Raw genomic sequence first — 57112 nt, 5'->3', positions numbered from 1 at the left:
CGCTGCTCATCGTCAACCTCGCGGCGCCGTTCCGCGTCCGCGGCGGCTCCGACGTCGAGACGTCCGAGTACGCCGACGGCTGCGTGGTCACCACGCCCACCCGCGCGTGGGAGTTCGGCTACCCACTCCGGACCCGGTCCGTCGGCGTGCACTTCAAGCCGTGGGGGCTGGCACCGTTCCTGCCGATGCCCGCTGCCGAGCTGTGTGACCGGCCGGTGACGGTGGAGCAGGTGTGGGGCCGATCCGCCACCGCCGAGCTGCGAGACCGGCTGGCCTCGGCGGACGGACCGCACGAGATGCTGACGCTGCTCGAGGAGGAGCTGATGCGACGGCTCGGCGACGCGGCCGGCCTGGCACTGGTCCGCCACACGAGCCGCGTCATCGCGGCGACAGCTGGCGCCGTGGCCATCGACGACCTGAGGGTTTCCGCAGGTGTCAGCAGCACTCACCTGGCTCGGCGATTCAAGGAGCTCGTCGGCGTCACGCCCAAGCGGCTGGCCCGCACCCACCGCTTCACCGCCGCCGTGTTCGCGATCAACCCCGCTGAACCGGTCGACTGGGCCGACCTCGCCAGTAGCGCCGGCTACTTCGACCAGGCCCACTTCGGTCACGAGTTCCGGGCATTCACCGGGCTCACGCCGACCCGGTACGTCGAAGTCCGGCGGCGGTTCCTGCGCGAGAATCCCGGCCACGCTCTGGACGGCTGGCCACTGCCGGCCGGTTGATTCCTTACAAGAGCGACAGCCCACGAAGCCCTAGCCTGAGGGCGTCCCCCAGCAGAGGAGCGCCCATGGGCACGGTGGTCATGTACGGCTCGGTGTCGGTAGACGGTTTCATCGCGGACGACAACGACCAGCCCGGACCGCTGTTCGACTGGTTGCTCAGCGGTGACGTGCCGTTGGACGAGAGTGGCGTGTTGAAGGTGTCGCAGACGTCCTACGACCACACCCGGTCGTACTGGGACCAGATCGGAGCGACCATCGCCGGCCGCCATGTCTTCGACATGACGGACGGCTGGGACGGGAAGCCTCCGGGCGGGGTCGACCACGTCGTCGTCGTGACCCACCGGGGCAGGCCCGAGGGCTGGGACCCGGAGGCGCCGTTTCACTTCGTCGACGGCGTCGAGGCAGCCGTGGCCCGGGCGCAGGAACTCGCGGGCGACCGCATCGTCGAGGTCGCCGCCGGCGACGTCGGTGGCCAGGCGCTCGCCGCGGGCCTTGTCGACGAGGTACGCATGGACGTCGTGCCTGTCGTGTTCGGGTCCGGCAAGCGCTACTTCGGGTCGGTCCACGCGCAGCACCTGTTGGAGGATCCGGACGTGGTGATTCAGGGCAACCGGGTACTTCACCTGCGCTGTCGGGTGCGCCGTTCACCGATCTGAGCGGGCGACCAGCTGCCGCCGACCCACCGGACAGCCCTGGTGTCAGCCGGTGTCGGTGGCGTGTCGGGGCGGTGTCAGCGGGCCCGCGCAGACTGTGGCGCATGACAAGTGACCTGGTGATCGAGGCCGAGGGCCTCGTGAAGACATTCGGGAAGACGAGGGCGCTGCAGGGCGTGGACCTCGCCGTGCCCCGCGGGACGGTGCTCGGGGTGCTCGGCCCCAACGGCGCCGGCAAGACCACCGCCGTACGTATCCTCTCCACCCTGCTGGCTCCGGACGGCGGAACCGCCCGGATCGGCGGTTTCGACGTGGTTCGGGACGCCGAGCGCGTTCGGCAGAGCATCGGCCTCACCGGCCAGTACGCCTCGGTCGACGAGGATCTGACCGGGCGGCAGAACCTTGAGTTGTTCGGCACCCTGCTGGAGTTGGGGCGCACCGGCGCCCGGAAGCGGGCCGCCGAGCTGCTCGAGTGGTTCGACCTGACCGACGCCGCGAACCGGCCGGCCAAGACGTACTCCGGCGGCATGCGGCGACGGCTGGACCTGGCCGCCAGCCTCGTCGGCTCCCCCGACGTGATCTTCCTGGACGAGCCGACGACCGGCCTCGACCCGGCCAAGCGCGAGGACATGTGGGACGTGGTCCGCTCGCTTGTCGGCAACGGCTCGACGGTGCTGCTCACCACGCAGTACCTGGAGGAGGCCGACGCGCTCGCCGACGCGATCACGGTGATCGACCACGGCCGGGTCATCGCGCACGACACCCCCGAAGGGCTCAAGCGGGTCGTCGGCGGGCAGACCCTGGAGGTCCGCCCGGCCGACGTGGCGCAACTGCCCCGGACCGCCGCGATCCTGACCCAGGTCGGCTCCGGCGCGCAGGCCGACGAGATCCGCAAGGGCGTGCTCGCGGTACCGGTCACCGACGACACGGCCCTGACCGAGAGCGTGGCGCGGTTCGCCTCCGCCGGCATCGCGGTCACCGAACTCTCCCTGCACCTGCCGAGCCTCGACGAGGTGTTCTTCACCCTTACCGGGCGTACGGCGTCCGAAGACGACACCACCCGCCCCACGGAGGTCGCGGCATGAGCACCCTGATCGACGCACCACCCACCAGGAACCGGGCACTCTCGACGACCAGCCCGAACCCGCGACCGTTCCGGTTGGTCCGGCACTCGTTGGCGCTCGCCAAGCGCAGCCTCATCAAGACCTGGCGGACGCCCGAGGCGCTCATCGACGTCACCCTGCAGCCGGTGCTGTTCCTCATCATCTTCGTGTACGTCTTCGGCGGCGCGGTCGCCGGATCAACCCACGACTACCTGCAGTTCCTGCTGCCCGGCATCCTGGCGCAGACCATCGCCACCGGTGCCATCGCGATCGGCGTCAACCTGAACACCGACATCGCCAAGGGCATCTTCGACAGGTTCCGGTCGTTGCCGATCCCCCGCTCCGCACCTCTGGTCGGCGCGGTGCTCGGCGACGTCGTCCGGTACGTGATCGTCACGGTGTCTACCCTCGCGATCGGCTACGTGATGGGCTTCCGGATCGAGACCGACCCGTTCCGGGCGATCGCCGGGTGTCTGCTCGCTGTGTTGTTCGCGCTCTGCCTGAGCTGGTTGCCGGTGCTCGTGTCGATGAAGGTGCGTACCGCCGGTGCCGTGCAGGGGGTGATGTTCGCGCTGATCATGCCGCTGAGCTTCGCGTCCAACGTGTTCGTCGGCGCCGACACCCTGCCTGGCTGGATGCAGGCGTTCGTGGACGTCAACCCGATGACCCACCTGGTGGCGTCGATGCGCGGCCTGTTCCTCGGCACCCCGCTCGGCTCCCACGTGTGGTGGACGCTGGCCTGGTGCGCCGGCTTCGTGGTGCTGTTCATGCCGCTGGCGCTGCGCGCGTACCGCAAGAAGATCTGAGCTACGCGAGCAGGTCGTCCATCAGCTCGCGGATCCGGCTGACGGCCGCGGCGGGCGGCCGCTCGCGCCACGCGGCCAGCAACGGCTCACGCCGCTCCTCGTCCCCGAGGATGGCGCTGAGCCGTTCGCCGTTTCCGGACGGGAAGAACATCTCGATCTGGGTGCCGATCCGCTTCGCGAGTACGGACAGTTCGCGGGCGGTGTCGACGTCACCGCGGTGCGCCGCGAGCTCGGCGCCACCCGACGCCCACGCCCCGATCACCGGCAGGTCCCGTGAGGCCAGCGCGTCGTCGCGGGCGAGCGACAGCATCGCGGCCGCCTGGACCGTGGCGTCGTGCCCCGGCACCCGTCCAGTCTGGGCCACCCGTAGGTAGATGATCGCCGCCGTGGCCCGGAGCATCACACGCGGCTGTGGCTGCGGCCCGACCCAGCCGGCGAGGATACGCATCACCTCGTCGGCGTGGGCCAGCGTCTCGTCGTACCGGTCGCGCTGCCAGGCGAGGTGCGCGAGGCCGAGCAGCGCCTGCGCGGCGTCGATCTGCTCGGCCTGGCCCAGTGCGGCCGTCTCGCCCAGTCGCCGCTCCGCCTCCGCGTCGCCGCTGAGGGCGAGTTGAACGTCCAGCCGGACCCGGATCGACCGTGCGTCCTGCGTGGCGCCCACCAACTCCATGTGCTGAACGCTGCGCCTCAGCCACTCGGCCGACCGGGCATCACCGCCCGGGACCAGGAACTGCCCGACGGCACCCGCCGCCATCGCCATGCCCCAGTGGTCGCCAGCGGCCTCGAAGCGGTGGTACGCCTGCTCGGCGTCGCTGATCGACGCCTCCGGCAGGCCGCCGTTCTCCCGTACCGCCGCGCGCGCGAACAGGCCAAGCCCCTGCACGTACGGGTCCGGGTGCGCGACCATCTCGGTCGCGCTCTTCAGGCTCTGCTCCAGGTCGGACACGTCGAAGCCGGGCAGCGCCGACGCGAGAGCGGTCAGCCGGGGCGACACCTCGCCGGGACGTTCGGCCAGGACCGTCCGCAGCGCCCGCCGGGCGAGCACGGCGGGCCGCAGATCCGCGCTGACGCCGGAGTTGACGCTGATCACCACGCACGTCCAGGCCAGCCGGTCGGCATTGGGCAGTGGCCGGCCGCTGGCCGCTCCGCGCAGGATCGCCGACCGCGGCCGTCGCTGCGGGTCGTCGATGTGCAGCAGCCCGCGCGCCCAGGCCAGGACCTCGAGGTGCAGGCCACGCACCGACCAGAGGTGGAACAGCGCGGTGGCCACGTCGACGGCGGCGGGCTCGTCGTCCGTTCCCAGCGCCCACCGCAGGCCCGCGACCAGGTTGTCCTGCTCGGCGGCGCAACGGTGCAGCGCCTCGATCTGGCCGGGGCCGATGAAGCGGCCGGCCAGTGCGACAGCCTGCTCCCGCGCCCACCTGACCAGGCCGGCCATGGCCTGGTCCCGGGCGCCGCTCGCGTCCAGCCGGGCCTCGCCGTACTCACGGACCGTTTCGAGCATCCGGTAGCGCGGCGGGCCGTCCCCCTCGACCAGGGTCAACAGGGACTGCTCAACGAGTGTCGCCAGGCCGCGACGGACGTCCGGGCGCTGGGCGACAGCGGCGGCGAGGTCCGCGGTGAACGGCGCGGGGATGACCGCGACCCGCTGGAGCAGGTCACGGTCGGCCTCGGCGAGCAGTTCCCTGCTCCAGTCGACCATCGCCCACAGGCTCGCGTGCCGTTCCGGCAGGCCGCGCAGGGCGTCGTCGAGCAGCGCGAACCGATCGGTGAGCCCGGCGAGCACGTCGTCGAGGGGCATGTGCCGCAGTCGCGCGGCGGCCAGTTCGAGGGCCAGCGGCAGGTTGTCGAGCCGGTGGCAGAGCGCGAGCGCGCGAGTGGTGTCCCAGGTCGGCACCGCGCCGCCGGCCCGCGCCCGGGACTCGATCAGCCCGAGCGCGTCGGCGTCCGGCAACGCGGTCAGCCGGTGCACCAGTTCGCCGACCAGGCCCAGCGGGGCGCGGCTCGTGGCGAGCACCGCGACCTCCGGCGAGGCCGCCGCGACCAGATCCGCGACGACGACGGCCACCGCGTCGAGCACGTGCTCGCAGTTGTCCAGCACGACCAGCCCGTCCAGGTCCGGTGCGACGGCGCGCAGCCGTTCCTCGGGGCTGAGGACCCGCCGCTCCAGACCCAGGTTGCCGCCGGTCGCCGTGGTGTCCGCACCGCCGAGCGCGGCGAGCACCGTGGGCAGCACCTCGTCGGGCGAGCGCAGCCCGGCGAGTTCGATCACGCGGACCGCCTGCCCGGCCGCGGCCGTGCGCCTCGCCACCTCGGCGGCGAGCCGGGTCTTGCCCGCCCCGCCGGTCGCCACGACTGTCACGACGGGTGCCTCGGTGAGCGCGCCGGTGACGGCCGCGACGTCCCGCTCCCGCCCGACGAGGGCGGCCATGGGACGACGCCAGGCGGCGGGCAGCGTGATCCGCGCCGGTGGCCGGGGCGGCGTCGCGACGGGCGGGGCGCTGAGCTCACCGCGCAGCAACGCCAGGTGGACTGTCGTGATCACGGGTGACGGATCGCTGCCGTACCGGTCGGCCAGGTCGGCGCGGAGTCGCTCGACCAGCTCCAGCGCCTCCGCCTCGCGCCCCTGGGCGGCGAGCACCCGGACGAGCAGGGCGGCCGAGGGCTCGTCCGGCGGCGTACGCGCGACGAGCCGGCCCAGGTCGACCTCGTCGAACGGGCCCACACCGGCGAGTGCCGCCTGCGCGCGCAGCGCCGTGACATCCGCGAACAGGCGGGTGTCCTCGCTGTTCAGCAGCTCCGGAACCGCCGGGAACAGGGCGCGCGCCTGGTCGGCAAGGCTGCGGGCGGCACGGACGTCGCCACAGTGGAACGAGGTCCGGGCCCGATCGACGAGCGCCCCCGCCTCGACCGCGTCGACGGTGACCTCCTCGGCGGGCAGCCGGTATCCGCCCGGCACGGCGACCACGGGCAGCCCGAGGCGACGCACCCGGGACACGAGTGCCTGGACGGCGCCGGTCGCGTCGTCGGGCGGCGTGCCGTCCCACACGGCGTCCACGAGCAGGCTCGTGGAGACCGCCCGCCCCCGCGCGTCGACGAGCGCGCGGAGCACCGCCGCGAGCCGTTCACCCCGGACGGGCTGGCCGTTGACCGCGAGTGGGCCGAGGGTGGCGATGTGCACGGACCCAGCATCCCCTACCGGCGCACGGACCCGACGACCACCGGTCCGTCGGGCCGGTCCCGGCCCGCGGCCGGCTTGACAGGCCGTCATTTGGTTAGGTTAGCCTAACCTCATGCAGAACGAGTTGGCGTCGGCCAACGGGGGGCGCAGCCTGTCCGGCGTCGATCTCCGTCTGGGCTACCACGGTGTGCCGGTGGTGCACGGCGCCGTGATCGCCCTCCGCGCGGGCGCCGTGACAGCGCTCGTCGGACCCAATGGCAGCGGCAAGTCCACGCTGCTGCGGGCGCTGGCCCGGCTGCACCCCATCGAGGCCGGACTGGTTCACCTCGCCGACGGCGTCGAAGCCGCCACCCTCCCGGCCCGGGACTTCGCCCGCCGGGTCACCCTGCTCGCCCAGAGCAGGCCGGTGCCCAGCGGCGTCACCGTCCGTGACGTCGTGGGGTACGGCCGCCACCCCTACCGGGGGCGCTGGCGCGCGGAGGACCCGCACGGTCCCGCCGCGATCGCCCGCGCCATGGACGTCACCGGCGTCGCGACGATGGCCGATCGCCCCGTCGACGAACTCTCCGGAGGCGAGTTGCAGCGCGTGTGGCTGGCCACCTGCCTGGCCCAGGACACCCCGGTGCTGCTTCTCGACGAGCCCACCACGTTCCTCGACCTGCGCTACCAGGTGGAGATCCTCGACCTCGTCCGGGACCTCGCGAACGATCACGACGTCGCCGTCGGCGTCGTGCTGCACGACCTCAACCAGGCAGCCGCCGTGGCGGACGAGGTCGTCCTGTTGCACCAGGGCCGGGTCCGCGCCACCGGCGCCCCGGCCGCGGTCTTCACCGAGGACGCCCTCACCGAGACCTACGGGATTCGCATCGAGGTGACCACCGATCCGGTCAGCGGACTGGTCACCACCCGCCCGGTCGGGCGGCACCCGATCCGCGCCCTGGTCTGAACACCCCTCATCCTCAGCAGAGAAAGACCGTCATGACCCGTACCCGTTTCACCGCCCTCATCGCCGTCGTGGCCGCGCTGACGCTCGGCGCCTGCGGCACCACCGAGAACGCCGCGGCCCCGGCGACCACCGCCTCGGCGGCCGGCGGCCCGGTCACCCTCACCGACGGCCGGGGCAAGGAGGTCACCCTCAAGGCCCCGGCGACAAAGGTCGTGGGGCTGGAGTGGGGCGAGGTCGAGATGCTCGTCAGCCTCGGCGTCATGCCCGTCGGCGTCGCCGACCCGAAGGGATACGGCACCTGGGTCACCGCCGCGAAGCTCGACCCGAGCGTCAAGGACGTCGGCACTCGCGGCGAGCCCAGCGTCGACTCGATCGTCGCCCTGCAACCGGACCTCGTCGTGATGGAGGACGACCGGGGCGCCAACCTGGTCAGTCAGCTGGAGAAGTACGTCCCCGTCGTGGTCGCCAGGGGCAGTGACGCCACCGACAACCTCGGTCGGATGCGCGCGGACCTCACCATGATCGCGAAGGCCGTCGGTAGGACCACGGCGGCGGAGAAGCTGCTCACCGACTTCGACGCGGCCATCGCCGACGGGAAGAAGAAGATCGCCGACGCGGGGGCCGCCGGCCGACCGTTCGCCATCGCCGACGGCTGGAAGGAGGGCAGCACCGTCAGCATCCGGATGTTCGGCAAGGGCGCGCTCGTCTCCCAGATCGGCATCCAGCTCGGTCTCACCAACGCCTGGACCGGCAAGACCGACGAGGTGTGGGGCCTCGGCCAGACCGACGTCGAGGGCATGACGGTGCTCAAGGATCCCCACCTGCGCCTCTTCTACAGCGCCTCCGACGGCGACGACGTGTTCGCCGACGGTCTCGCCGGAAACGCCATCTGGAAGGCGCTGCCCTTCGTCCGCCAGGGCAACCTGCACAAGATGCCAAACGGCATCTGGACCTTCGGCGGACCGCTGTCCGGCAAGCAGTACATCGACGAGCTCGTGAAGACGTACGCGGTGTGAGCGTGCTGAGCGCACCCCCACGCCCGGAGCCGGCCACCACCCGGCCGGTTCCGGGCGGACGCCCGGCCGCGCCCCGCGTCGCCGTCGTCTTCGTCGCCGCGACCCTGCTGCTGCTCGTGGTCGGCGCGGTCCACCTCACCCAGGGCACCTCCCACGTCGGCGCGCTGGACCTGCTGCGGCTCGCGACCGGGACCGACGACGAGGCGGCCCGCGTCCTGATCGCCGCCCGGCTGCCCCGGCTGCTCGCGGGGCTGGCCATCGGCGTCGCGCTCGGGTTCGCCGGAGCAGCGTTGCAGTCGATCGCCCGTAATCCACTCGCCTCGCCCGACACCCTCGCCGTCAACGCGGGCGCCCACCTGGCGATCGTCGCGGTGGCCGCGTTCGGCGTCTCGCTGCCCGCGCTGCCCGCCGGCGGCCTCGCCTTTTGCGGAGGGTTGGCCGCCGCCGGCCTGGTGATGGCGATGTCATCCGGCGGGCAGTCCGGCACCACCCGCCTCATCCTCGCCGGCTCGGCGACCGCCCTGGCGCTCGGGTCGGTGACCACCCTGCTGCTGCTCCTGTTCGAGCAGGCCACCATCGGCCTGTTCGCCTGGGGGAACGGCTCGCTGGTGCAGAGCGACCTGACCGCGCTGACCCAACTGGCCCCAGTGATCGTCGGCGCCATCGTCGTGCTGGTCCTGCTGGGGCACCGGCTCGACATCCTCGCCCTCGGCGACGACACCGCCACCGTGCTCGGCCTCGACGTGCGGCGTACCCGACTCACCGTCATGGTGCTGGCCGTGCTGCTGTCCGCCGCGGCCGTCACCCTCACCGGCCCGGTCGGTTTCGTCGGCCTGTGCGCCCCGGTGATCGTCCGGCTGCTCGCCCCCGTGGCGCCGGGGGTGCACCGGCACCGCATCCTGCTGCCGCTGTCGGGCATCGCCGGCGTCGTCATCGTGCTCGGCTCCGACGTGCTGCTGCGCGCGGTGCTGGGTGGTCAGGCCGGCGTCGACATCCCCACCGGCGTGGTCACCACCCTGTTCGGCGCGGCGATCCTCATCTGGCTGGCCCGCCGGCACCGCGACGCGGGCCCCACCCGTCGCCCGCCCGGCGGGCACGCTGCCGTCCGCTCCGCCGCGTTCCACAGCGGCGTCGTCGCCGTCACCGCAGTGGTGACCGTCTGCGCCGTGGCGGTCGGCATGCTGGCCGGCGACACCTGGGTACTGCTGGGTGACGTCGTCAACTGGGTCAACGGCAGCACCGGGCCCGCGTACACCTTCGTGCTGGACCAGCGGTGGCCGCGCGTCGCCGCGGCGGTCCTGGCCGGCGCGGCGCTCGCGGTCGCCGGCACCACAGTGCAGGCGGTCTGCCGCAATCCGCTGGCCGAACCCGGCATCCTCGGCATCACCGCCGGCGCGGGGCTCGGGGCCGTCTCCCTGCTCACCTTCGTGCCACTGGCCGGGGTGTGGGCCGTCTCCGGCGTCGCCGGGCTCGGCGCGATGCTGGCCTTCGCCCTGGTGTACGGCCTGGCCTGGCGCGGCGGGCTGAGTTCCGACCGGCTGGTGCTGATCGGCTTCGGCGCCTGGCAGGGCGGCATGGCGGTCATCACCTACCTGGTCGTCGCCTTCGACCCGTGGAACACCGGCAAGGCGTTGACCTGGCTGTCCGGCTCCACCTACGGGCGCACGCCCGCCCAGCTGCTGCCGGTGGTGATCGCCCTGCTGGTGCTCACCCCGGCCGTCGTCGCCGCGCGTCGCGAACTCGACCTGCTGGCACTGGACGACGACACCCCCCGCGTGCTGGGCGTCCGGCTGGAACGCACCCGACTTGTCGCGCTCGGCGCCGCGGCGCTGCTCACCTCCACAGCGGTCTCGGCCATCGGGGTCATCGGCTTCGTCGGCCTGGTCGCCCCGCACGCCGCACGGGCGCTCGTCGGCGGGCGACACTCACGGGTGCTTCCGGTGGCCGCCCTGCTCGGCGCGGCGCTGGTCAGCATCGCCGACACCCTCGGGCGGACGGTCATCGCTCCGGCCCAGGTCCCCGCCGGCCTGGTCACCGCCATGATCGGCGCCCCGTACTTCGTCTGGCTGCTGTGGCGCTCCCGCGCCATGGCGAACAACCCCCGGTAGATGCCGGCCCGAGCCCGGAGAGGCACCATGACCGAGACCCTGCCCATCGCGCCGTGGCGCGTGTTCACCGTCAGCGTCCGCGCGGTACGCCGACTCAGCCCGTCGTTCACCCGGGTGACCTTCACCGGGGCGGATCTCGACAGGTTCGCCGACAACGGATACGACCAGCGGATCAAGCTGGCGCTGCCGCTGCCCGGCGAGCGCGGGGTGGATCTCCCGCAGGGGGCGGACTGGTACGCGACGTGGCGGGCCCTGCCCGAGCACCGGCGTCCCCCGATCCGTACCTACACCGTGCGGGCGGTCCGACCACACCTGGCCGAGGTCGACGTCGACCTGGTGCTGCACGGTGACGGCGGGCCGGCGACGCGCTGGGCCCGCCGGGTGCGCGCCGGTGACGAGATCGCCCTCGTCGGGCCGGACGCCGGCTACGACGGGGACCACGGCGGGGTCGAGTTCCGACCGGCGGCCGGCAGCACCCTGCTGTTGGCCGGAGACGAGACCGCCGTGCCGGCGATCGCCGGCATCTGCGAGCGACTGCCCCGCGATGCCCGGGGCGTGGTCCTGCTGGAGGTGCCCGACGCCGACGACGTGCTGCCGTTGGCGGCACCCTCGGGCGTCCAGGTGCGCTGGCTGCCCCGGGGCGTCGGGGCCTGCGGCAGTCGGCTGACGCCCGCCGTCGCCGTGGCGGCGGGGGAACTGCTGGTCCCCGGCGCGGCCGGGGCCACCCCGCCGGTCGCGGACGTGGACGTGGACACGGAGATCCTGTGGGAGGTTCCCGAGGAGGTGGCCGCGGCGCCGCTGTACGCGTGGCTGGCCGGGGAGGCCGGCGTCATCCGGAACCTGCGCCGGCACCTGGTGACCGAGCGGGGCCTGGACCGGCGGGCGGTGGCCTTCATGGGCTACTGGCGTCTCGGCCGCGCCGACGCCGCCTGAGGCCCGCCACCGCCACCGAGGCCCGCCACCGCCACCGACGTCCGCCACCGCCACCGAGGCGCGCGGAGCACGCGGGGTGCGGTGCCGACCACATGGTGCGTACAGTTTCGGGTCGGACTTGGGGCGGGCCGGCTGGATCCGGCACGGGATACGGGACGAGACACAGACGCATGACGGTGGACAACATTACCGAAAACGGTCAAGAGGGCATTGACCGAAGCCGGCTGGAGGCCTGCCTCAGCGTCTTCGAGGCGTTGGAGGAGCTGCCCTCCGACCACCCCGACGTGGTGCGGGTGCAGCGGGCCACCGCCCGGCTCTACAAGGTGATCAAGCAGCGGCGGCGGGAGGAGCGGCGCGACGCCATCCTCGCCGCCGACCGCGCCGTGACGGAGGCCACCGCCACCGGCGCCCCGGGGCGGATCGACGACGAGACCCAGGGCATCCCCCTCGCGTCCTCCGCCGCGGGCGAGACGGCGGGCTTCCTGCACAACCCCCGCGGCTGCTACGTGTGCAAGCAGCGCTACCGCGAGGTGGACGCCTTCTACCACCAGCTCTGCCCGTCCTGCGCCGCCCTCAACCGGGAGCGCCGCGACGCCCGTACCGACCTGACCGGCCGGCGCGCGCTGCTCACCGGCGGCCGGGCGAAGATCGGCATGTACATCGCGCTGCGGCTGCTCCGCGACGGTGCGCACACGACGGTGACCACCCGGTTCCCGCACGACGCGGTCCGCCGGTTCGCCGCCATGCCCGACAGCGGGGACTGGCTGCACCGTCTGCGCATCGTCGGCATCGACCTGCGCGACCCCGCCCAGGTGATCGCCCTCGCCGACTCGGTCAGCAGCCAGGGACCCCTGGACATCCTGATCAACAACGCGGCGCAGACCGTCCGCCGCTCCCCCGGGGCGTACGCGCAGCTCATCGCCGCCGAGGCAGCGGCCCTGCCGGACGGTCCGCTGCCGGAGCTGATCACGTTCGCCAAGCCGGACGGCCAGGGCGGCCCGGTGGGCAGCCTGACCGCCGGGCCACAGTCGACGGCGCTCACCCCGCACGCGCTCACCGCGCTGGCACTCACCAGCGGCTCCGCCTCGCCGGAGCGGATCGCCGCGTCCACGGCCATCGACGCCGGAGGTCTCGTGCCCGACCTCGACTCGGTGAACAGCTGGGTCCAGCGGGTGCAGGAGGTGGACCCGGTCGAGCTGCTCGAAGTGCAACTCTGCAACGTCACCGCGCCGTTCGTGCTGGTCAGCCGGCTGCGACCGGCGATGGCCGCCGCGCCGGCCCGCCGCAAGTACGTGGTGAACGTGTCGGCGATGGAGGGCCAGTTCGGCCGCGGCTACAAGGGGCCGGGACACCCGCACACCAACATGGCGAAGGCCGCGCTGAACATGCTGACCCGCACCAGCGCACAGGAGATGCTGACCGACGGCATCCTGATGACAAGCGTCGACACCGGCTGGATCACCGACGAGCGCCCCCACCCGACGAAGATGCGGCTGGCGGACGAGGGGTTCCACGCCCCGTTGGACCTGGTGGACGGCGCGGCCCGGGTGTACGACCCGATCGTCCGCGGCGAGCTGGGCGAGGATCTGTACGGCTGTTTCCTGAAGGACTACGCGCCCTGCGCCTGGTGATCACCCGGTACGACGAGGAGAAGAAGCATGTCAACTGATCGTGAACCGTGGCCGACGCTGGACGAGCTGCTGCGCGAGGAGACCGAGCTGGAGCTCGCGGGTCTGTCCGAGACCGACGCGTACGAGCTGGGGCAGCTCGCCGTCGCCGCCGCCCGGGAGCAGGGGTTGCCGGTCTCGGTGGGGGTGTGGCGGGCCGGTCGTCAGCTGTTCCACTGTGGCCTGCCCGGGTCGACGGCGGACAACGACGGGTGGTTGCGCCGCAAGGGGCGGGTGGTGATGCGGTTCGAGCACTCGTCGCTCTACATGGCCCGGTTGTGCCGGGACAAGCAGGTGACGCTGACCGAGAGGTTCGGCCTGCCGGCCTCCCGCTACGCGGCGGCCGGTGGTGCGGTGCCGCTGCGCGTACGCGGCACCGGCGTGGTGGGCTGGGTCGGCGTGTCCGGGCTTCCGCAGCTGGACGACCACCGTTTCGTCGTCGACGTCCTGCGCAAACTGTCCCGCTAGGGCGGCCGCTCGTCAGCGTGCGCGCTGGTTGGCCCGCAGGGCGCCGAGGAGCACGCCGGGCCTGGCCAGCGTGAGCGGGTGTTGCCGCATGGAGACGACCTCGTTGAACCGTCGCGCGATCGCCACGTCGGTGACGGTCGCGGCGATGATCTGCTGGCTGGCCCAGCTGGTGATCCGGTGTCCGCGCGGGTAGGGACCGTCGACGTGGGGCAGCGCCAGGTCGGCCGAGGTCGACGTCGACCACGCGGCGTCGACGACGATCTTCTGCAACGCGAGGTACTCGCGTGCGGGGGCGGTCAGATCCGGGCCGCCGCGCAGGTACGTCGACAGGCAGGCCGCGTGCAGGGCCGCCGCCGTCATTCCCTGCCCGTACACCGGGTTGAACGACGCGACGGCGTCGCCCACGCTGACGAGCCCGCCGGGGAATCGCCGCAGCGCGTGGAAGTCGCGCCGGCGGCTGTCGGCGTGGTGGTAGGTCTCGACGTCGCCGAGCATCTCCTGGTCGGCGACGTCCCCGAACTCGGGTGGGAACTGCTCCCGTAGGCGGCGGACGAAGTCCTGCGCCGTGCGGCCGGGACGGTTGTCCCCGTAGCCGGCCATCATGGCCATCCACCGGCCGTCCTCGATGGCGAAGAACGCGGCGCCGGCCACGTCGGAGCCCACCTTCGGGGTGTTCAACGCCAGGGCGACAGTCGAGGTCGCGGTCGTGTCCGGGCGGCGGAACAGGGCCGTCGCGTAGTTCAGGTGCACTGTCATCCGCCGGGTGACCGGCCGGTCCCAACCGGCCTCCTCCAGCCAGGCGGACAGTTTGCTCGACCGTCCCATGGCGTCCACCACGAGGTCACCGCTCTCCACGCCGGGCACCCCGGCGACGTCGCAGCGCACGCCGGTGACCACGGCGCCGTCGAACACGAGACCCGTGGCACGGGCGGTGACCGTCTTGACGTTCGGCAGTCGCAGCACCTGCTGGCGGATCAGTCCCTCCAGGAGCGGCCGGCTGCCGGCCAGGCTGTCGGCGTCGTCGGGGACGACGACCCGCAGGCGCCCGTCGAGGTAGTTGCGCCGGGCCGCGGGCGGCGCCTCGACCGCGCCGCGCGCCAGGGCCTCCTCGCGGAAGCCCGGAAACAGGCGCTCGAACTGGAGGAAGCCGCCGGGCAGCAGCGCGTGCAGCTGCGTTCCCTGGGGTACGCCGGGACGCGCGCCGGTCGTCTGCGGGTCGTCCCGGTCGATGATGACGACGCTGTCGGCGTAGTCGGACAGCACGCGAGCGGCCAGCAGGCCGGCGACACTGCCGCCGACCACGACTGCGGTGCCCAGCACCGGGGACGGCTGCTCGGGGGGCCGCACCGCGTTCAGCTCGGCGAAGATCCGGGCGCGGGAGAGGGACATCGTGCTCTCCAAGGGGTATGGACGGTCGGTCGACGTGACGCCCGCAGATCGTCGCACAACCATCCACACAGTGACCCTGCGTGTCTGCAAGGTGACCATCTGTTGTCCAGCGGGCGGGCGTGGACGACGCTCCGGGGCTTGGTTGGCGCGCGTCGATGGGAACTGTCACGATTCCCGGCATGCCCGTTGCGCGTCGTACTCTGCTCGGGGCCGGTCTGGCCGTCGCGACCTCCGCCCTCGCCGGCTGCGGTGACGACGGCGCGCCGAGGTCCGGTCCCGGCGACGGGGTGACCGCGACCGACGCCGCCGGAAACCGGGTGGGCTTCGGCTCGGCCGGTGACAGCACGGCCCCGCCCGGCTCGCCGAGCGCCACCGCGGCACCGGGCGGCGGCGTGCCAGCCGGCCAGGCCCCGTACGCGCGGGATGTGACGACGCTGCTGCGCAAGCACCTGCCCGCCACCCCGCAGACGGTTACCCACAAGGGCTTCCCCGGCGCTGTCGCTGTCGTCCTTGTCGACGGCCGGACGACGGTGCACACCGCGGTCGGGGAGGCGCTGCGCTACGGGGCGGGCCCGAAACTCCTCGCCGCGAGCCAGCGCGTCGCGATGCGCCCCGACTCCATCTTCGACCTGGCCTCGGTGACGAAGGTCTACACGGCCATCCTGCTGCTCCAGCAGGTCGACAAGGGCCGCGTCGACCTGGGCGCCCCGGTCCGCGACTACCTGCCGGCCTTCACCGGAGCCGGCAAGGAACGCGTCACCGTCGAGATGCTGCTCACCCACACCAGCGGTCTCCCCGTCGGCGCCAAGGTCACCGGCCTCAGCGACAACGCGGCCCGCTGGAACGCCGTGCTCAGCACCGGGCTGGTCTCCGGCGCCGTGCCCGGGGACACGTTCCGCTATTCCAGCGTCGGGCTGATGGTCGCCGGCAGGATCGTCGAAAAGGTCACCGGCCAGCGGCTCGACCAGGCGCTCAAGAGCAACCTCACCGGCCCACTGGGCCTGCGTGACACCGGCTTCAATCCCCGCACCTGGTTGTCGGGCACCGCACAGGCCGGCCGGCTCGTCGCCACCGACGCCCGGTCGTCCCGGGGCCTGCTCCGTGGCACCGTCCACGACGACGTCGCCAACCACCTCGGCGGCATCGCCGGGCACGCCGGCATCTTCGCGACCGCCACCGATCTCGCGGTCATCGGGCAACTGCTCCTGAACGGGGGCACCCACCAGGGCAGGCGGATCCTCGCCGCGGCGACCGTGCGGCGGATGCTCACCAACCACAACGCCGGGAAACCCGCCGTCGACCCGGAGCGACCCAACCGGACCGCCGCCCACGGTCTCGGAGTCGTCCTCAACCAGAGCTGGTTCATGGGCCGGCTGGCCTCGGCCCGGACCTTCGGCCACACCGGTTTCGCCGGCCCGTCATTCCTTGTCGACCCCGATCGCAAGCTCGTCCTCGCCCTGCTCACCAACCGCGCGCACCCCAACTGGAGCTGGGCGAATCCCGATCCGGTCCGGGCCGCGGTCGGCGACCTGCTCGCCAGAGAGGTCAGCTGACCGAACGCCGGCGGGAAGGTGTGGACCGCCGATCCCCACCCTGACACGATACTTGCGCCAGCAGTGCACATACTTCGTCTCGCACGGTGGAGGATCGATGCGCACGTCTCGCCGGAGATTGCTGTCCACGGTGGCCGGGGTCGCGCTCGCCGCCAGCCTGTCCGTCGCCCCCGTCGCACGTGCCGCCGAGGCCGCGGCCTCACCGGCGTACCGTCCGGTGGTCTTCGTGCACGGCAGCGCGGGATCCGCCGCGCAGTTCCAGTCCCAGGCCAAACGTCTCACCAGCAACGGCTACCCGATCGACATCATCGAGGCCCACGAGTACGACTCGCCGAACATCGCCACGATCCTGCCCCAGGTGTACGCGGGGCTCGACGCACGGATCTCCCGCCTGCTGGCAGCGACCGGCGCGGACCGGGTCGACCTGCTCGCGCACTCCCTGGGCACCTTCGTCATGCAGGGCTATCTCAACAGCTCACCGGAGCGCGCGGCCCGGGTGGCGCACTACGTCAACCTGGACGGACGCACCGCGACGACTCCGCCGGGCGGGGTGCCCACCCTCGCGATCTGGGGTGAGGGCGACCCGGCCCGCGCCATCGTCGGCGCGACGAACGTGCACCTCCCCGACCAGTCGCACACCCAGACGGTGTCGTCGCCGGAGTCGTTCGAGGAGATCTTCCAATTCCTGCGGGGTCGCGCACCCCACACGACCCGGATCGTGCCCCAACTCCTCGGCACCGCCCGGGTGTCCGGCCGCGCGGTGCTCTTTCCGAGCAACGTGGGCGTCACCGACGCGACGCTGGAGGTCTACCCGGTCGATCCGTTGACCGGCGGGCGGCTGTCGCAGCGACCCACGCACCGGGTGCCGCTGAGCGGCGACGGCGCGTTCGGCCCCTTCCCGGTTCTCGCCACGGCCCGCTACGAGTTCGCGATCGTGCGCGCGGGCGCGGCGACGCACCACTTCTACGTCCAGCCGTTCCGCCGCTCGGACTCGTTCCTGCGCCTGACGACCAGCGTGCCGGGCGAGGGCCTCAGCGGGCTGGTCGACACCAGCGACCGGCACACGGCGCTGACGATCCAGCGCCAGAAGGAGTGGTGGGGCGACCAGGGCGACGCCGGCGACCGTCTCTGGATCAACGGCAGGGATGTCCTGAACGCGGCGAACACGCCACGCGTCAAGAGGACGATCGCCATCTTCGCCTTCGACGACGGCAGCGACGGCGTGACCGAGCTGGCCGCACCGCTGCCGGAGTTCTTCAGCCAGACCTTCATCACCGGCGTGGACCTGTTCATCCCGGCCGCCCCGGCGCACCTCGGCCTCGTCGGGATCACAGTGGGTCAACGCGGCGGCGGTTACGAGGTGGTCAACGTGCCCAACTGGAGGTCGAGCGCCCACCGGGTGACTGTCACCGTCGACGACTTGTGATCGCCCGCCCAGAGCGGTCCGGCCACCTCACCTCGCGACGGTGGCCGGAACCCGCTCCGGCAGGTGTCGCCGGACGGTGAAGCTGACCACTCCCAGGGCCAGCCCGAGGACACCCAGGACGATGCCCACCCGGGCCGGCGCGAGGTAACCGAACCCGGCGGCGATGGCGACGCTGCCCAGGGCCGCGCCCAGGCTGTTCGCGATGTTCATTGCCGACTGGTTGACCGCCGCCCCCATCAACTGCGCTCCCGGGGCGACGGTGATCAGACGCGCCTGCAGGACCGGGCCGAGGTAGAGGCTTGTCGCGCCGACCAGGAACGCGCCCACGAACAGGCCGACCCGGGACGACGCGACGAGACTGAACGCGGCGATGCTCACGATCATCGCGACGAACCCGATGATCATGCTGCGCCACAGGTCGCGGTCCGCGAACCAGCCGCCCAGGGCATTCCCGACGGTCATGCCGAGACCGACCGCGACAAGTGCCCACGGCACCGTCGCGGCGGAGAACCCGGCCACGTCGGTGGTAACCGGCGCGATGTAGGTGTTCACCGCGAAGAACCCGGCGAACCCGACAGCGCCCGTCGCGGCGACCAGCCAGACCTGCGAGGTCCGCAGCGCCCGCAACTCGGCGGCCGGCGAGCCGTCGACAGCGGCGGCGACCTCCGGGACGACCGCCAGCACCGCCAGCAGGGTGAGCACGAAGACGCCGGCGATGACCAGGTAGGCGGCGCGCCAGCCGGCCGTCTGCCCGAGCCGCGTGATGAGGGGTACGCCGACCACGTTGCTCACGGTCAGGCCGCTGAGCACGATGGCGAAACCACGGGCCTCGTTACCGGGGCCCATCAGCGTCGCCGCGAGCAGGCCGGCCGCTCCGAAGTACGCGCCGTGCGGCAGCGCCGCCGCGAACCGCGCCACAAGCACCAGGTCGAAGGTGGGGGCGAGCGCGGACGCGACAGTGCCGGCGGCGAAGAGCACGAGCAGTCCGAGGACGAGCTTCTTGCGGGGCAGGCGCGCGCTCAGCGCGGCGATCAGGGGCGCGCCCACGACCACGCCGAGCGCGTACGCGGTGATCATCCAACCCGCGCGGGCGACCGCGTCCGACGACGACCGGGAGTACTCCGGGGAGAGCAGATCGCGCGCGATGTCGGGCAGCAGGCCCATCGCCACGAACTCGGTCAGGCCGATCGCGACGCCACCCAGTGCCAGGGCGACCAGCGCCGCCATCCGTCGTCCGCTGCTCAACTCGATCACCGAGAAAATTTAGCAACAGCGTTGCGTAATAGGGTGGTGAGATGACTCGCGTCACTGCGGACGTCAACTTCCTCCGCGGCTACAACCAGGCGCTGGTCATCGCCGTGGGCCGTACCGCTCGACGGTTCGAGCGGGCGACAGTGGTCCGGGCCACCGGCCTGACCCCACAGGCGGTTTCCAAGGTCATCGCCCGGCTCAGCGCCGACGGTCTGATCCGTTCCACAGGTGTCCGGCGGCCGGGGGTCGGCAAGCCGGCGGTCGTCTACGAACTCGTCCCCGACAGCCGGTACGCGATCGGCGCCCACGTCGCCCGGCGCACGCTGCGGCTGGTCCTGGTCGACCTGGCCGGCACCGTGCGCCACTCGGCGGTCAGCCCGTTGCCCAGCGACTTCACCCCACAGCAACTCCTCGACGCGCTGCGCGCCGGCATCGACACGATGACCAGCGGCACCGACCTACGGGGCCGACTCACCGGCCTGGGCATCGGCATGATCGGCCCACTGGACCACGCCCACGGGCTGGTTCGCGGCGCCCACGGCCTGCGGCACTGGCACGACGTGCCGCTGCGCGAGATCGCCGAGAAACACCTGGGGCTGCCCGTCCACCTCGACAAGGACGTCACCGCCGGGGTCACCGCCGAAGCCTGGCGACACGGCGCTGCGTTCGGCGACGCGGCGCTCATCATGGTCGAGTCCGGGATCGGCGGGGGTTTCTGGCTGGGCGGCACGGCGCACCGGGGGGCGCACACCAACGCGGGAGAATTCGGCCACACGGTTGTCGACCTGGACGGTCCCCGCTGCGTCTGCGGCCGGCACGGATGCCTGGAGATCGTGCACCAGCACGCCATCGAGGCCGGTGACCTGGCACGCGCGGCCCGCGTCGTGGCGGTGGGCGTCGTCAACCTGCTCCAGACCCTCGACCTCGCGCACGTGGTGTTGGCCGGCGCGGATCTCCTGCGGCACCCGCAGACCTACCTCGCGGCCGTCACCGAGGCCGTCCAGGCGGACGTACGACGCGCGCACTGGCTCACCACGCGGGTGACCCTGTCCGGCCTCGGCGCGGACGCCATCGCCGCCGGTGCCGCGATGCAGATCCTCGACAGGCACTACGGCATCCCGGAGCTTGCCCCGACCTGACCGCGGGCGCCGGCGCGCCGGTGACAGCGCCAGCGGACGCGCGCCGAGAGGTCGGAGCGAGCCGTCAGTATTCAGCGCCGACGCGTTGTAGCACTCCGGAGGGAAAGCCCAGGTGCACGCGCCGCTGAGTCACCCATACCGGCGACTCGTCGTCCGACATGATCGCATCGACATCCCATTCGACGCCCGCGTCGCGAAGCAGGTCTCCGACCGCCGCAACTGTGCGCTCTCCCGCCGACAGCAAATTCGTGAACTCGATCCCGCCGGGATCGAACGAGTCCGGATCATCGTCGAGGCCAAGCGAGACCGACACAAGGGTCACGCGAAGGTCACGTAGCCGAACTTCAACATCGCCGTAGAGCAGGTACATCGGACTTGATTTACGAGCAGGCTCCTCATGGCGGGGCGAACCGAGGCCATCGATGACATCCTGATAGCCCGCACCAGGACGAAGTGGGCCGAAAAAACCGGAAACAATGAAGTCGACGAGGTCAACCGGATGCATTCCTTATCCTCACATCCCCCGAAGCGCACTCAACAAGAATTTGAATTCGATGGCCTTCGGATGCCCCGAGTTCTTCACCGCCAGCTCAAAGCCAGCATTCGCGTGCTTGGCCAACCAGTCCCGAAATTCGGGTGACTGCAGGGCGCCCTCGCCACGCCGCAGAGCGTCCTCGTACACCTTGCGGGGCAGATCTCGCGCCATTCCCGGGTGCACCGGCTTGAGGACAACCGGGTTGGCCGCGTCACCTGTGGGTCGAACCGCGAACTCAACCTTGCCGACATTGAAATGGACGCCCTTATCCAGAAGGTCGGGAGCGATCTTGCCGCCTGCGTCGCGGCCAACCCCCCCCCCCCCCCCCCCCCGTGTCCACGCCAACAAGCCGCACGACGCATCGAACATAGACGCAGGACGAACTTCTATGTCTGATTCAGTCCTAGATCTTCCTGTAAAGGCCACATCAGACGATGGTGCACGGGCGGAACAATCCGGACCTGCCGAAGGCGAGCCGATGCGCCGCTCTCCACCGGGTAACCCATCGCCCCGGGAGCGTCGACATGCTACGAAGGGACGTGCCTGACCCGACAAGCTCCCGCGATGCCACCTCCCTGGAGACTCCGCGGCTGCTGCTGCGGCGCTGGCACAGCGATGATCTGGACGGGTTCGCCGCGGTCAACGCGCAGCCCGAGGTGATGCGTTACATCCATGACGGCCGGACCCTGGACCGGGCCGCGACCGCGGAACGTCTGGCCAACTACCAGCGGCACTGGGACGCACACGGCTTCGGCCTGTACGCGGTGGAGGTCAAAGAGACCGGCGAGCTGGCCGGTTTCACCGGGCTGGCGGTGCCGACCTTCCTGCCGGAGATCATGCCAGCCGTGGAGATCGGCTGGCGGCTCGGCCGCGCCCACTGGGGCCGGGGCCTGGCCACCGAGGCGGCCCAGGCCGTCGTCGCCCACGCGCGTGCCGAACTCGCCCTGCGGCGGCTGGTCAGCATCCACATCGTCGGCAACGAGGCGTCCGCGCGGGTGATGGTCAAGCTGGGCATGTCGCTGGAGCGCGAAACCGTGCAGCCGGACACCGGCCGCCGGGTCCGGGTCTACGCGATGGACCTGTGACAGCCGACATGGTGGGCTGGCCCCGGTGTTCACCTAGGACACGAGGGCGTCGGTGTCCACCCGGCTGCATTCGCTGGCCGGGCTCTCGCTCGAGGCGATGACCGTGTCGAGCCGATCTCTCGCCTGCCGGAGCTGGGCGATCTGCTGATCGATGCGGGCGCGTTCGGCTCTCAGCAGGGCTCGGGACTCCGGGGTGTTGACCTTCGCGTCGACGCAGGGCAGCAGGTCCAGGATCGTCCGGCTGGTCAGGCCCGCGGCGTACAGCATCTGGATCAGGTGCACCCGATCGACAGCGCTGTCCGGGTAGTGGCGCTGGCCGCCGCTGCTCCGGGCGGCCTTCAGGAGCCCCTGCTCCTCGTAGTAGCGCAGGGCCCGCACTGACACCCCGGCCTGCGTGGCCAGTTCACCGATGCGCATGGCACCTCCCCCGTCGGTGACACCAGTCACACAACCTTGTCTCTCACGTCAACGTCAGGTTTTAGCGTAGCTCGGGTACCGCTCGTCCCTGACCTGCCAGGAGGCAACCCATCATGCGGATCACCGATTCCGTCGCGCTGGTCACCGGCGCCAACCGCGGCCTCGGCCGACACTTCGCCGAACAGCTGCTGGAGCGCGGGGCGGCCAAGGTGTACGCCACGGCCCGCAACCCGGAACGGATCGACATTCCCGGGGTCGAGACGCTCCGGTTGGACATCACCGACCCGCGATCCGTCGAGGAGGCGGCGACCATCGCCTCCGACGTCAATCTGTTGATCAACAATGCCGGCATCTCCACCTACACGAACCTGGTCACCGGTGACCTGAGCAAGATCCGGTCCGAGATGGACACCCACTTCTACGGCACCCTGGACATGGTGCGGGCGTTCGCGCCGGTGCTCGGCGCCAACGGCGGCGGAGGCATCCTCAACGTCCTGTCGGCGCTGTCCTGGTTCTCCTACGACGGGGCCAACGCCTACGCCGCGGCGAAGGCAGCCGAGTGGAGCCTGACCAACGGGGTACGGCTGGAGCTGGCCGGCCAGGGGACTCTCGTGACCGGGCTGCACCTGGGCGCCGCCGACACCGACATGATGGCCGGCTACGACGGCGACAAGATGGACCCCGCCGACGTGGTGCGCGCCGCCCTGGACGGCATCGAGGCCGATCGGATCGAAGTCCTCGCCGACGAGTGGAGCGCGTACATCAAGGCGTCCCTGGCCAACGACCCGAGCGCCTTCTACACACCCGGACAAGCAGCGTGACCACTTCTGCTGCGCCGACGAACCCTCCCGGTGCCCGTTGGCCCGCCGTGTCGGATCGCTGATGAGCGGTATACCTCAGAGGTATGAATATGACTCTGAGGTATACCGCTCCCTACCGCGTCCACCCCGGCGGAGGTGACCGACGGTCACCGCCGGCCGCGTCCACAGCCCCGGCCAGGGTCAGCACCTCCTCGTCTAGAGCTTCGCCGCGCCCGCCTCGGTGGCCTCCCGCGCCGCCGAGGCACGGCGGGCCTCGGCCCGCTCGTCGACGGTGTCCGCGCGGACCGGGCCAGCCGCCCGGGCCATCCGGTTGGTGGCCGGGTCCGCCTGGTCACCGCTCACGCCGCCGCGGATCCGGTTGTTCGCGGCCACCTGGGCGGCCGGGTCGTTGCCCGTCACCGTCAACTGACCGTTGATGATGTTGTCGTCGACGCTGACACCGCCTGTGGTGTTGGTGACGCTGACGTCAGTGCCCCAGTAACCGCCGGACGCGCAGCTGTCGAGGGTGCCGTTCGGGCCGAGCTGCACCCCACCCAGGTTGCCGGCGAAGGTGGCCTTGCCGCGAACCGCGCTGCCGCACACCACGCTGCCGGTGGCGCTGTTCAGCACCGACAGCGTGCCGTCGACGAACGAGTCGTGCACGTCGGTGTAGTAGGTGCCGGTGCTGCTGACGTTGCGTTGCACCTGGGTGCCCCGGTCGAGCCGGACCTCACCCGCGCCGACGTTGACAGTGCCGACGATCGTCGACCCCTCCACGAACAGGAAGCTGTCGATGGTCGCGGTGCCCTTCGGCCGCACCGTCACGTTGCCGCTGCTGGCGTCCTTGAGGAAGACGCCGTACCCGCCGGCCGCCAACACCACCTGACCGTCGATTGTGGTCTCGGTGGCGTCGAGGTAGCCGTCCGCGGCGACGCGTACCTCACCGCTGACCCGGCCGCCGGCAACCACCAGGTTGGCGCCGGCCGCGACTGTGACGTTGCCGGTGATCGTGGTGCCGGTGAGGGCGCAGGACTCGCCGGCGGGCACCAGCAGGTCGTTGGGCACTGTCACGGCGCCGCCGGTGCCGATGCAGTGGGTGACCAGGTCGGCGTGGGCGGTGGGCGCCACCGCCAGCACCGAGGCGGCGATGACGGCGCTCACGGTGGCCAGCTTGGCGACGGTACGTCCGGGCATCGTTGTACTCCCTGTCGATGAGATTCGAGGACTCATGCGCCGACGTCCGATCGGGCCGCGGCCCGGACGATGGCGCCCTGCTGCCGCCAGTTGAGCGTGCCGCTGGTCACGAGCGCGGCGGTGACCGCCTCGACGTGCCTGACGAAATCGGCGTGGCCGGGGTAGCCGGCGTTTTCGTCGATCAGATCGTTGATGGTGCAGCCGTCGCCGGTGTCGACGTTTGCCACTCCGGTGTCGTCACCGTCGATGACCACAGTGGCCCGGGTGTCCGAGGCGGGACAGCCGTCGGTGCCGTCGGCCACCACCGTGAACGTGGTGGACTGCTCGGTGGCGGCGTTGCCCGCGGTGTCGGTCGCGCGGTACCGCACGGTGTGCGCCCCGACGGTCCGGACGGTGACCGGGCTGGCGTACGCGGTCCAGGCGCCGGTGTCGAGCGCGTACTCGATCGACGCCACACCCGAGCCGTCATCGGTGGCGGTGACAGTGACCGTCGCGCCGCCGACGTACGCGCCGTCGTCGTTCTGGTCACCCGCCACCGTGGCGGCGACAGTGGGTGGGGTGGTGTCCTCGGCCTGCGGCTCGACGACTGTGAAGTGCGACATCTGCTCCGCCGAGGTGTTCCCGGCGACGTCGGTCGCCCGGTAGTGCAGCATGTGCATGCCCACGGTGGTCACCACGATCGGGTTCGTGTACGCGGTGAAGGCTCCCCCGTCCAGCGCGTACTCGATGGTGGCGACGCCGGACCCGGTGTCGGTGGCGGTCAGCGTGGCGGTGGCCGTACCGACGTAGTTGCCGTCGCCGTCGCGGTCGCCGGCCAGCGCGGCCGTGACCTCCGGCGCGGTGGTGTCCTGCTCCCCCGGCTCGACGATCCGGAACGACACCGAGCCGACCGCGCTGGTGTTGCCGGCTTGGTCGGTGGCGCGGAACTGCACCGAGTGGTCGCCGACCGCGGTCACCCGCACCGGCTCGGTGTACGGCTGGAAGCTGGTGTCGTCCACCTGGTACTCGATGCTCTGCACGCCCGAGTCGGCGTCGGTCGCGGTCACTGTCACAGTGGCCGCGCCGAGGTAGTTGCCGTCGCCGTCGCGGTCACCCGAGACGGTGGCGTCGACGGTCGGCGCCGTCGTGTCGCCGCCACCTCCGCCGTCGGTGACCACGAATTCGCCGACCATCTGGCTGTGGCCCGGGATCGAGCAGAAGTAGCGGTACCGACCCGGGGTCAGGTTCACCGTCGCCTGGTGGCGGCCGTCGTTGGCGTCGAACGGGCTGGCCAGGATGTTGATGGTGACGTCGTGGTTGTAACCCTCGCTGCTGGTGTCGAAGGTCAGCGTGTGCGGCATCCCGGTGGTGTTGCCGGTGGCCGCGCTGTTCTCCCAGATGATCGTGGTCGCGCCGGCCACCGCCTGGGTGGGGGCCGACTTGTAGCGGGTCGTGTTGTCGTCGGCGGTCCAGGTCAACACCTGGTCCGCGGCGACGCGTGGGGCGGCGGAGGCGGGCTTCGCGGCCAACGGGATCACCGTGAGCAGGAGCGCCGACAGCGCGGCCGTGAGTCGTCGGGTCATCGTTTCTCCTAGAGTTCCCGCACGCGGATGTTGCGGAACTCGGCCAGGTCGTTGTCACCGTGGTTCTGCAGACCGATGAAGCCGCGGAGGAACTGCCGCAGGTCGGTCGGCGGATCGCCGGCACGGGAGGACTGCTTGCCCGGCGTGTTGTCGAACTCGTTGATCACCACGCCGTTGCGGATCATCGTGTAGTGCTGCCCGACCACGCGGATCTCGTAGTCGTTCCACTCGTTCTTCGGAGTGACGCCGGCCTGGGCGAGCGGCACCGGGTCGAAGTTGTAGACCGAACCGGTCTTCTGCGGCTCACCGGTCTCACCGTCGTAGATCTGGATCTCGTGTCCGCAGTAGATCGCCATCCAGGCCGCGGAGGTCCGGGCCGACCCGACGGTGCCGCAACTGTCCGGTGGTCGCTGCTCCAGGGGGGTTCGCAGGTCCGGGAACCGGATGAAGACGCCGGTGTTGGCCCGCCCGGTGCCGGGGGCGATGTCCTTGAACTGGAGCCGCAGCGAGAAGTCGCCGAGCTCCTTGGTGTGCCAGAGCATGCCGAGGCCGCCGCTGGAACGCAGTGCCCCGTCCGGCTGGATGCTGAACGATCCCGTCGGCGCCTGCTGCCAGCCGAGCAGTGACTCGGCGGTGCCGTCGAAGAGGGGCTCGTAGCCGGTGTGGCCGGTGCGCCCGATCTCGGACGCGGCGGCCAGCCGGGTCAGGGTGCCGCTCTCGCGGGCGTTGAGCAGACCGTCGTCCTCAAGCGCGCGGGTCACCGCTGTCACGTGGCGGACGAAGCTGTTGTGGTCGGCCCAGGTGCTCTCGTCGTCGATCAGGTCGTTGACAGTGCAGCCCTGCCCGACGGTGCGGCTGGGCACGCCGGTGTCCGTGTCGCCGAGCCACACGTTCTGCCTGTCGTCCGGCACCGCGCAGCCCACCGTGACAGTGGTCTGCACCGTCGCCGTCTCACCGTCGGCGTACGTGACCGTCAGTTTCGCGGTGTAGGTGCCGACCTTGGCGTACGTGTGCCGGGGGTTCGCCTCGGTCGACGTGGCGCCGTCGCCGAACTCCCACCGGTGGCTGACGCCGCCGGAGCGCGCGCCGTCGAAGGCGATGGTCAGGGGCTTGTTCTGGACGGCGACGGAGTTCGCCGCCGGTGCCGGGGTGGGCGCGCTGCCGGTGTAGGTGATCCGGATGAGCTTCTGGTTGGGGCTCAGGCTGAAGAAGCCGCCGCCGTAGTCCAGCAGGTAGAGCGCGCCGTCCGGGCCGAACTTGGCGTCCATCCAGCTCTGCAGCCGGGTGTCGCCGTTTCCGCTCGGGATGATGGCGCGCAGCGTCTCGGCGTAGACCGGCGGGGTCGCCGTCGGCACCCCGGCCGGGTCGACGGTGACCGCGACCCGGTTGGCCGCGTTCGACTGGTCGCCGATGAACCACTTCTCGTCCCAGTACGCCGGCCACGCCACTGTGCTGTTCGGGTCGACGCGGTCGCGGTGGTAGGTCGGGCCGGACATGATGGCCTGCCCGCCGCCGCGCAGGTACGGCTGCGTGTAGGTGGCGTCGGCCGCCACGTAGGTGGGCAGGTCGCTGCCGTCGGTGCGCTTCGGGAAGACCGGCCCGCCGCCGTCCGGCGAGTACCAGATCATGTTGTCCCGGGCCGCCGGGATGTCCACCAGCCCGGTGTTGCGCGGGGACTCGTTCTTCAGGTTGTCGCAGTCGTACCAGCCGGTCAGCACCGTCGCGTCGGTGGTGCTGCGGTCCCGGTACGGCTGCCGGTTGCCCATGCAGTAGGGCCAGCCCTGGTTACCGGCCGAGGTGATGATGGTGGCCGTCTCGTACTTGGCCGGGCCGAGGGTGGGGCTGGGCGACGAGGCGTCCGGGCCGACCCAGCCGGCGGTCAGCCACTGGTGCTCCGGGTCGATCTGCAAACGGGCGATGTTGCGCACGCCCATCACGTAGATCTCCGGGCGGGTCTTCTCGGTGCCGGGCGGGAAGAGGTTGCCCTCCGGGATGGTGTACGTGCCGTCCGGCTCGGGGTGAATCCGGATGATCTTACCGGCCAGGTCGTTGGTGTTGCCCGAGGTGCGGCGGGCGTCCTGGAAGGAGATGCCCTGGTACTCCTGGGTCCAGTTGTTACCGGAGTAGCCCTGCGATCCCTCGGAGGAGTTGTTGTCGCCGGAGCCGACGTAGAGGTTGCCCTTGGCGTCGAACGCCATGCCGCCGCCGGCGTGGCAGCAACTGTGGATCTGCACCGGGAACTTCAGCAGGTCCTTGCGGGTGGCCTGGTCGATGGTCTGGGTCGCGCGGTCGTAGGTGAACCGCGAGACGGTGCGCTGCCCGACCCGCTGCACCCGGTCGATCGACTCGTGCGGCATCCAGTAGACGTAGAGCCAGCCGTTCTCGGCGAAGGCGGGGTCGGGCACGATGCCGAGCAGGCCCTCCTCGTTCTTCACCAACTCGGAGCCGCTGCCCCGGTTGCCCATCACCTCCAGGGTGGTGAGCAGCTTCACCTGCCTGGTCCGCGGGTCCCAGGAGTGGATGGTGCCGCAGCCCAGGCCGACCTTCGGGTCGTTCCAGTCCGCGATCGGGCCACTCGGACAGGCCGCCTTGCCGACGTAGAAGACAGTGCCGTCCGGCGCGATGGTGAGCCCGTGCGGCTCGCCGATCTGGTCGAGCTGCCCGGTCTGGTTGGCCGCGGTGAGCCGCTCCACCTTGTAGTTCGCGGCGATCGTGGCCTGGCAGTCGCCGCGGACGCGGCCGGTGGTCCAGTTGAGCGCCCCGGTGAGGTGCGTGCGGAACGCCTCCTCACCGTAGCTGCCCTCGGTGTGGCCCATGCCGGTGTAGAACGAGCGGCCACCCTCGTAGTCCCGGCACCAGGACACCGGGTGGAAGGCGCCGTTGGCGGCCGGCCCCGGGTTGTAGTGCCGCTCCTCGACCTGGGCGAGCGTGTGCACGCTGCCGATCGGGTTCGGGTCCCAGTTCTCCCAGCGGTCGGAGCGGGTGATGGTCAGCGGCAGCGACGCCGTGGCCGGATGTTTCCGGTCCAGGATGTCGACCACCGCGCGGTTGACCGCCGGCGGTTCGGGGGCGGTGGTGCTGCCGGTGAACAGGCGCAGGTCGGCGAGCTGGACCAGCGGTTCGCCGCTGTTCGCCGTGATGTTCAGCCGGTAGCGGGTGAACTCCTGCGGCGTGGCGATGTCGAAGCGGCGGGTCTGGAACCGGTCCGGGAAGCTCTGGCCGGTGCGCCGGTCCAGATCGGACCAGCTCTGCCCGTCGTTGGAACCCTGCAGGGTCCAGTCCTTCGGGTCCCGGCCGGCGGAGTCGTTTGCCGACGTCAACGCGTACCCGGTGATCCGCTTGGGTGCGGCCAGTTGGTAGGCCACCCACCCGGTCGGGGTGCGGACCAGCCACTTGGTGTTGGCGTCGCCGTCGGTCAGCTTCTCCTTGGTCTCGCTCGGCGGGTTCTCGCCGCTGGCGGTCACCCCGGCCACCGGCTCGGCCACCGGGATGGCGCCCGCCGGGCGGGTGCCGATCAGGCCGGTGAACCAGGCCGAGTCGACCTGGGCGCGGGCGGCGTCGGCGATGCCGACGAAGCCGCCGCCGGCCTTCATGTAGCTCTGCAGCGCCGACTCCTGGTCGCGGTTGAGCGCAGCGCCCGTCGCGGAGAGAAAGACCACGCTGCGGTACGCCGACAGCCCGGCCGTGGTGAAGACGGCCGGGTCCGTGGTGGCCGTGACATCGATGTCATTACTGGCGCCAAGCTGCTTGATGGTGTCCACCGCGCGCGAAACCGGGTCCTGCTGCTCGGCCACCGGGCCGTGGAACACGAGGACCGCGGTCCGCGCCGCCTGCGGGGCGGCTGCCGTTCGTGGCGCGGCCGCCGATCCCGGTGCGGCTGCCGCCGTCGATGCCGGGATCAGTGCCGCGAAGGCCGCTATCGCGGCCAGGACTCGTCGTGATTGTCTGGTCATCCCCGTCCCCACTTTCGGTTGGGTCAGCTTCCGTGCGTGTGGGTGTGGCCCTGGAACCGGTGGATCGCCTCCTCGGCGCCCGGCGGCATGCTGCCGTCGGCGTTGCGCACCAGGAAGATCCCGGACATGCCGCCGTCGGAGTGGGTCTGCACGTGGCAGTGGTACATCCACGCCCCGGGTCCGACGCCCTCCCCCGCCAGCACCTGGAAGCCGAACGAGCTGCCCGGATTGAGATCCTTGTTGTCGATGACCAGGCTCGGGTCGCTCGGTCCCTCCAGCATCCCGGTGCGGTTGTCCGCCCAGCGGTGGGCATGCAGGTGGAAGGTGTGGAACAGGTTGCCGTGCCCGATGGCGATCCACTCCACCCGCTGGCCCAGGTTCGCCTCGAACATGGGCGTCTCCGGCGCCATCCGGTTGTTGATCATCATGTCGTGGAACACGACGGTGAACTGCTTCTCGGGCAGGATGTCGCCCCGTCGGCGGACGATCAGCGCGCCGTACAGTCCCTTGGCCACCCCGGCGGTGCCGTGGTCGGTGCCCATGGCGTGGTCGTGGTAGTGCCAGTAGCCGGCGCTGCCCGGCATGTACCGCCGGCCAACCGCCGCGACCATCTCCCGCGAGCGCCAGACGTACGTCCGCGTCTCGCCGGGGTTGTTGAACGAGGCGTTCAACGGGCTGCCGTCGGAGTCGGTGCTGTAGTCCACCCCGTGCGGATGGATGGAGAGCCGCTGGCTTGTGGTGTTGACCAGGGTGATCTCCAGGGTGTCACCCTCGTACATCTCCAGCAGCGGTCCCGGCACGGTGGCCTGGCCGGGTGCCAGGCCGTAGCCGAACAGGCCGTCGGGCAACTGCTCGGCGTAGATGGTGACCTTCTTCGTGACGCCGGCGGCGGCCTGTGCGGGGCTACCCCCGAACGCGGTGCCGATCGCGGGGGCGGCCGCGCCCAGCGCGCCGGCGGCGAGCGCCCCGGTGGCGATCAGGGATCTGCGGGACAGCTGACGATGGGAGCCAACGCCGTGGTCGTCCATGGGTCTCCGTTCCCGACCGGGCGAAGACGCGACGAGGGCAGCGTGCAGCGACCGCCGAGCACGGGGCGGCAGCACGACCGAGGTGAGGCTCGTCGCGGACTTTGCTCGGAAGACTCAGAGCTTTCGGTGGATGTCTGCAACTTATGTAGTCCATCGACGAAAGTCCAGGTCTGATTGCAAAAAGATTACCTTGACATCACGACGTCCTTCGATTGACATGATCCTGACACACAGCCCGTCGGCGGCCCCACCAGGTCTTGCGGGCCGGCTCACGCCCGGAGAGGCCGCCCCATCCCACCGGCGGACGCACAGACGACGCCGGGCTGCCCCAGCGATGGGACAGCCCGGCGGACAGACGTACGGGAGGGATCGTCAGAGCTGGTGGCGGTCGTCGGCCGGCAGGCCCGGCGCCGACGGCGGCTCCGGCGACTGGTCGGGCTGACCGAGCTGCGCGACGCGGGTCGGGTCGAGGACCCGGGAGAGGAACGCGCGGGTCCGTTCGTGCTTCGGGTTGCCGAGCACCTCCTGCGGCGGCCCCTGCTCGACCACCACGCCGCCGTCCATGAACACGACCCGGTCGGCGACCTCGCGGGCGAACGCCATCTCGTGCGTCACCACCATCATCGTCATGCCGTCCTCGGCCAGCTTGCGCATGACGGTGAGCACGTCGCCGACCAACTCCGGGTCGAGCGCGGAGGTCGGCTCGTCGAAGAGCATCAGCTTCGGCTCCATCGACAGGGACCGGGCGATCGCCGCCCGCTGCTGCTGCCCACCGGAGAGTTGCGCCGGAAACGCGTCGGCCTTGTCGGTCAGCCCGACTCGGTCCAGGTTCGCCCGGGCGACGCGCTCGGCCTCGGCCCGGCCGCGCCGCAGCACCCGGCGCTGGGCGATGGTGAGGTTGTTCAGCACGGTCAGGTGCGGGAAGAGGTTGAACGACTGGAAGACCATGCCGATGCCACGGCGCACCGCGTCGATCTCGACATCCGGGTCGGTCATCTCGACCCCGTTGACCCAGATCCTGCCGGCCGTCGGCTCCTCCAACAGGTCGACGCAGCGCAGCAGCGTCGACTTGCCGGACCCGGACGGCCCGATCACGCAGACCACCTCGCCTTGGCCGACCTCGAAGTCGATGCCCTTGAGCACCTCGAGCGACCCGAAGGACTTGTGCAGGTCGCGGATCTCGACCGCCGGGCGGGGTGCAGTGCTCGTCATACGGGTCACCGGGCCTTGGCGTAGCGGAGTTCGAGGCGGCGCACCACCTGGGACAGGGGCAGGGTGATGATCAGGTAGGCGAGACCGGCCACCAGCAACGGGGTGGCGTTCACCCGGTCGTTCAGCATGTCCCGACCGAACTTGGTGACCTCGATGGTCTGCGCCGTCACACCCAGCACGTACGCCAGCGACGAGTCCTTGGTGAGGAGGATGAGTTCGTTCGTCAGCGGCGGGATCACGATCCGGAACGCCTGCGGGATGACGATCGTGCGCATGGCGGTGAAGTGCGACATGCCGAGGGTGCGCGCCGCCTCCATCTGCCCCTTCGGCACGGCCTGGATGCCGGCCCGGATGGTCTCCGCCATGTACGCCGCGGCGGTCAGGCCGAGACCGATCGCGATCGAGCCGAACACCCCGCCCGGAATCTCCCGCTCCGGAAAGGCGATGGGGATCCCGTACCCGACGAGGAAGAGCACGAGCAGCGCGGGCAGCCCCCGGAACAGCTCGATGTACGCCGTCGCCAGCCAGCGGTACGGGGCCACCCGGGACAGCCGCATCAGCGCGAGGATGGTGCCGAACACGAGGCCGAAGGCGAACGCGCCGAGCGTGTAGAGGATGGTGTTGCGCAGCGCGACGGTGATGATCGTCGGGAACATCGACTTGATGATGTCGACGCGGAAGAACGCGTCGGCCAGCCTGTCCCAGTCCGCGGCGAAGAGCACCGCGGCGATGACGGCGATGAAGACCAGGTACTGGAGCCCGAGGGACAACCGCTCCCGCTGGCGGCGTCGCAGCTTCACGTTCGCTCGTTGCCTTCCCGGAGGTTACCGACGCGCGGGGCGCGCGAGACGCGCGCCCCGCTGCTGAAAGCTTCGATCACGCGCTCGGCCGCTTGCCGATCCACTTCTCGTAGATCGTGTCGTAGGTGCCGTCCTGCTTGGCCTTGGCCAGCGCCTCGTTGATCTTCTTGAGCAGTTCCGGGTTGCCGTCCTTCTTCACCGAGAAGCCGTACTGCTCGCCGGTGTCGAACTCGGCGGCCACCTGGAAGCCACCCGGGTTCTTCTTGAGGTACTCGCTCCAGACCGGCAGGTCGTTGATGGCGGCCTCGACCTGGCCGTTGGCGACGGCCTGCTGTTCGGCGGCGAGGTCCTCGAACTCGACGAGTCGCAGACCCTTCTCCGCCTCGAACTTCCGGGCGTAGTCCCGGCCGGTGGTGGCTGCCTGGACGCCGAGCTTCTTGCCCCGGAGGTCGTCGAGCGACTTGTACGGCTTGCCGGTCTTCACCAGCATGGCCTGGGTGGCGTCGAAGTACGGGTCGGAGAAGTTCATCACCTTCTGCCGCTCCGCGGTGATCGTCATGCCGGCGGCCGCCGCGTCGCACTTGCCGGTGTTCAGGTCCTGACCGGACTTGATGCCCTCGAACGGGGTGTCGATGATCGTCTGTTGGACGCCCAGGTCCTTGGCCACCAGGTCCATGATCTCGACGTCGAAGCCGGTCACCGTGCCGCTGGAGTCCTTGGACTGGAACGGCGGGTACGGCAGGTGGGTGCAGACGGTCAGCTTGCCCGCCTGGACCAGCTTGACCCCGCTCGCCTGGACCTCACTGTCGTCCTTCTTGGCGCATCCCGCTGTCACGGCGAGGGCGGCGACCGCCACGACGAGTCCGGCCTGCCGAACAGCGCTCTGGAACCTCACGGCTGTGTCCCTCCGGTTCGGCTCACCGGTCACCGGAAGCCAGATTGGTACTGAGACTTGAGACAGGCGACGGTACCTGATTCAGCGAGCCGGTCCCAGATCGCGCCGGGTCGCCCGACCGGTGGACGAGCGCCGGCGGTTGGAGAATCCGACACTCAGGCAGCAACGGGGCGTCAGCCGCCGGTGCCCTCGGCGGCCCCGTCCGGGGTGAAGGCCTCCCCTTCGGGATCTGTGCCGAGGAACACGTGTTGATGGCCGTGGCCGGCGTCGATGCTGACCTGGTCGAGCTGGGTCGCCGCGACCGACCAGCTCGTGACCGCCTCGGCCGCCTGCCGCGCGGTGACGTCCAGCAGGGCCGTCCGCTGTGCGGCCGGCACCTTGGCGGCCAGCGCGTAGGCGTCGACGGCCAGGGCCGCCTGCTGGATCGCCCCGCGCAGCCCGCCTCGCGCCACGTTCGTGCCGGTGCTCCCGGAGGGCGGGTCAGCGAAGGGCTCGGCCGCCTGGCGCATGGTCTCCTGCCACCGCCGGGCCTGCTCCGGATCCGGCGCGCGGCCGGCTGACGTGTCCGCCTTGAGAGCGGTGAGGATGGGAGCGATCTGGGCGCTGACCCGGCGGGCCGTCTCCGTCAGCTCCAGGATCTGCTGAGCGTCCCGCTTCGCCTCGGCCTGCTTGATGGACGCGATGGACGCCTCGGTGGCGTCCGGTCGGCCCACCTGATAGCCGATCAGCCCACCCAACAGGGCGGTGACCAGTGCGATCGCCCCGGCGACCGCCACCAGGCGCGCCGTGCGGCGACGACGGACGTCGGCCTTGTCCGACAGGTAGGAAGGCCGGCCGGTGCGACGCGCCATCGCATCTCCTCACATCGATGGTCTGTGGGGCCACAGGTTAGCCGCCACACCTGACGCCCGTCGATAGCGCCGCCGGCATCGAGGTGGCGGTGGCGCCGCAGACACCGACGAGCCCCGGTCGATCGTTGCCGATCGACCGGGGCTCGTCGCTGTCGAGCTGATCAGGCGATGTCGAACCGGTCCAGCTCCATGACCTTGGTCCAGGCGGTCACGAAGTCGGCAACGAACTTGTCGCGGGCGTCCTCGCTGGCGTAGACCTCCGCGAGGGCGCGCAGCTGCGAGTTGGAGCCGAAGATGAGGTCGACCGCGGTCGCGGTCCACTTCACCTCGTCGGTGGCCAGGTCGCGGATCTCGTACACGTGCTCGTCGGACTTCGACGTGCTCCACCGGGTGCCCGGCGAGAGCAGGTTGGCGAAGAAGTCGTTGGTGAGCACGCCCGGCCGGTCGGTGAGGACGCCGTGCCGGCTGCCGCCGGTGTTGGCGCCGAGCGACCGCAGACCGCCGACGAGGACTGTCATCTCCGGCGCGCTCAGGTTGAGCATGTAGGCGCGGTCGACGAGGAGCACCTCCGGCTGGGTCTTCTCGCCCGGACGCAGGTAGTTGCGGAAACCGTCGGCCCGCGGCTCCAGGACCCGGAACGACTCGGTGTCGGTCTGCTCCTGGGTGGCGTCGGTGCGGCCCGGCCGGAACGGCACCGTCACCTCGACGCCGGCGTCACGCGCCGCCTTCTCGACGGCGGCCGACCCGGCCAGCACGATCAGGTCGGCGAGCGAGATGCGCGCCCCACCGGCCGAGTTGAACTCCTGCTGGATGCCCTCCAGGACGGTCAGGACGGTCGCCAGCTGCTCGGGCTGGTTGACCTCCCAGCTGCGCTGGGGCTCGAGGCGGATCCGCGCCCCGTTGGCACCGCCACGCTTGTCGGTGTGCCGGAAGCTGGCTGCGGACGCCCAGGCGGTGGAGACCAGCTGGGCGGTCGTCAGACCGGACTGGAGAACCTTGTCCTTCAGGGCGGCGATGTCGGCGTCACCCACGAGCTCGTGGTCCACGGCCGGCACCGGGTCCTGCCACAACTGCGGCTCCGCCACCCACGGCCCGAGGAAACGCTCGATCGGGCCCATGTCGCGGTGCAGCAGCTTGTACCAGGCCTTGGCGAAGGCCAACGCGAACTGGTCGGGGTTCTCCAGGAAACGGCGCGAGATCTTCTCGTACGCCGGGTCGACGCGCAGCGACAGGTCGGTCGTGAGCATCGTCGGCTTGTACTTCTTGGCCGGGTCGAACGGGTCCGGGATGATCGCCTCGGCGTCCTTGGCGACCCACTGCTTCGCGCCACCCGGGCTGGTGGTGAGCTCCCACTCGTAGCCGAAGAGGATCTCGAAGAAGCGGTTGCTCCACTGCGTCGGCACGTCGGTCCACGTCACCTCGAGACCACTGGTGATCGTGTCGGCGCCCTTGCCGCTGCCGTGGGTGCTGAGCCAGCCCAGACCCTGCGCCTCCAGCGGGGCGCCCTCGGGCTCCGGGCCCACGTGGGTGTCGGCGACGCCGGCACCGTGGGTCTTGCCGAAGGTGTGACCACCGGCGATGAGGGCGACGGTCTCCTCGTCGTTCATGGCCATCCGGCCGAAGGTCTCACGGATGAAGTGCGCCGCCGCGGCCGGGTCCGCGTTGCCGCGAGGGCCCTCCGGGTTGACGTAGATGAGACCCATCTCGGTCGACCCGACGCCGGCCGCCATCTCCTTCTCGGAGGCGTACCGCTCGTCGCCGAGCCAGGTGTCCTCCGGGCCCCAGAAGATCTCCTCGGGCTCCCAGACGTCCTCGCGGCCGAAGCCGAAGCCGAAGGTCTTGAAGCCCATCGACTCCAGGGCCACGTTGCCGGCGAGCACGAGCAGGTCGGCCCAGGAGATCTTCTGGCCGTACTTCTGCTTGACCGGCCACAGCAGCCGCCGCGCCTTGTCCAGGTTGGCGTTGTCCGGCCAGCTGTTGAGCGGCGCGAACCGCTGACCGCCGTCGCCGGCCCCGCCGCGACCGTCCTCGATGCGGTACGTGCCGGCGGCGTGCCAGCTCATCCGGATCATCAGGCCGCCGTAGTGGCCGAAGTCGGCCGGCCACCACTCCTGGGAGGTGGTGAGCACCTCGACGATGTCCCGCTTGAGGGCGTCGACGTCGAGCTTGGCGAACTCCTTGGCGTAGCTGAAGTCCGCACCCAACGGGTTGCCCTTGGCCGAGTGGGCGTGCAACACCGAGAGGTCGAGCTGGTTGGGCCACCAGTCCCGGTTGGTGCGCGGGCGACCGCCGGTCTTCGGGGTCGGCGAGTCGATCGCCGGGTTCTCGCTCTCGCTGCCGTGCGCGGTCACCGAGTCGTGCGCGACCGGGCAGCCGGAGGCTGCCTTCTGGTCCACGCCCTGCGCACTGGTGGGGCCGTTGTCCTGGGTGTCGCTCATGTGCTTCCTTCCGAGCTTGCGGATCTGTGGGGCGTGCGTTCGGTCGCGCAGCCGGGACAGATGCCCCAGTAGACGACCTCCGCCTCATCGATCACGAAACCGTGATCGACCGGGGCGGTGAGACAGGGGGCGTGGCCGACGGCGCACTCGACGTCGGCGATCGCGCCGCAGGAGCGGCACACGACATGGTGGTGGTTGTCCGCGACCCGGGACTCGTAGCGGGCGGTCGCGCCGGCCGGCTGGATACGCCGTACCAGACCGGCGTCGGTCAGCACCCGCAGCACGTCGTACACCGCCTGGTGGGAGACCGTGGGGTGATCCGCCCGGACCAGTGCGATCACCGCGTCCGTGCCGACGTGCGGATGGTCGCGCAACGCCGCGAGCACCGCCAGTCGGGGCCGGGTCACGCGCAGCGAGGCGGCCCGCAGTTGCGCCTCGAAGTCGGACATCACCCGGCGAACACTAGCTCACTTTTCTGGAACGAATCAAGTTTCGGCCGGTTTCCGCGCCGCCGTGTCGACCGGTTTCCGCAGCGCCGGGCAGCGGGAGTAAAAATAATCCGGGCGGTGATGTCGAGAACCGGCGACCGGCTCCGTCCCCGGGGTGAACGTGGCCACGAACGGCCACACCCGCACCGAGGAGAACACCATGGCGAAGTACCTGCTGCTCAAGCACTACCGGGGCGCCCCGGCCACGGTCAACGACGTACCCATGGACCAGTGGACGCCGCAGGAGATCTCGGCGCACGTCGCGTACATGAACGACTTCGCGGCACGGCTGGAGAAGACCGGCGAGTTCGTCGAAGGTCAGGCACTCGCCCCCGACGGGGTGTTCGTCCGGTACGACGGCGAGGGTCGCCCGCCGGTCACCGACGGCCCGTTCGCCGAGACCAAGGACCTCATCGCCGGCTGGATGGTGATCGACGTCGACAGCTACGAACGCGCCGTCGAGCTCGCCGGGGAGTTGTCCGCCGCCCCCGGCAAGGACGGGAAGCCGATCCACGAGTGGCTCGAGCTGCGCCCGTTCCTGACCGAGCCGCCCACCATCACGGAGTGAACGAGGCGCTGATCCGGAGCCTCACGCCGAGCGTGCTCGGCGTCCTCGTCCGCCGCGGAGCCGACTTCGCGGCGGCCGAGGACGCCGTACAGGACGCGCTGATCGAGGCGGTCCGCGTCTGGTCGGCCGACCCGCCACGGGACCCGAAGGGCTGGCTGGTCGCCGTGGCCTGGCGTCGGTTTCTCGACGCGGCCCGGGCGGACGCGGCCCGCCGCCGACGTGAGGACCGCGTCGACGAGGAGCCGCCGCCCGGTCCCACGTCCGCTGTGGACGACACGCTCCAGCTCTACTTCCTGTGCGCCCACCCGTCGCTGACGCCGTCGTCCGCGGTCGCCCTCACGCTGCGCGCCGTCGGCGGGCTGACCACCCGCCAGATCGCCCAGGCGTACCTGGTGCCGGAGGCGACAATGGCGCAGCGCATCAGCCGGGCCAAACGCACCGTCTCCGGAGTGCGGTTCGACCAGGCCGGTGACGTCGCCACCGTGCTGCGCGTCCTCTACCTGGTCTTCAACGAGGGCTACTCCGGCGACGTCGACCTCGCCGCCGAGGCCATCCGGCTCACCCGGCAGCTCGCGGCCGCCATCGACCACCCCGAGGTGGCGGGGTTGCTCGCCCTCATGCTGCTGCACCACGCCCGGCGCGCCGCCCGCAACGGGCCCGACGGCAACCTGGTGCCGCTCGCCGAGCAGGACCGCGGCCGATGGAACACCGCGACGATCGCCGAGGGCGTCCAGATCCTCCAGGCGGCCCTCGCCCGCGACCGACTGGGCGAGTTCCAGGCCCAGGCCGCCATCGCGGCACTGCACGCCGACGCGCCCACCGCCGAGGAGACCGACTGGGTGCAGATCGTCGAGTGGTACGACGAACTCGCGCGGCTGACCGACAATCCGATCGTCCGGCTCAACCGCGCGGTGGCGGTCGGCGAGGCGGACGGCCCGCGCGCCGGTCTCGCGGCGCTCGCGGCGCTGGACGAGACGCTGCCCCGCTTCACTGCGGTCGCGGCGTACCTGCACGAGCGCGACGGCAGCGTGGGGACGGCCGCACGGCTGTACGCCGAGGCGGCCCGGAAGGCGTCCAACCTGGCCGAGCGCGACCACCTGAACCGCCAGGCGGCGCGGCTCAACGCCCTCCAGCCCTGACCGGGGCACCGGCCGGCTCACGCCCTTCGACCGCGGGGGTGATTGCGGTCCGGAAACTCTCCGGAAGTTTCTGGCCGCCGCTTCGGCCGGCCTCTTCGATCATCGCGGGTCCCCCACGTGCGCCACCGCTTCTGATCGACTACTGACCTGGATAGACATCACCCCGCGGCAGATCGTCGGTCACCGCTGGATTGCGGCCGTGTTTCCGGAATTTGTTGACAAGTAGACGACCCGGTTAATACGGTCGCCATCGACGGGGCTCAATCACCGTCCGCACCAGTCACCGCGACCCACTCCTCCGGTCGTCGCGCAGCACGACCGGCCACCACCACGCGGTACGACGCCGATGGTCGTCCCAGGCCACTGGCAGCCCGCGGGCCGTACCGCACTGCTGGCCCCCGCCAGCCGTCACCAGGAGGCACAGTTACATGACCGACACCAGCCACACCACACCAAGAAGGCGTGGCCGCCTACGGCTGCTCCTCGGTGCCGCATGCGCCACCGTTCTGGCGATCACCGGCACGATGACGGCCACCAACGCGTACGCCGAGGCGGATCGCACGCTCACCTCGAGCCTGACCGGCACGCACAACGGCTACTACTTCTCCTTCTGGAAGGACGGCGGCAACGCCAGCATGACGCTGCGCGAAAACGGTCGTTACTCCAGCAGTTGGGACCGCAGCACCAACAACTGGGTCGGCGGCAAGGGCTGGGCCACCGGCTCCCGCCGGACGGTCAGCTACTCGGCCAACTACAACCCGGGCAACAACAACACCTACCTCGCCCTGTACGGATGGACGCGCAACCCGCTCATCGAGTACTACGTGGTGGAGAACTTCGGCAGCTACAACCCGAGCAGCGGCGCCCAGCGGATGGGCACCGTCACCACTGACGGCGGTACCTACGACATCCTGCGCAGTCAGCGGGTGAACGCGCCGTCGATCGACGGCAACCAGACGTTCTACCAGTACTGGAGCGTCCGCCAGTCGAAGCGTTCGAGTGGCACCATCACCACCGCGAACCACTTCGACGCCTGGGCCCGCGCCGGCCTGAACCTGGGCAGCAACCACGCCTACCAGATCATGGCCACCGAGGGTTACCAGAGCCAGGGCAGCTCCGACGTCACCGTGCAGGAGGGCGGCGGCGGCAACCCGACCTCCGGGCCGACCTCCGGACCCACCACCGGTAACCCGGGGACCGGCAACTGCAACGCGACGCTCTCCGCCGGTCAGCAGTGGGGTGACCGGTTCAACCTGAACGTCGCGGTCAGCGGCACCAGCAACTGGGTGGTCAGCCTCGGCCTCGGTGGTGGCCAGACCATCCAGAACAGCTGGAACGCCTCCGTCAGCGGCACCAGCGGCACCGTCACCGCGAGGCCGAACGGCAACGGCAACAACTTCGGGATCACGATCATGGCCAACGGCAACTGGAACTGGCCGACGATCACCTGCCGCACCGGCTGACCCGACGGGCATCTCCTGAACCACATCTCTGGCGTGGCGGCCTCGGCCGCCACGCCAGCGTGGTGTCGTCAGACCTGCGGGGCGGCCGTCTCCGGTGCCGCCGACTCCTCGGTCGACGGCTCCTTCGTCGGATCCGCCGCTGGCTCCTCGGACTCCTCCTCGGGTTCCTCCGGGGAGGTCTCGGTCGGCGCCGCCGTCGGTTCACCCGCCGGCGCTGTCGTCGGGTCCGCCGGCGCGTTCTCGGACGGCGTGGGCTTGGACGCGCCGCCGGTGCTCCCGCCGGGCGGCGTCGACTGGCCGGCCGAACCACTGGTGGGCGTCGGAGTCGGCGACCCGGGCGCGCTGACCGGCAGGCTGGCAGAGCCGCGGGTGGCCGGTGCACCGCCGCCGACGCCGACGCCGACGCCGACGCCGGGGCCGGGCTCGCGTTGCGACGGCTGCGTTTTCGACACCGTGGGTGGTTTCGACGGTTGCCCGGTCCGGCCCGGCATCATCCCGGTGGGATCGGCGAACACCAGCACGGCGGCCGCGGCGGCCAGCGACCCGAGCAGCACCGCGAGCACCTTCGGGCCGGGACCGCCCGACCGCTTCGCCGCGCCGCCGACCGACCGCAGGACCTCGGTACGCTCGGCCGGCGCCCCGACCGGCGCTGCCACGGCGGTCCGCAGCAACTGGCCGGACGGATCCCCGAGCGTCTGCGCCGACGTTGCCATCGCCGCCGCGGTCGGGAAGCGACGGGCGGGATCCTTGGCCATCGCGGTGGCGACGAGCCGCTGGACCTCCGCCGGCACGTCCTCGGGCAGTGGTGGCGGCTCCTCTTCGAGATGCCGCAGCGCCACCGCGAGGGCGTTCTCGCCCTGGTGCGGGGGCCTACCGGCGAGGCAGTGGTAGACGACGGCCCCCAGCGCGTAAATGTCGATCGCCGGCGTGGTCTCGTTCCGCACGACCTGCTCGGGCGCCATGTAGAGGGCGGTGCCGACGACCTGGTTCGTACCGGTCAGGCTCGCCGCCTCCTGGGTCACCGCGACGCCGAAGTCGACGAGCACGACATGCCCGTCCGGCTCGATGATCAGGTTGCTGGGCTTGACGTCGCGGTGCACGACGCCGGCGTCGTGTGCGGCCTGGAGCGCACGGGCGGTCTGCGCGGCGATCGACATCGTCTCGGCCGCGTCCAGCCTGCCGAACTCGGCGATCCGCTCCGACAGCGGCTGTCCCTGCACACACTCCATCACGATGTATGCGAGGGCCGGCGCGTCGGGCCCGGACACCTCGCCGTAGTCGTAGACCTGGGCGATACCCGGGTGACGCAGGGCCGCCATCGCCCGGGCCTCGCGACGGAACCGCTCGCCGAAGCCCGCGTCGGTGACCAGCCGGTGTTGCAGCATCTTGACCGCCACGCAGCGGTCCAGGGTTTCGTCGACCGCCCGCCAGACGTCACCCATTCCACCGCTGGCGATGCTCTCGACCAGGCGATAACGGCCTCCGACGACTTCCCCCACAATCGGCATGACACTTTCGGTACCCCGGACCACGCCATCTCAAGCACCGCGCGACGTCGTCCGGGTCCCAGGTCGGCGTCGGGGTGCCGGGAGTACCTGATCCGCCGCGAGCCGGCCCCACCGCCAGGGACAGGGCCGGCTCCACCGAGCGCGGGTACGGTCAGCTGTTCAGCCGAGCGAGCAGGGCGGTTGCCATGCCCTGCTCGCCCCGGGCGTTCGGGTGGAAGGGGGCGGCCGAGTTCTGTGGCACCAGCCCCTCGATCCACCGGGTGCTGCTGCTCTTGCACGCGTCGCGCCCGATGGACGGGGCGTAGACGTCGGCGTAGGTGGCGCCGTTGGCCGACGCGACGCTCGCCAACATCGCGTTGAGCGACTTCTCGATGCCGCGCAGGTACGGCACGTCCTGGTAGGCGATCGGAACGACCGGCCAGCAGCCGTAACCGGTGTCCGGCAGGATCGCCGGGTACCCGAGGACCACGACCCGCGCGCCCGGCGCGGCCTGGCGGACCGCCTGCAACACGGCGGTCACCTTCGGCGTGGCGGCGACGATCCGCGCCTGCAACTGGTCGACGCCTCCGGCGGTGTAACGGTTCTTGCACGGCGACCCGAGCGGGCTGCTGAGGCTCGCCTCCGCACAGTCGCCGATGATGCCGGAGAAGCCGATGTCGTTGCCGCCGATCTGCACCGTCACCAGCGCCGTGGTGGACGTGACAGCGCTGAGCTGCGGTGGCAGCGAGCTGCCCAACTGGCCGCTGCCACCGTAGAGGATGTCGTCGGTGGTGGCGCCGGAGCAGCTCACGTCGGCGAACGACGACGAGCCCGCGGCGGCGGCCACCAGCGAGGGGTAGTTGCGGTTGGAGCGCAGGCAGTTCAGGTCGACCTGGGTGGGGATGAGCGGACCGGCGGCGTACGAGTCGCCCAGCGCGACGTACCGGCCGGCGGGGACGGCGGCGCTGGCGGGTGTGGCGACGGTGAGCAGCACGCCGGCGGCGGCCAGGGTGAGTGCGGCCAACCGAGCGGCTGCCCGCAGGCGGGGCAGGCGGGGACGGGTCATGACGCCTCCCAGAGGGATCACCGGGGGTGGTGGTGCCGCGATCCTGTCGCCGCCGACGCCGCGCGTCAATATCGATGGACCTCACTAAATGGTGTTCCGAGGTGTGGGACGGCGCGGTGGCGCTCAGACCAGTGGCGCGTACCACTGGGCGCCGGTGACCCGGACCCGCCGGGACTGCTCGCGGTTCCACTCGACCCGCATGCCGTGCTCGCGCAGGACCGGGAACACGATGTCATCAAGCAGCCGTTCCAGGTCGGCCTGGTAGCGGGCCTGCTTGTCGGCCTCGGTCAGCTCGGCGTAGGCGACCTCGTCGAAGTCGACAGGCGGGTAGGCGCCGTAGCCGAGGTAGACCTCTCCGTCGTCGCTCGCGAGCAACGACTCGGTGTCCTGCTGGTGGTACCAGAGATAGCCGTGCCAGTGTCGGGAGTCGTCCCGCTCGTCATGGATCTCGGCGCTCGCGCAGCTGCCACAGCAGCTGAAGTTCTCCCGGGCCAACACGCCCAGCTCGTTGAGGTCGGCGAAGGCGCGGGTGAGATTGCCGCGCACCTCACCCCACCCCCGCTGCTGCGCCCGCCGAACGGCCGACGCCGCCTCGTACGCCGCGACGAGCTCCTCGTCCGTCGCGCCGCAACGCTCCTCGTCGTCGTCGAAGAAGTCGACGAACTCGTCGGCGTCGCTCTCACCACGAACGATCCAGGCCCAGAGCTCGTCCTCGATCGCCCTGCGACCCGCCTCGGGGATCCGATCGGTCAGGAACCGGGCTCCCTCGGGGCGGTCGTTGTACGTCCATCCAGTCACGGCGACGATCGTCACACGAGCCTACGACGTTCCCCGCGACGCTGATCTACCGCCCGGCCTGCACCTGGTCCTTGACGTCGTCGTAGCCGGCCTTTCCGGGTGCCGCGCCGGGCGCGTAGATCACGCGGAGCACGCCCGTCGGAAACGTCTCGGTCGCCAGCACCTGCAGGTGGTACGCCTGGTCACCCTCGTCGAAGAGCTTGCGGCCCTTCCGCGCCGCCACCGGGTGCACCAGCAGGCGCAGCTCGTCGACCAGCCCCGCGGCCAGCAACTGCTGCACGACGGAGATGGACCCGGGGATGAGGATGCCGCGCACCCCGTCATCGGCCTTGAGCGACCTGACGGCATCGACGAGATCACCGGCGATCAGCTCGGAGTTGCGCCAGGAGAACGTCAGCGGTTGGCGCGAGACGACGACCTTGCGGACGTCTCCGAGTTGCTTGGCGAACGGCGCGTCCTCCCCGCCGGCGGCCTCCCGGCCGGGCCACGCGCCGGCGAAGCTGTCGTAGGTCTCACGGCCGATGAGCAGCACGTCGGCGGTCTCATAGTCCTCGGTGACGGCGCGACCCATGTTCTCGTCGAAGTACGGGAAGTGCCAGTCGGGGTCGATCTCGGCCACACCGTCGGCCGAGATGAACAGCGTGGAGATGACCTTTGCCATCGCGGGAATCCCTTCAGCTCAGGTGATGTCGCAGGTGGACCGGCGCATCATCCCAAACTCTCCCGCCAGCGTCCGCCCCGAGGCGGACTTCGGCGTTTCGCTCCCGTGGCGGGCGGAGGGCCGGCGGCCGGCGGTGACGGTCGGTAGCCTCCGTGGGTCGGCGGATGCGGTAAAGAGCGGTATACCTCAGAGTCATATTCATACCTCTGAGGTATACCGCTCACCAGCACATCGACCTGGTGGGCCAGCCACAGCGGATGACGAGCCGCTGACTGCACCGGGCCAGATCGCGAGGTGTCACCGGAGCACTAGAGGCCCTGACCGATCTCCACGAGATAGCCGTCGGGGTCGCGGAGATAGCAACGGATCTCCGTGCCGTGGTCCTTCGGTTCGGTGATGAAATCCGCGCCACGGGATTTCCACTCCGTGTACAGCTTCCGGATGTCGCGGACCCGGACATTCATCGCGCAGCTCAACGTGTTGGCGTCGACCGGAGCCTTGGCCTGCACCATCGGCTTGTCGTCCGTCGGCCCACCCTCGACGTTGATGATGATGTAGCTGTTGAAGAATCTCATGATCAGCGGGTTCGCGTCGTGGACGCACGTCGCGCCGAAGACCCGCTCGTAATACTCTCGCGACCGGTCTATGTCACGGACGATGAGCAGGGTGGCGAGAAACATGCCGTCTTCGGGCTCGAAATAGTCGGGAGCCGGGTTGGCCAAGGTCATGGTCACCTCTTCGTCGCCTGCGTCGACAGCATGGGCGGCGACGGGCTTCCCGCCAGCATCGGGCTGAAACCTCCGAGCCGGTGCCCGGCCGGCGCACGAGTGGGCGGGCTCGGCATTCGCCGAGCCCGCCCGCCTCGCGGTCAGGCAGGTTAGCGCTGCAGGGTCAGCAGACCCGGCCGGTACGGCAGGAGGCCGTAGTCGACGCCGTCAGAGCTGGGCGAACGACCCTGGTAGAGCAACTGCAGGTTGCAGGCGTCGACCGTCATCGTCTGGTCGGCGCTGGTCCGCAGCAACTCACCGTGGCTGATGTCGTTGGTCCAGGTCGCACCACTGTTGACCTTACCCGCGAACGGGTTGCTCTGCGACGCGGCCTGCGGCGTCCACGAACCGTTCAGGCTGGTCGCCGTGAACGAGCGGAAGTACCGACCCGTCGAACCGATCGCCTCGACGATCATCAGGTACTTGTTCAGACCCTGCAGCTTGTACACCTGCGGAGCCTCGAACAGGTTGTTCGTCGTGTCACTCATGATCGTCGTGTAGCTGCTGCCGAAGCTGCCCGGGAAGTTCCCGATCGGCATGCTGGCCCGGTAGATCTTGCCGTTGTCCCCGGCGAAGAACAGGTACATGTTCGTACCGTCACCGATCACCGTCTGATCGATCGGACCCGTACCCGAACCCGTGATGCTGCCGCTGAACAACGTCTGCGCCGCCGACCAGCCATTCGGGTTGGTCGGGTCACTCGAGGTCCGGTACGAGAACGCCGGCCCACCCCACTGGTAGGTGAGCACCCAGATGTTCTTCGGCGCGAAGTAGAACAACGACGGCGCGACGGTTCCCGAGCTCATCCCGTTCTGACTCGCCGAGGCCATCTGCGAGTAGTTCGTGAACAGGCCGAAGTTCATCGAACCCCACCTGGTCCCGAAGTCGTGCGTGGTGGCGTAGACCAACTGCTGGCCGTTGTAGGGGGCCACCGTGAAGTCCTTCAGCGACACCCACCCGGACTTCGGGGTCGCCAACGAGCCTGTCGACGACCACCGGTACGACGACGGTAGGTCGCAGCCGTTCGGCGGCGGCGTCGTCGGCGGTGGGGTGGTCGGCGGTGGGGTGGTCGGCGGTGGGGTCGTCGGCGGTGGGGTGGTCGGCGGCGGCGTCGTCGTCGGGGGCGGCGTCACCGGGTTACCGGTACACGCCACCCCGTTCAGCGCGAAGCTCGTCGGCGCGGGGTTGCTGCCCGTCCAGGATCCGTTGAACCCGAACGACACAGTGCCGTTGGTAGCGACCGAACCGTTGTAGCTCACGTTCGCCGCGGTGACCGCGGAGCCGCTCTGCGTCAACGCGGTGCTCCACGCCTGGGTGACCGTCTGCCCGGCGGCATAGGACCACGTCAACGTCCAGCCGGTCAGTGGATCACCCAGATTGGTGATCGACACGTTGGCGCTGAATCCGCCCTGCCACTGCGACGGCACTGCGTAGTTGACCGAACAGCCCGCCGCCGCGGCGCCGGCCGGCAGCGCTGCGACGACAGTCGTCGAGACGAGTAGGGCGACGCCGGCCGACGCCAGACCGACATTTGTGTATCTGGATCTGGTCATAGAGCACCTTCCTGGATGGGCGGCGGCCATGCATTGGCGGTGATCGCTGGCGTGGTCGCGTTGTGAGCGTTAACAGGCCGCGACAGGTATGTTACGGGAGCGCTCCCATACCCTCAACCTCGAACTCACGGGTTTCGATTTCTGGCGTGGGTCACGAGTACATGAGGTGCAGCGTCATGCCGGCGTCGGCGTGCGCCAGATTGTGGCAGTGGTTGGCCCACACTCCCGGGTTGTCGGCCCGGAACGCCACCTCCCACACCTCCCCCGGTCGGACGTCGAACGAGTCCAGCCACAACGGACTTCCGGTCGCCGGCCTCCCGTCGCGCGACAGCACCAGGACGTGGTGACCGTGCAGATGCCACGGGTGCACGGTCGGGGACCGGTTGACGATCGTGAACCGGACGGCGTCATTGAGTCGCACGACCTGCGGCGGGATGTCCGGGTCGGCCGCGCCGTTGACGGTGTGCGCGTAGCGCGGGAGCAGGTCGTGCAGGTCGAGACCACGATCGAGAACCAGTGTGAAGTGCCTGTCGAACCGGGACCACGGCACCGCGGCGGCAGCGCCGTAGGTGAGCGGATCCAGCACCGGCCAGTCACCCGTCGGCGTCGACACCGGCCCGGTCGAGTAGACCACCCGTCCGTCGACGAGCAACGCCACCGGCGTGGCTGGTGCGGTGAACACCAGGTCGTAGCGGCCCCCGGCGGGAATCAGCACGGCGGTGTCCACGAGCGACGTCGGGCCTCGCAGATCGACCCCGTCGATCGCGGCGACCCGGAACGCGGTCCCGGCCAGGGCGTAGCGGTGCGTCGTGCTGTCGGTGTTGATCAGCCGCAGCCGTACGGGGCTGCCCGCCTCGACACGCTCGGTTCTTGGTGCGGGCAACGACCCGCCCGCCAGCGTGTGCACCGGCACCGTGACGTCGAGGCCGGCGGCCACCGGCCCCGGGCGGACCACGAGGACTCCGTAGAGGCCCATCCGCACGCCGACGTCGGAGACCGAATGCGTGTGGTACCAGTACGTCCCGGCCTGGTCGGCGCGGAACCGGTAGACGAACTCCTGGCCGGGCAGCACCGCGGCCTGCGTCACGCCCGGCACCCCGTCCTGACTGTTCGGCACGTCGTACCCGTGCCAGTGCAGCGTCACGCCTCGCCCGACGTCCCGGTTGCGCAGCGTCACCTCCACCACGTCGCCGACGGTGGCGGTCAACTCCGGCCCGGGTACCTGCGCGTTGAACGCCCAGGCCGCGACGTCTCGGCCACTCACGCGCACCGTGGCGGTCCCGGCCGTCAGGGTGAACCGCCGCGTCGGTTCGTCGGTGGTCCGCGCGTTCCGATACTGATGATCATGGGGTACGGCGGGCGCGGCAGCCGGGACGACGGTCAACCCGGTCCCGGTCACCAACGCCCCGACCGCCACCACGAGGGCCACCCGGGAGATCGCCCGGGACGAACGCGCGCCGAGAGCCCGCCACGACACGGCCGTCGCCGCGACGGTTGCGGCGACCGCGAGCAGTCCCGCGCCCGCCGACGCCGGATAGCCGTGCAGGACCGTCACGAACAGGGCACTGCTCGTGGCGTACCCGGCGAAGAGAAGCCGGACCGCGACGGCCCGGACGTCGCGCGGGACCCGAAGCAACCGCGGCCCGGCCACGGCCACCGCCGCGAGTGACAGCGGGGCGGTGACGAGGACCTTCTCCGCCGCGAACCACCAGCCGGCGCGAGCGAGCGCGGTGATCGTGACCGCGCGGGCGAGCGTGGCGAGCAGGGCGACGGCCGCCAGCGCCAGGGCGAGCGGACGGCGTCGGACGGCCGCCGCCGCGCCGCCGCCCAGCCAACCGGCTGCCGCGAGGACCGCGAGCACGAGATCGACAACGAGCAGCGAGCCGGTGGTCATACCGGCTCGCCCGCGCGGACCGGCACGGGAGCGGCGTCGACCGGCGCCGCCAGCTTTCGCGCCGCCTGGAGAACGCCGACCACGACGTGCACCGCGATGATTCCGTTGACGGCGTGCAACCCACCGATGGTCAGGCCGAGCGGGGTGCTGACGCCCGCGGCGTCCGTGGACGCGGTGGCGAGCATGGCGATGAGCGCCTGCAGGACGACGAGGCCGATCGGCAGGAGCGCCAGTGCGACGAGCCGTCCCGGCGCCTTCGCCAGTGCCGCGAACAGCGCGGTGAGCAGGGTGAGCACCGGGATGACCGCCATCCCGTTGACGCTGTGCAGGGCGTACGCGCCGTCGGCAGCGGGTCTCGTGAACCCGCCGACGGCGGCGAAGACGAACTGCAGGACGAACGCGACGAGCAACAGGGCGCTGATGATGACGAATGCCTTACGCACAGGGATCTCCTAGAGGTGCGCCGAGGCCAGTGCCCGGGCGACGTGATCGGTGGCCGTGATCGCCCCGTACGCGACAAGCCGTACGAGGTCGGCGTCGGCGGGATGGGAGAGCCGCCAGAGACCGACGTCGCCGACGCTGATCGCGCTCGGTGCGAACGCCGCCAGCAGGGCGATCCGTGTTCCGACGCGGTCCCTGCCCGGCACGTCCCGGACCAGGTCGACGGCCCAGTCCGCCGGCCGGGCCGGGAACCGCCCGTCCTCCCACCGCACGGTGGCCGTGACGGTCTGTCGGGCCACGTCGCCCAGCAGGTCCCCGCCCCGCGTGGCGGCGTCCGTCAGGGCCGCGTAGGCGACGCCCACCGGGCTGTCTCCCGCCCAGGCGGGTGACGCCGTCGTGCCGGCGTCCAGGAGCGCGAGACTCCGGCCGGCCTCCTTCGGTTCCCGGGCCGTCCGGGCGGAGAACCAGCCACCGACCGACCGCACCAGAGGGGACCGTTGCAGGCCGCCGGGGAGCAGATCGGGATCGAGCAGGGCGGACACGACCCGGTTGATGAAGTGGAAGGCGAGCAGGGTGCCGGTGACCTCGGGGCGGTACGGGCTGGTCCAGTCGGTGGCCCTGGGGCTGCGGCTCGCCCGCGCCCAGGCGACGAGTTCCGCGTGCCGCGCTTCGGTGGGGATCCCGTCCCGCACGACGGCTTCGGCGAGCTTCGGCTCGCCCAGGGCGTGCAGCAGCATCGCGTGGGCGTCGACGCAGAACTGGCAGCGGTTGGCCCGGGACACCGTCGCCGCGACGAGTTCCCGGTCGACCCGGGAGGCGTTCCCGGCGAGCAGGGCCTCCCGCATCAGGGCCCAGGTCGCGGCCAGCACCTCCGGCACGGCCGCGAGCACTTGGAAGGTGGGCAGTGGGCCGAGGAAGTCGTCCGACATCTGCCGGTAGACCGCCGCGGTCAGGCCGGTAGCGGCCGAGGCTTTCACTGGAGTGAAGAAGCGGTATGTCATGGTCTCGATGCTGGCCTCGACGCGCCGGGAAAACGTCGTGCCGTCGCAGGCACTCGGCCGGCTGCCGCTACCGCGTCCGCGGTACGCCCTCCTACCGCGGGCGGTGGATGCCCGGTGCGGACGGCCCGTTCTACCCTTCGACACATGCGTCGAGATCTGCCGTACGCCCTCAGTGGCCTCGCCCTCGGCGGCCTCCTGCTCGGCAACGCCGCGCTCGTGCCGGACGCCGCGGCGGTTGGCGCGGTCGACGTCGCCCTCGTCCTGGCCATGTCGGTCGCCCTGGCGGTGTGCCGGCGGTACCCGGCGGCGGCGGTGGGCGTGGTGACCGCCGCCATGCTGGCCCTGCACCTCCGGGTGCATCCGGGGGTGTCCGCCGCGTTTCCGGTGCTCGCAGCCGTCTACGTCGCCGCCTGGCGGGGGCAGCGGGCAGCCGCCGCGGTCGCCAGCCTGGTCTTCCTCGGTGGGTTCCTGGCCCGGGACATCTCGATGGCGCCCGCCGGCCAGTTGGTCGTCGAGCGCACGCCCCTGCTGCTTGGCTGGTTCGTGGCGGCCAACGTGGCGGGGCTCGTCGCGCGGCAGCGCCGCGCGTACCTGGAACAGGTCGAGCAGCGGGCGATCGAGGCCGAACGCACCCGCGAGGAGATGGCGTTGCGTCGTGCCGGGGAGGAACGCCTGCGCATCGCCCGCGACCTGCACGACTCCCTGACCCACAGCATCTCCGTGATCAAGGTGCAGGCCGGGATCGCGGTGCACCTCGCCCGCAAGCACGGCGAGGAGCCGTCGGCCACGCTGCTGGCGATCCAGGAGGCCAGCAGCGCCGCGATGCGGGAGCTGCGCACCACGCTCGACGTTCTGCGCTCCCCCGCCGACGAGGACCGGCTCGGGCTGGCCCGGGTGGACGAGCTCGCCGAGCGGACCCGGGCCGCCGGCGTACCGGTGCACGTCACAGTCACCGGTGAGGCCGGGGACCTGCCCGCCGAGGTCGACCAGGCCGGGTTTCGCGTCGTCCAGGAGGCGCTGACCAACGTCGCCCGCCACGCCGGCCCCGCCACCGCGCACGTCCACGTCGAGTACGCCCCGACGCAGCTCACCGTCTCGGTCGCCGACGACGGCCTGGCTTCACCGGCCCACCCGGTGACACCCGGCGTGGGCCTGCGCGGCATGCGGGAACGGGTGACCGGGCTGGGCGGCACGCTGCACGCCGCCGCCGGCAGCGACAGCGGATTCACGGTACGGGCCACGTTCCCGCTGGACGGCCCCGGCGTCCGAACAGCTCGGTCCCCGACGGAGCCGGCACGACCGAACGCCCCGCGCGAGGTCCAGCCAGCACGGTCCGGCACGGGTCGTGGCGGTGCCGACCGGAGGGAGGAGCCGGCATGATCAGGGTTCTGCTCGCCGACGATCAGGCGCTGATGCGGGCCGGTTTCCGGGCCCTGCTCGACGCGGAGGACGACCTGGAGGTCGTCGGCGAGGCCGGCGACGGTGCCGCCGCCGTCCACCTGTCGCGACGCCTGCGCCCGGACGTGGTGCTCATGGACGTGCAGATGCCGGGGCTCGACGGCATCGAAGCCACCCGCCGCATCGCCGCCGATCCGGACCTCGCCGCGGTCCACGTCCTCATCGTCACCAACTACGGGCTCGACTCCTACGTGTTCGCCGCCCTGCGCGCGGGTGCCAGTGGTTTCCTCCTGAAGGACGCGGACCCCGCGGACCTGTTGCAGGCCGTCGGGGTCGTGGCGCGCGGCGACGCACTGCTCGCGCCGGCCGTCACGCGGACGCTCATCAGCGAGTTCGTGTCCGGTCCGCCGCCGGCCGAACCGGCGGCCGGACGCGGTGTGCTCACCGCGCGCGAGCGGGAGATCGTCGAGCTGGTCGGCAACGGGCTGAGCAACGACGAGATCGCCCTGCGCATGGTGATCAGTCCGTTGACCGCCAAGACACATGTCAATCGGGCGATGACGAAGCTGCACTGCCGCGACCGCGCCCAGCTCGTCGTGTGGGCGTACGAGTCGGGCTTGATCACGCCTCGTCGTCGATGATCGCCGGCCGCGGCGGCGGGGGCACCCGTCGACACACGGGGTGGGGCCGACGCACTAGCATTGCCGCCGTCCGACGACGGCTCTGCTGAAACGAGGCGACATGCGTTGGCTCCGGCGGTTGCTGGGCGGTAGGCGGGTCCAGCTCGATCCGGGACGACAGCAGGCGCTGCTCCGCGATGTGCAGCACCGCTACGGCGTCCACGCGCAGATCCGGTTCACCGAGCAGGTCGATGCGCTCACCACCACCCTGGACAGCGACGACGGCCTGGTGGTGGCGGCCCAGATCGTGGGTCAGGTCGCCGACGAGGCGCACGTGGACCTGCAGTCCCAGGCACAGGAGATCCACCGGCGGACGGGCCGGCGGCTGCTCGTGCACCGCCGCAACTACCGGCCGCTGTGGCGGGAGGCCGGGCCCGCGCTGCGGTGGCCGCTGTTCGCGTTGCCGTCCGGCTTCTACCCGTACGCCCAGGTGGCCGCCGCCGTCGCGGTGCTCGGCAGCCGCGCTCCCCGGCTCGACCGGGTGACCGATCCGAATCCGCTCCTGACCCGGGTGTTCGAGGTGCTCGACCTCACCACCGCGGGCTGGGAGTACGGCCGGGTGCGGGTGGACACCGATGCTGCCGCGCTTGCCGATCGACTGATCACGACCGCCGGGAAGGTTCTCGCCGCCATGGACGATCCGCCCCGGCTGCCGCCGTCGGTGCGGGAACTGATGCGCCGCAACAACACCTTCGACGTGCACGACCCGGCCGGCCCCCGGGTGGTGGGTGGGATCAACCTCGGCGCGAAGATGCGGGAGAACTTCCTGGTCTGAGCACCCTCGGGCGCTCCTGATCGGGGCGTCGGTCGGGTCCGCGCGTCGGCTGCCCGCCGGTCACCGGTCGCCGGTCGGCGGTGTTTCCGCTTGTTCGACCTCCTGGATGAGTCGCTTGAGGTGGGCGATCTCGTCGCGCAGGGCGGCGTGACCGGCGGCGGTGAGGGTGACCCAGGTGCGCGGGCGCTTGCCCTCGTAGCCCTTCTCGATGTGGATCAGCTCGGCCTTCTCAAGGACCGTCAGGTGCTGCCCGAGGTTACCGGCGGTCAGCTGCAGGGTGGTACGGAGGAAGCCGAACTCGACCTGGCGGCCCTGGTGCGCGATGGCCATGATGCCGAGCCGGACGCGCTGGTGGACGACGTCGTCGAGGCCGTTGGCGGGGTGATCGGTCATCACGCGCGAACCGCGGGGGTCGGCCGGAACAGGGCGAAGGCGGCGGCGCCCACGAGCAGCACCGCCGCCGGGACGAGCAGGTGCGGCAGGAAGAACCACGGCGACGACGAGTGAATTACCTGGTTGCCCTGCGCCATCCCGATCGCCAGGTAGACAAGGGTGTACGCCAGCAGCGCCCAGTGGCGTTCGACCCAGGCGAGCACCAGCAGCGCCAGCCCGATCGTCGCCAGGGGACTGGCCAGCCCGTTGACGAGCCACGCGGCCGGCCCGACCTCGATCTGCACCGGGTCGGTGGAGAAGGGGTCGGCGGGCTGGGGAAGGAGCGGGTGGAACGTCAACCAGATCGACACGGCTGTCATCAGCACGGCCAACGCGACGCCGACGACGACGTAGGGGCGGATGGGGGTGCCCACGCCGCGCCGTCGGGACTGCCTGATGTAGAAGGCTGCGATCGCCGCGTAGGCGAGCAGCAGCGCGACTGTCCAGTACCCGAGCTCCACCGGGTTGGGCGCCAGGCAGACCGTGTGCTGCGGGCGGGATCGGCAGGTGCCGAAGACGTCGAGGTAGGGGGCGTACCGGTAGACGGGGATCGCTACCAGGGTGATCGTCGCGAAGACCAACAGCGGGAACCAGGTGCCGCGCTGGGCGACCCGGACCCGGCGCGTCAGCTCACGCACGGACGCCAGCAGTTCGTGCGGGCTGCCCGTCTGAGGAACAGGCTCATCTGTCATGAAGTTAGCTTTGCATTACAGACCTAACTGCGCAAGAGAGCGCCGGACACTCTTTCGTGGTCCGTGCGGGGACGGGGACCCGCCGCGACAACTGCGCGCAACCGCTTGCCCGCCCGCCAAACACCGCTCGACCATGTGCTCATGGGGCCGGAGCGTCGTGTCATCCTCGGGGTCGACGTGGGCACCACCGCCGTGCGGGCGGGCGCGTTCGCGCTGGACGGCTCTGCCCGACACGTGCGGACGCGGGCGTACCCGCTGCTCCAACCGCTGCCCGGCTGGCATGTGCAGGACCCCGACGTGCTGGTGGCGGCCACCCTGGCGGCGGTGTCCGCGTGTGTCGCCGACACCGCCGGGGCGGAGGTCGTCGCCGTCGCGGTCAGCTCCCCCAGGTACGGCGTGATCGGGCTGGACACGACGCTCAGCCCGGTGACGCCGCTGCTGACGGGGCGTGACACGCGGTCCGCGGAGGTGGCCCGCGACCTGCGGGTCTCCGGCCAGAGCCGGGAGCTGCACCGGGTTACCGGCTCGCCCGTGCACCCGGGAAGCCCGCTCTGCAAGCTCATCTGGTTCGCCCGCCACGAGCCGTACCTCTGCGCCGCGACGCGGTGGTGGATCGGCCTGAAGGACTACCTGGTCCATCGGCTGACCGGGACGTTGGTGACCGAGCTGTCGTCGGCGTCCGGCACCGGCATGTTCGACGTCCATCGGCGCGTGTGGAGCGCTGACGCACTCGACCTCGTCGGGGTGTCCGGCAGCCAACTGCCAGCGGTCCTGCCCACAACTGGCGTGTTGCGGCTCTCCTCGGCGGCCGGCCAGGCAGTGGGCCTGCCGTCCGGCACACCTGTCGTCGTGGGCGCCGGTGACGGTCCGTCCAGCAGCCTGGGCATGGCGGCGATCGACAGCACCGTCGCCGGTCTGACGCTCGCGGCCACCGGGGCCCTGCGGACGGTCGTCGCGGCTCCGCTCGTCGACCCGGCGGAGACCTTCTCCTGCGCTGCGCTGACCGAGGACGCGTGGGTGGTCGGCGAGACGGTCAACAACGGCGGCAACGTCGTGTGGTGGGCCGGCAGTGTCCTCGAACCCGACTTTCGCCCGGCGTCCGATGACCAGTTCGGCGCGCCAGGGCTCCTGGCCCTCGCCGAACGGATCGCCCCGGGAAGCGACGGACTGGTGATGCTGCCCTATCTGCTGGCCGACCGGGGCCCGGAGGAAGAATGTGGCCCGCCGGGCGCGTACCTGGGGTTGCGCGGCGAGCACTCCCGAGGTCACCTGGTGCGCGCCGCGCTGGAGGGTGTGTGCCTGCAACTCGGCGGCGTCCGTGACCGCCTGGCCGAGCTGACGCCGATCAGCAGCGTGCGGCTGGCCGGCGGCGCCTTTCGTCATCCGCTGTGGCGTGCGGTGATGGCCGCGGTCCTGGACTGTCCGACCCACGTGGCGGGCGAGGACGACGACGCCGCCCTCGGCGCGGCCGCGCTCGGGCTCTTCGCGATCGGCCTCGCCGCCGATCTCAAGGGGGCCGTCGCCCTGCTCGATCCCGAGGGCGCCCGCACCGAGCCGGTCGCTGTCGACCCGACCCTTGCCACCACCTATCGCGGCCTGCGCGGGAAGCTGCCCGCGCTCCGCACGATCGCGGGCCGGATGGGCGAGATCCTCGACGAGGTGGCGGCCGGCCCGGGCGTTGACTGGCGGGCCACCACGGGGCTCCGGGACGTGGTGGGCGGTTGACCGGGCCAGCCGCCCGGCGTCAGTGCTCGGGGTCCTCCTTGACCTGGGCCACGAGCTGGGTCGGGTTGACGTAGCGCAGCGCGACGACGAGCAGCACGAGCATCATCGAGGTGTAGATGACCGCCATGGCGTCGACCGACTGCTGCGCCCTGATGCCGGACGCGGACATCGAGTAGTAGAGCGCCACGACGAGGGTCTGCGAGTCGGGACCCGCGGTCAGGAAGGTGAGCTCGAACATGCCGACGGTCCGGACGAGGACGAGGATCGCGGAGGCGAGGATGCCCGGCACGAGCAACGGCGTGAGGACGCGGAGGAACACGGTGCGCAGACCCGCGCCGCACATCCGCGCGGCGCTCTCGATCCGCGGGTCGATCTGCTCGATGAACGGGGTCATGGTCAGGATGACGAAGGGCACCGATGGTACGAGGTTGGCGAGCACGACCCCGGACATGTGCCCGGCCAGCCCGAACTTGTAGAGGACTGTCGCCAGCGGGATGCCGTACGTGATCGGGGGCATGAGGATGGGCAGCAGGAACACGAGGAAGGTCAGCCGCTTGCCGGGGAAGGACCGCCGGGCGAGGACGTAGGCCGCCGGCACACCGATCAGCAGCGAGAGGCCCACGACGAGTACGGAGACCTCCAGTGTCACGACGATGACCTGGAGCAGCGCGAACTCGTCCCAGGCCCGCCCGTACCAGTTGGTGGTGTAGCCGTCCGGGAGCCAGGTGTCGAACCAGCGCCTGCCGAACGAGCTGACCAGCACGGACGCCACGACGCCCAGCAGGTTGAGGAAGAAGAAGATGACGACGCCCCACACGATCCAGGCGGCCGGCCGGGCGGTGACGCGCCGACGCCGGTCGTCGGTGGCGGGAGGTCGCGCCGGTGGCGCCTGCGTGATCGAAGCCATCAGCCCTTGCCTCCGGTGGCGCCGGTGTAGAAACGACTGCGCG

The 57112-nt window shown here is 71.0% G+C and carries 49 protein-coding genes and 2 pseudogenes (2 of these 51 cut by a window edge); 22 read left to right on the top strand and 29 right to left on the bottom strand.

Annotation, left to right across the window (positions count from 1 at the left end):
- The 4 genes and pseudogenes from ACQPWW_RS14830 to ACQPWW_RS14815 form a co-directional block, all read left to right on the top strand.
- Window positions 1-725 carry the 3' portion of a helix-turn-helix domain-containing protein gene (locus ACQPWW_RS14830; protein WP_433133067.1) on the top strand. It extends 115 nt beyond the left edge of the window, so only the last 725 of its 840 coding nucleotides appear in the window; its start codon lies off the left edge, out of view; its stop codon occupies window positions 723-725.
- 65 nt (window positions 726-790) lie between these two features.
- The gene (locus tag ACQPWW_RS14825) at window positions 791-1381 is read left to right on the top strand and encodes a dihydrofolate reductase family protein (protein WP_433133065.1); all 591 of its coding nucleotides are present in this window, start codon (window positions 791-793) and stop codon (window positions 1379-1381) included.
- 200 nt (window positions 1382-1581) lie between these two features.
- Window positions 1582-2463: pseudogene (locus ACQPWW_RS14820) on the top strand (ATP-binding cassette domain-containing protein); the annotation flags it as partial.
- Window positions 2460-3287, top strand: a complete 828-nt coding sequence (locus ACQPWW_RS14815) for an ABC transporter permease (protein WP_433133063.1) — start codon at window positions 2460-2462, stop codon at window positions 3285-3287. The pseudogene ACQPWW_RS14820 and the gene ACQPWW_RS14815, both read left to right, overlap by 4 nt.
- A gap of 1 nt (window position 3288) precedes the next feature.
- Here ACQPWW_RS14815 and ACQPWW_RS14810 read toward each other — a convergent pair whose 3' ends face one another.
- The gene (locus ACQPWW_RS14810) at window positions 3289-6468 is read right to left on the bottom strand and encodes a BTAD domain-containing putative transcriptional regulator (RefSeq protein WP_433133061.1); all 3180 of its coding nucleotides are present in this window, start codon (window positions 6466-6468) and stop codon (window positions 3289-3291) included.
- A gap of 112 nt (window positions 6469-6580) precedes the next feature.
- On the opposite strand from ACQPWW_RS14810, the gene ACQPWW_RS14805 reads away from it, so the two are divergent.
- The 6 genes from ACQPWW_RS14805 (at window position 6581) to ACQPWW_RS14780 (ending at window position 13606) form a co-directional block, all read left to right on the top strand.
- Complete coding sequence (locus tag ACQPWW_RS14805; RefSeq protein ID WP_433133059.1) at window positions 6581-7414, top strand: ABC transporter ATP-binding protein; 834 nt, start codon at window positions 6581-6583, stop codon at window positions 7412-7414.
- Between the two features lie 32 nt (window positions 7415-7446).
- Window positions 7447-8430 carry an ABC transporter substrate-binding protein gene (locus ACQPWW_RS14800; RefSeq protein ID WP_433133057.1) on the top strand — a complete coding sequence of 328 codons (984 nt, stop codon included), beginning with the start codon at window positions 7447-7449 and terminating at the stop codon, window positions 8428-8430.
- 5 nt (window positions 8431-8435) lie between these two features.
- Window positions 8436-10538, top strand: coding sequence for an iron ABC transporter permease (locus ACQPWW_RS14795; RefSeq protein ID WP_433134353.1), 2103 nt, complete (start codon window positions 8436-8438; stop codon window positions 10536-10538).
- A gap of 27 nt (window positions 10539-10565) precedes the next feature.
- Window positions 10566-11471, top strand: coding sequence for a siderophore-interacting protein (locus ACQPWW_RS14790; RefSeq protein WP_433133055.1), 906 nt, complete (start codon window positions 10566-10568; stop codon window positions 11469-11471).
- A gap of 170 nt (window positions 11472-11641) precedes the next feature.
- Window positions 11642-13102, top strand: coding sequence for an SDR family NAD(P)-dependent oxidoreductase (locus tag ACQPWW_RS14785; RefSeq protein ID WP_433133053.1), 1461 nt, complete (start codon window positions 11642-11644; stop codon window positions 13100-13102).
- Between the two features lie 27 nt (window positions 13103-13129).
- Entirely contained in the window at window positions 13130-13606 is a 477-nt protein-coding gene (locus tag ACQPWW_RS14780; RefSeq protein WP_433133051.1) for a heme-degrading domain-containing protein, read from the top strand.
- Between the two features lie 12 nt (window positions 13607-13618).
- On the opposite strand, the gene ACQPWW_RS14775 is transcribed toward ACQPWW_RS14780, so the two are convergent.
- The gene (locus tag ACQPWW_RS14775) at window positions 13619-14995 is read right to left on the bottom strand and encodes an FAD-dependent oxidoreductase (RefSeq protein ID WP_433133049.1); all 1377 of its coding nucleotides are present in this window, start codon (window positions 14993-14995) and stop codon (window positions 13619-13621) included.
- A gap of 179 nt (window positions 14996-15174) precedes the next feature.
- Here ACQPWW_RS14775 and ACQPWW_RS14770 point away from each other — a divergent pair, with 179 nt between their 5' ends.
- Both ACQPWW_RS14770 and ACQPWW_RS14765 read left to right on the top strand, forming a co-directional pair.
- Window positions 15175-16548, top strand: a complete 1374-nt coding sequence (locus ACQPWW_RS14770; RefSeq protein ID WP_433133047.1) for a serine hydrolase — start codon at window positions 15175-15177, stop codon at window positions 16546-16548.
- 97 nt (window positions 16549-16645) lie between these two features.
- On the top strand, window positions 16646-17974 hold the full coding sequence (locus tag ACQPWW_RS14765; protein WP_433133045.1) for an alpha/beta hydrolase: 1329 nt from the start codon (window positions 16646-16648) through the stop codon (window positions 17972-17974).
- A 27-nt stretch (window positions 17975-18001) separates the two neighbouring features.
- Here the strand turns inward: ACQPWW_RS14765 and ACQPWW_RS14760 are convergent, their stop codons facing one another.
- The gene (locus ACQPWW_RS14760) at window positions 18002-19228 is read right to left on the bottom strand and encodes an MFS transporter (RefSeq protein WP_433133043.1); all 1227 of its coding nucleotides are present in this window, start codon (window positions 19226-19228) and stop codon (window positions 18002-18004) included.
- 41 nt (window positions 19229-19269) lie between these two features.
- Here ACQPWW_RS14760 and ACQPWW_RS14755 point away from each other — a divergent pair, with 41 nt between their 5' ends.
- The gene (locus tag ACQPWW_RS14755; RefSeq protein WP_433133041.1) at window positions 19270-20364 is read left to right on the top strand and encodes an ROK family protein; all 1095 of its coding nucleotides are present in this window, start codon (window positions 19270-19272) and stop codon (window positions 20362-20364) included.
- A gap of 64 nt (window positions 20365-20428) precedes the next feature.
- Here the strand turns inward: ACQPWW_RS14755 and ACQPWW_RS14750 are convergent, their stop codons facing one another.
- Both ACQPWW_RS14750 and ACQPWW_RS14745 read right to left on the bottom strand, forming a co-directional pair.
- Window positions 20429-20869, bottom strand: a complete 441-nt coding sequence (locus ACQPWW_RS14750) for a hypothetical protein (protein WP_433133039.1) — start codon at window positions 20867-20869, stop codon at window positions 20429-20431.
- 9 nt (window positions 20870-20878) lie between these two features.
- Complete coding sequence (locus tag ACQPWW_RS14745; RefSeq protein ID WP_433133037.1) at window positions 20879-21268, bottom strand: hypothetical protein; 390 nt, start codon at window positions 21266-21268, stop codon at window positions 20879-20881.
- A 170-nt stretch (window positions 21269-21438) separates the two neighbouring features.
- Here ACQPWW_RS14745 and ACQPWW_RS14740 point away from each other — a divergent pair, with 170 nt between their 5' ends.
- A complete protein-coding gene (locus ACQPWW_RS14740; protein ID WP_433133035.1) occupies window positions 21439-21984 on the top strand; it encodes a GNAT family N-acetyltransferase in 546 nt (181 codons plus the stop codon).
- A 33-nt stretch (window positions 21985-22017) separates the two neighbouring features.
- On the opposite strand, the gene ACQPWW_RS14735 is transcribed toward ACQPWW_RS14740, so the two are convergent.
- Window positions 22018-22401: a MerR family transcriptional regulator gene (locus ACQPWW_RS14735; protein WP_433133033.1), complete on the bottom strand. Its 384-nt coding sequence runs from the start codon at window positions 22399-22401 to the stop codon at window positions 22018-22020.
- 113 nt (window positions 22402-22514) lie between these two features.
- Between ACQPWW_RS14735 and ACQPWW_RS14730 the strand changes: the two genes are divergently transcribed.
- Window positions 22515-23222, top strand: coding sequence for an SDR family oxidoreductase (locus ACQPWW_RS14730; RefSeq protein WP_433133031.1), 708 nt, complete (start codon window positions 22515-22517; stop codon window positions 23220-23222).
- 195 nt (window positions 23223-23417) lie between these two features.
- Here the strand turns inward: ACQPWW_RS14730 and ACQPWW_RS14725 are convergent, their stop codons facing one another.
- The 10 genes and pseudogenes from ACQPWW_RS14725 to ACQPWW_RS14680 form a co-directional block, all read right to left on the bottom strand.
- Window positions 23418-24395: a hypothetical protein gene (locus tag ACQPWW_RS14725; RefSeq protein ID WP_433133029.1), complete on the bottom strand. Its 978-nt coding sequence runs from the start codon at window positions 24393-24395 to the stop codon at window positions 23418-23420.
- Window positions 24396-24733: 338 nt separating this feature from the next.
- Window positions 24734-25846, bottom strand: a pseudogene (locus ACQPWW_RS14720) (OmpL47-type beta-barrel domain-containing protein); the annotation flags it as partial.
- A gap of 119 nt (window positions 25847-25965) precedes the next feature.
- Window positions 25966-29910: a ThuA domain-containing protein gene (locus tag ACQPWW_RS14715; RefSeq protein ID WP_433133027.1), complete on the bottom strand. Its 3945-nt coding sequence runs from the start codon at window positions 29908-29910 to the stop codon at window positions 25966-25968.
- Window positions 29911-29933: 23 nt separating this feature from the next.
- Window positions 29934-30938, bottom strand: coding sequence for a multicopper oxidase domain-containing protein (locus ACQPWW_RS14710; protein WP_433133025.1), 1005 nt, complete (start codon window positions 30936-30938; stop codon window positions 29934-29936).
- 372 nt (window positions 30939-31310) lie between these two features.
- Window positions 31311-32150, bottom strand: a complete 840-nt coding sequence (locus ACQPWW_RS14705) for an amino acid ABC transporter ATP-binding protein (RefSeq protein WP_433133023.1) — start codon at window positions 32148-32150, stop codon at window positions 31311-31313.
- Window positions 32151-32155: 5 nt separating this feature from the next.
- A complete protein-coding gene (locus ACQPWW_RS14700) occupies window positions 32156-32950 on the bottom strand; it encodes an amino acid ABC transporter permease (protein ID WP_433133021.1) in 795 nt (264 codons plus the stop codon).
- Window positions 32951-33026: 76 nt separating this feature from the next.
- Window positions 33027-33845, bottom strand: coding sequence for a basic amino acid ABC transporter substrate-binding protein (locus tag ACQPWW_RS14695; protein ID WP_433133019.1), 819 nt, complete (start codon window positions 33843-33845; stop codon window positions 33027-33029).
- Between the two features lie 173 nt (window positions 33846-34018).
- Entirely contained in the window at window positions 34019-34696 is a 678-nt protein-coding gene (locus ACQPWW_RS14690) for a hypothetical protein (RefSeq protein ID WP_433133017.1), read from the bottom strand.
- 161 nt (window positions 34697-34857) lie between these two features.
- A complete protein-coding gene (gene katG, locus ACQPWW_RS14685) occupies window positions 34858-37134 on the bottom strand; it encodes a catalase/peroxidase HPI (RefSeq protein ID WP_433133015.1) in 2277 nt (758 codons plus the stop codon).
- Window positions 37131-37586 (bottom strand): Fur family transcriptional regulator, encoded by a 456-nt coding sequence (locus tag ACQPWW_RS14680; protein ID WP_433133013.1) that lies wholly within the window; start codon window positions 37584-37586, stop codon window positions 37131-37133. Before ACQPWW_RS14680 ends, katG begins: the two co-directional genes overlap by 4 nt.
- Window positions 37587-37782: 196 nt before the next feature.
- On the opposite strand from ACQPWW_RS14680, the gene ACQPWW_RS14675 reads away from it, so the two are divergent.
- From ACQPWW_RS14675 to ACQPWW_RS14665, 3 genes are all read left to right on the top strand, one after another.
- Complete coding sequence (locus ACQPWW_RS14675; protein ID WP_433134351.1) at window positions 37783-38190, top strand: YciI family protein; 408 nt, start codon at window positions 37783-37785, stop codon at window positions 38188-38190.
- Window positions 38187-39329, top strand: a complete 1143-nt coding sequence (locus tag ACQPWW_RS14670; protein WP_433133011.1) for an RNA polymerase sigma factor — start codon at window positions 38187-38189, stop codon at window positions 39327-39329. The genes ACQPWW_RS14675 and ACQPWW_RS14670 overlap by 4 nt, the downstream gene beginning before the upstream one ends.
- A gap of 428 nt (window positions 39330-39757) precedes the next feature.
- On the top strand, window positions 39758-40792 hold the full coding sequence (locus ACQPWW_RS14665; protein ID WP_433133009.1) for a glycoside hydrolase family 11 protein: 1035 nt from the start codon (window positions 39758-39760) through the stop codon (window positions 40790-40792).
- 68 nt (window positions 40793-40860) lie between these two features.
- Here the strand turns inward: ACQPWW_RS14665 and ACQPWW_RS14660 are convergent, their stop codons facing one another.
- The 9 genes from ACQPWW_RS14660 to ACQPWW_RS14620 all read right to left on the bottom strand — a co-directional run bounded on the left by ACQPWW_RS14660 (window position 40861) and on the right by ACQPWW_RS14620 (window position 50460).
- On the bottom strand, window positions 40861-42300 hold the full coding sequence (locus ACQPWW_RS14660; RefSeq protein ID WP_433133007.1) for a protein kinase domain-containing protein: 1440 nt from the start codon (window positions 42298-42300) through the stop codon (window positions 40861-40863).
- Between the two features lie 151 nt (window positions 42301-42451).
- Window positions 42452-43345, bottom strand: coding sequence for an SGNH/GDSL hydrolase family protein (locus ACQPWW_RS14655; protein WP_433133005.1), 894 nt, complete (start codon window positions 43343-43345; stop codon window positions 42452-42454).
- Between the two features lie 123 nt (window positions 43346-43468).
- Window positions 43469-44143, bottom strand: coding sequence for a DUF6891 domain-containing protein (locus tag ACQPWW_RS14650; RefSeq protein ID WP_433133003.1), 675 nt, complete (start codon window positions 44141-44143; stop codon window positions 43469-43471).
- Between the two features lie 46 nt (window positions 44144-44189).
- Window positions 44190-44804 (bottom strand): dihydrofolate reductase family protein, encoded by a 615-nt coding sequence (locus ACQPWW_RS14645; RefSeq protein WP_433133001.1) that lies wholly within the window; start codon window positions 44802-44804, stop codon window positions 44190-44192.
- A 308-nt stretch (window positions 44805-45112) separates the two neighbouring features.
- Window positions 45113-45532, bottom strand: coding sequence for a VOC family protein (locus tag ACQPWW_RS14640; RefSeq protein WP_433133000.1), 420 nt, complete (start codon window positions 45530-45532; stop codon window positions 45113-45115).
- A gap of 149 nt (window positions 45533-45681) precedes the next feature.
- On the bottom strand, window positions 45682-47124 hold the full coding sequence (locus ACQPWW_RS14635) for a non-reducing end alpha-L-arabinofuranosidase family hydrolase (RefSeq protein ID WP_433132998.1): 1443 nt from the start codon (window positions 47122-47124) through the stop codon (window positions 45682-45684).
- A gap of 151 nt (window positions 47125-47275) precedes the next feature.
- A complete protein-coding gene (locus tag ACQPWW_RS14630; protein WP_433132996.1) occupies window positions 47276-49018 on the bottom strand; it encodes a multicopper oxidase family protein in 1743 nt (580 codons plus the stop codon).
- Complete coding sequence (locus ACQPWW_RS14625) at window positions 49015-49461, bottom strand: DUF6220 domain-containing protein (protein WP_433132994.1); 447 nt, start codon at window positions 49459-49461, stop codon at window positions 49015-49017. Before ACQPWW_RS14625 ends, ACQPWW_RS14630 begins: the two co-directional genes overlap by 4 nt.
- 9 nt (window positions 49462-49470) lie before the next feature.
- Window positions 49471-50460 carry a carboxymuconolactone decarboxylase family protein gene (locus ACQPWW_RS14620; protein ID WP_433132992.1) on the bottom strand — a complete coding sequence of 330 codons (990 nt, stop codon included), beginning with the start codon at window positions 50458-50460 and terminating at the stop codon, window positions 49471-49473.
- A gap of 144 nt (window positions 50461-50604) precedes the next feature.
- Between ACQPWW_RS14620 and ACQPWW_RS14615 the strand changes: the two genes are divergently transcribed.
- From ACQPWW_RS14615 to ACQPWW_RS14605, 3 genes are all read left to right on the top strand, one after another.
- A complete protein-coding gene (locus ACQPWW_RS14615; protein WP_433132990.1) occupies window positions 50605-51840 on the top strand; it encodes a sensor histidine kinase in 1236 nt (411 codons plus the stop codon).
- Window positions 51837-52499: a response regulator gene (locus tag ACQPWW_RS14610; protein ID WP_433132988.1), complete on the top strand. Its 663-nt coding sequence runs from the start codon at window positions 51837-51839 to the stop codon at window positions 52497-52499. Before ACQPWW_RS14615 ends, ACQPWW_RS14610 begins: the two co-directional genes overlap by 4 nt.
- Window positions 52500-52599: 100 nt before the next feature.
- Complete coding sequence (locus tag ACQPWW_RS14605) at window positions 52600-53313, top strand: hypothetical protein (RefSeq protein ID WP_433132986.1); 714 nt, start codon at window positions 52600-52602, stop codon at window positions 53311-53313.
- Window positions 53314-53373: 60 nt separating this feature from the next.
- Here the strand turns inward: ACQPWW_RS14605 and ACQPWW_RS14600 are convergent, their stop codons facing one another.
- Complete coding sequence (locus ACQPWW_RS14600) at window positions 53374-53706, bottom strand: winged helix-turn-helix domain-containing protein (protein WP_433132984.1); 333 nt, start codon at window positions 53704-53706, stop codon at window positions 53374-53376.
- Complete coding sequence (locus ACQPWW_RS14595) at window positions 53706-54437, bottom strand: hypothetical protein (protein ID WP_433132982.1); 732 nt, start codon at window positions 54435-54437, stop codon at window positions 53706-53708. Before ACQPWW_RS14595 ends, ACQPWW_RS14600 begins: the two co-directional genes overlap by 1 nt.
- Window positions 54438-54578: 141 nt before the next feature.
- Between ACQPWW_RS14595 and ACQPWW_RS14590 the strand changes: the two genes are divergently transcribed.
- A complete protein-coding gene (locus ACQPWW_RS14590; RefSeq protein ID WP_433132980.1) occupies window positions 54579-56162 on the top strand; it encodes a gluconokinase in 1584 nt (527 codons plus the stop codon).
- 19 nt (window positions 56163-56181) lie between these two features.
- Here the strand turns inward: ACQPWW_RS14590 and ACQPWW_RS14585 are convergent, their stop codons facing one another.
- Entirely contained in the window at window positions 56182-57069 is an 888-nt protein-coding gene (locus ACQPWW_RS14585; RefSeq protein WP_433132978.1) for an ABC transporter permease, read from the bottom strand.
- Window positions 57069-57112, bottom strand: the end of a protein-coding gene (locus ACQPWW_RS14580) for an ABC transporter permease (RefSeq protein ID WP_433132976.1). It continues 856 nt past the right edge of the window; 44 of the gene's 900 nt are visible here — the last part of the coding sequence; its start codon lies beyond the right edge, outside the window; it ends in the stop codon at window positions 57069-57071. Before ACQPWW_RS14580 ends, ACQPWW_RS14585 begins: the two co-directional genes overlap by 1 nt.

It is taken from the genome of Micromonospora sp. CA-240977 (assembly GCF_050942285.1).
GTDB lineage: Bacteria > Actinomycetota > Actinomycetes > Mycobacteriales > Micromonosporaceae > Micromonospora.
The sequence above is the reverse complement of the archived record's forward strand: the minus strand, read 5'-3'. Positions and strand labels throughout refer to the sequence as shown.

Bases quoted from the DNA above. Each gene is read 5' to 3' on its own strand.
- ACQPWW_RS14825 (WP_433133065.1), top strand. From the start codon at position 791: ATGGGCACGGTGGTCATGTACGGCTCGGTGTCGGTAGACGGTTTCATC.
- ACQPWW_RS14815 (WP_433133063.1), top strand. From the start codon at position 2,460: ATGAGCACCCTGATCGACGCACCACCCACCAGGAACCGGGCACTCTCG.
- ACQPWW_RS14805 (WP_433133059.1), top strand. From the start codon at position 6,581: ATGCAGAACGAGTTGGCGTCGGCCAACGGGGGGCGCAGCCTGTCCGGC.
- ACQPWW_RS14800 (WP_433133057.1), top strand. From the start codon at position 7,447: ATGACCCGTACCCGTTTCACCGCCCTCATCGCCGTCGTGGCCGCGCTG.
- ACQPWW_RS14790 (WP_433133055.1), top strand. From the start codon at position 10,566: ATGACCGAGACCCTGCCCATCGCGCCGTGGCGCGTGTTCACCGTCAGC.
- ACQPWW_RS14785 (WP_433133053.1), top strand. From the start codon at position 11,642: ATGACGGTGGACAACATTACCGAAAACGGTCAAGAGGGCATTGACCGA.
- ACQPWW_RS14780 (WP_433133051.1), top strand. From the start codon at position 13,130: ATGTCAACTGATCGTGAACCGTGGCCGACGCTGGACGAGCTGCTGCGC.
- ACQPWW_RS14775 (WP_433133049.1), bottom strand. From the start codon at position 14,995: ATGTCCCTCTCCCGCGCCCGGATCTTCGCCGAGCTGAACGCGGTGCGG.
- ACQPWW_RS14770 (WP_433133047.1), top strand. From the start codon at position 15,175: ATGCCCGTTGCGCGTCGTACTCTGCTCGGGGCCGGTCTGGCCGTCGCG.
- ACQPWW_RS14765 (WP_433133045.1), top strand. From the start codon at position 16,646: ATGCGCACGTCTCGCCGGAGATTGCTGTCCACGGTGGCCGGGGTCGCG.
- ACQPWW_RS14755 (WP_433133041.1), top strand. From the start codon at position 19,270: ATGACTCGCGTCACTGCGGACGTCAACTTCCTCCGCGGCTACAACCAG.
- ACQPWW_RS14750 (WP_433133039.1), bottom strand. From the start codon at position 20,869: ATGCATCCGGTTGACCTCGTCGACTTCATTGTTTCCGGTTTTTTCGGC.
- ACQPWW_RS14745 (WP_433133037.1), bottom strand. From the start codon at position 21,268: ATGTTCGATGCGTCGTGCGGCTTGTTGGCGTGGACACGGGGGGGGGGG.
- ACQPWW_RS14735 (WP_433133033.1), bottom strand. From the start codon at position 22,401: ATGCGCATCGGTGAACTGGCCACGCAGGCCGGGGTGTCAGTGCGGGCC.
- ACQPWW_RS14730 (WP_433133031.1), top strand. From the start codon at position 22,515: ATGCGGATCACCGATTCCGTCGCGCTGGTCACCGGCGCCAACCGCGGC.
- ACQPWW_RS14725 (WP_433133029.1), bottom strand. From the start codon at position 24,395: ATGCCCGGACGTACCGTCGCCAAGCTGGCCACCGTGAGCGCCGTCATC.
- ACQPWW_RS14715 (WP_433133027.1), bottom strand. From the start codon at position 29,910: ATGACCAGACAATCACGACGAGTCCTGGCCGCGATAGCGGCCTTCGCG.
- ACQPWW_RS14710 (WP_433133025.1), bottom strand. From the start codon at position 30,938: ATGGACGACCACGGCGTTGGCTCCCATCGTCAGCTGTCCCGCAGATCC.
- ACQPWW_RS14705 (WP_433133023.1), bottom strand. From the start codon at position 32,150: ATGACGAGCACTGCACCCCGCCCGGCGGTCGAGATCCGCGACCTGCAC.
- ACQPWW_RS14690 (WP_433133017.1), bottom strand. From the start codon at position 34,696: ATGGCGCGTCGCACCGGCCGGCCTTCCTACCTGTCGGACAAGGCCGAC.
- katG (WP_433133015.1), bottom strand. From the start codon at position 37,134: ATGAGCGACACCCAGGACAACGGCCCCACCAGTGCGCAGGGCGTGGAC.
- ACQPWW_RS14675 (WP_433134351.1), top strand. From the start codon at position 37,783: ATGGCGAAGTACCTGCTGCTCAAGCACTACCGGGGCGCCCCGGCCACG.
- ACQPWW_RS14665 (WP_433133009.1), top strand. From the start codon at position 39,758: ATGACCGACACCAGCCACACCACACCAAGAAGGCGTGGCCGCCTACGG.
- ACQPWW_RS14660 (WP_433133007.1), bottom strand. From the start codon at position 42,300: ATGCCGATTGTGGGGGAAGTCGTCGGAGGCCGTTATCGCCTGGTCGAG.
- ACQPWW_RS14655 (WP_433133005.1), bottom strand. From the start codon at position 43,345: ATGACCCGTCCCCGCCTGCCCCGCCTGCGGGCAGCCGCTCGGTTGGCC.
- ACQPWW_RS14645 (WP_433133001.1), bottom strand. From the start codon at position 44,804: ATGGCAAAGGTCATCTCCACGCTGTTCATCTCGGCCGACGGTGTGGCC.
- ACQPWW_RS14640 (WP_433133000.1), bottom strand. From the start codon at position 45,532: ATGACCTTGGCCAACCCGGCTCCCGACTATTTCGAGCCCGAAGACGGC.
- ACQPWW_RS14635 (WP_433132998.1), bottom strand. From the start codon at position 47,124: ATGACCAGATCCAGATACACAAATGTCGGTCTGGCGTCGGCCGGCGTC.
- ACQPWW_RS14630 (WP_433132996.1), bottom strand. From the start codon at position 49,018: ATGACCACCGGCTCGCTGCTCGTTGTCGATCTCGTGCTCGCGGTCCTC.
- ACQPWW_RS14620 (WP_433132992.1), bottom strand. From the start codon at position 50,460: ATGACATACCGCTTCTTCACTCCAGTGAAAGCCTCGGCCGCTACCGGC.
- ACQPWW_RS14615 (WP_433132990.1), top strand. From the start codon at position 50,605: ATGCGTCGAGATCTGCCGTACGCCCTCAGTGGCCTCGCCCTCGGCGGC.
- ACQPWW_RS14610 (WP_433132988.1), top strand. From the start codon at position 51,837: ATGATCAGGGTTCTGCTCGCCGACGATCAGGCGCTGATGCGGGCCGGT.
- ACQPWW_RS14605 (WP_433132986.1), top strand. From the start codon at position 52,600: ATGCGTTGGCTCCGGCGGTTGCTGGGCGGTAGGCGGGTCCAGCTCGAT.
- ACQPWW_RS14600 (WP_433132984.1), bottom strand. From the start codon at position 53,706: ATGACCGATCACCCCGCCAACGGCCTCGACGACGTCGTCCACCAGCGC.
- ACQPWW_RS14595 (WP_433132982.1), bottom strand. From the start codon at position 54,437: ATGACAGATGAGCCTGTTCCTCAGACGGGCAGCCCGCACGAACTGCTG.
- ACQPWW_RS14590 (WP_433132980.1), top strand. From the start codon at position 54,579: ATGGGGCCGGAGCGTCGTGTCATCCTCGGGGTCGACGTGGGCACCACC.
- ACQPWW_RS14585 (WP_433132978.1), bottom strand. From the start codon at position 57,069: ATGGCTTCGATCACGCAGGCGCCACCGGCGCGACCTCCCGCCACCGAC.